At 64.2% G+C, this 57,671-nt stretch carries 49 protein-coding genes (2 of these 49 cut by a window edge); 17 read left to right on the top strand and 32 right to left on the bottom strand.

Annotated features, from left to right (window positions below; genetic code table 11):
• From CLV29_RS15530 to CLV29_RS15485, 10 genes are all read right to left on the bottom strand, one after another.
• A protein-coding gene (locus CLV29_RS15530) for a DUF1702 family protein (protein ID WP_166649314.1) crosses the window boundary here: on the bottom strand, nucleotides 1–620 show its 5' portion. It extends 376 nt beyond the left edge of the window; only the first 620 of its 996 coding nucleotides appear in the window; its start codon is at nucleotides 618–620; its stop codon lies beyond the left edge, outside the window.
• A complete protein-coding gene (locus CLV29_RS15525; protein WP_166649313.1) occupies nucleotides 617–1,615 on the bottom strand; it encodes a DUF1702 family protein in 999 nt (332 codons plus the stop codon). Before CLV29_RS15525 ends, CLV29_RS15530 begins: the two co-directional genes overlap by 4 nt.
• Entirely contained in the window at nucleotides 1,587–2,933 is a 1,347-nt protein-coding gene (locus tag CLV29_RS15520) for a cation:proton antiporter (protein WP_133755992.1), read from the bottom strand. Before CLV29_RS15520 ends, CLV29_RS15525 begins: the two co-directional genes overlap by 29 nt.
• The gene (locus CLV29_RS15515) at nucleotides 2,930–3,856 is read right to left on the bottom strand and encodes a DUF1702 family protein (protein ID WP_133755991.1); all 927 of its coding nucleotides are present in this window, start codon (nucleotides 3,854–3,856) and stop codon (nucleotides 2,930–2,932) included. Before CLV29_RS15515 ends, CLV29_RS15520 begins: the two co-directional genes overlap by 4 nt.
• Nucleotides 3,853–4,815 carry a DUF1702 family protein gene (locus CLV29_RS15510; RefSeq protein WP_133755990.1) on the bottom strand — a complete coding sequence of 321 codons (963 nt, stop codon included), beginning with the start codon at nucleotides 4,813–4,815 and terminating at the stop codon, nucleotides 3,853–3,855. Before CLV29_RS15510 ends, CLV29_RS15515 begins: the two co-directional genes overlap by 4 nt.
• Nucleotides 4,812–10,433: a type I polyketide synthase gene (locus CLV29_RS15505; protein WP_133755989.1), complete on the bottom strand. Its 5,622-nt coding sequence runs from the start codon at nucleotides 10,431–10,433 to the stop codon at nucleotides 4,812–4,814. The genes CLV29_RS15510 and CLV29_RS15505 overlap by 4 nt, the downstream gene beginning before the upstream one ends.
• Nucleotides 10,430–11,164, bottom strand: coding sequence for a thioesterase II family protein (locus tag CLV29_RS15500; RefSeq protein WP_243831981.1), 735 nt, complete (start codon nucleotides 11,162–11,164; stop codon nucleotides 10,430–10,432). The genes CLV29_RS15505 and CLV29_RS15500 overlap by 4 nt, the downstream gene beginning before the upstream one ends.
• Nucleotides 11,165–11,307: 143 nt before the next feature.
• Nucleotides 11,308–13,056, bottom strand: a complete 1,749-nt coding sequence (locus tag CLV29_RS15495; protein WP_208292987.1) for an NAD(P)/FAD-dependent oxidoreductase — start codon at nucleotides 13,054–13,056, stop codon at nucleotides 11,308–11,310.
• Nucleotides 13,053–14,744: an NAD(P)/FAD-dependent oxidoreductase gene (locus CLV29_RS15490; RefSeq protein WP_133755987.1), complete on the bottom strand. Its 1,692-nt coding sequence runs from the start codon at nucleotides 14,742–14,744 to the stop codon at nucleotides 13,053–13,055. Before CLV29_RS15490 ends, CLV29_RS15495 begins: the two co-directional genes overlap by 4 nt.
• The gene (locus CLV29_RS15485; RefSeq protein ID WP_133755986.1) at nucleotides 14,725–16,566 is read right to left on the bottom strand and encodes an NAD(P)/FAD-dependent oxidoreductase; all 1,842 of its coding nucleotides are present in this window, start codon (nucleotides 16,564–16,566) and stop codon (nucleotides 14,725–14,727) included. Before CLV29_RS15485 ends, CLV29_RS15490 begins: the two co-directional genes overlap by 20 nt.
• 363 nt (nucleotides 16,567–16,929) lie before the next feature.
• On the opposite strand from CLV29_RS15485, the gene CLV29_RS15480 reads away from it, so the two are divergent.
• The gene (locus CLV29_RS15480; RefSeq protein ID WP_133755985.1) at nucleotides 16,930–17,718 is read left to right on the top strand and encodes an AfsR/SARP family transcriptional regulator; all 789 of its coding nucleotides are present in this window, start codon (nucleotides 16,930–16,932) and stop codon (nucleotides 17,716–17,718) included.
• On the opposite strand, the gene CLV29_RS15475 is transcribed toward CLV29_RS15480, so the two are convergent.
• The 8 genes from CLV29_RS15475 to CLV29_RS15440 all read right to left on the bottom strand — a co-directional run bounded on the left by CLV29_RS15475 (nucleotide 17,681) and on the right by CLV29_RS15440 (nucleotide 23,355).
• A complete protein-coding gene (locus CLV29_RS15475) occupies nucleotides 17,681–18,346 on the bottom strand; it encodes a WHG domain-containing protein (protein WP_133755984.1) in 666 nt (221 codons plus the stop codon). The genes CLV29_RS15480 and CLV29_RS15475 overlap by 38 nt on opposite strands.
• Nucleotides 18,347–18,578: 232 nt before the next feature.
• Nucleotides 18,579–19,589, bottom strand: a complete 1,011-nt coding sequence (locus CLV29_RS15470) for an NAD(P)/FAD-dependent oxidoreductase (RefSeq protein WP_133755983.1) — start codon at nucleotides 19,587–19,589, stop codon at nucleotides 18,579–18,581.
• The gene (locus CLV29_RS17260; RefSeq protein WP_424991538.1) at nucleotides 19,579–20,058 is read right to left on the bottom strand and encodes a 4'-phosphopantetheinyl transferase family protein; all 480 of its coding nucleotides are present in this window, start codon (nucleotides 20,056–20,058) and stop codon (nucleotides 19,579–19,581) included. The genes CLV29_RS15470 and CLV29_RS17260 overlap by 11 nt, the downstream gene beginning before the upstream one ends.
• A gap of 167 nt (nucleotides 20,059–20,225) precedes the next feature.
• Nucleotides 20,226–20,927, bottom strand: coding sequence for a TIGR02453 family protein (locus CLV29_RS15460; protein ID WP_133755981.1), 702 nt, complete (start codon nucleotides 20,925–20,927; stop codon nucleotides 20,226–20,228).
• 63 nt (nucleotides 20,928–20,990) lie between these two features.
• Nucleotides 20,991–21,317: a YciI family protein gene (locus CLV29_RS15455; RefSeq protein ID WP_133755980.1), complete on the bottom strand. Its 327-nt coding sequence runs from the start codon at nucleotides 21,315–21,317 to the stop codon at nucleotides 20,991–20,993.
• Between the two features lie 14 nt (nucleotides 21,318–21,331).
• Nucleotides 21,332–22,111 (bottom strand): class I SAM-dependent methyltransferase, encoded by a 780-nt coding sequence (locus CLV29_RS15450; protein WP_133755979.1) that lies wholly within the window; start codon nucleotides 22,109–22,111, stop codon nucleotides 21,332–21,334.
• A complete protein-coding gene (locus CLV29_RS15445; RefSeq protein WP_133755978.1) occupies nucleotides 22,104–22,445 on the bottom strand; it encodes an SCP2 sterol-binding domain-containing protein in 342 nt (113 codons plus the stop codon). The genes CLV29_RS15450 and CLV29_RS15445 overlap by 8 nt, the downstream gene beginning before the upstream one ends.
• 100 nt (nucleotides 22,446–22,545) lie before the next feature.
• Entirely contained in the window at nucleotides 22,546–23,355 is an 810-nt protein-coding gene (locus CLV29_RS15440; protein ID WP_133755977.1) for an AfsR/SARP family transcriptional regulator, read from the bottom strand.
• A 225-nt stretch (nucleotides 23,356–23,580) separates the two neighbouring features.
• Here CLV29_RS15440 and car point away from each other — a divergent pair, with 225 nt between their 5' ends.
• The gene (gene car, locus CLV29_RS15435; protein ID WP_133755976.1) at nucleotides 23,581–27,048 is read left to right on the top strand and encodes a carboxylic acid reductase; all 3,468 of its coding nucleotides are present in this window, start codon (nucleotides 23,581–23,583) and stop codon (nucleotides 27,046–27,048) included.
• 149 nt (nucleotides 27,049–27,197) lie between these two features.
• On the opposite strand, the gene CLV29_RS16300 is transcribed toward car, so the two are convergent.
• Entirely contained in the window at nucleotides 27,198–27,617 is a 420-nt protein-coding gene (locus CLV29_RS16300) for a hypothetical protein (RefSeq protein WP_166649288.1), read from the bottom strand.
• Nucleotides 27,618–27,633: 16 nt separating this feature from the next.
• On the opposite strand from CLV29_RS16300, the gene CLV29_RS15430 reads away from it, so the two are divergent.
• Complete coding sequence (locus tag CLV29_RS15430; protein WP_243831976.1) at nucleotides 27,634–28,281, top strand: response regulator; 648 nt, start codon at nucleotides 27,634–27,636, stop codon at nucleotides 28,279–28,281.
• An 83-nt stretch (nucleotides 28,282–28,364) separates the two neighbouring features.
• The gene (locus tag CLV29_RS15425; RefSeq protein WP_133755975.1) at nucleotides 28,365–29,438 is read left to right on the top strand and encodes a fatty acid desaturase family protein; all 1,074 of its coding nucleotides are present in this window, start codon (nucleotides 28,365–28,367) and stop codon (nucleotides 29,436–29,438) included.
• A gap of 35 nt (nucleotides 29,439–29,473) precedes the next feature.
• Here the strand turns inward: CLV29_RS15425 and CLV29_RS15420 are convergent, their stop codons facing one another.
• Nucleotides 29,474–30,754 carry an AI-2E family transporter gene (locus CLV29_RS15420; protein WP_133755974.1) on the bottom strand — a complete coding sequence of 427 codons (1,281 nt, stop codon included), beginning with the start codon at nucleotides 30,752–30,754 and terminating at the stop codon, nucleotides 29,474–29,476.
• Nucleotides 30,755–30,818: 64 nt separating this feature from the next.
• Nucleotides 30,819–31,682 carry a DedA family protein gene (locus CLV29_RS15415; RefSeq protein WP_133755973.1) on the bottom strand — a complete coding sequence of 288 codons (864 nt, stop codon included), beginning with the start codon at nucleotides 31,680–31,682 and terminating at the stop codon, nucleotides 30,819–30,821.
• 170 nt (nucleotides 31,683–31,852) lie between these two features.
• Here CLV29_RS15415 and CLV29_RS15410 point away from each other — a divergent pair, with 170 nt between their 5' ends.
• Nucleotides 31,853–32,383: an O-acetyl-ADP-ribose deacetylase gene (locus tag CLV29_RS15410; RefSeq protein ID WP_133755972.1), complete on the top strand. Its 531-nt coding sequence runs from the start codon at nucleotides 31,853–31,855 to the stop codon at nucleotides 32,381–32,383.
• Complete coding sequence (locus CLV29_RS15405) at nucleotides 32,380–33,531, top strand: pyridoxal phosphate-dependent aminotransferase (protein WP_133755971.1); 1,152 nt, start codon at nucleotides 32,380–32,382, stop codon at nucleotides 33,529–33,531. The genes CLV29_RS15410 and CLV29_RS15405 overlap by 4 nt, the downstream gene beginning before the upstream one ends.
• 230 nt (nucleotides 33,532–33,761) lie before the next feature.
• Here the strand turns inward: CLV29_RS15405 and CLV29_RS15400 are convergent, their stop codons facing one another.
• Nucleotides 33,762–36,029, bottom strand: a complete 2,268-nt coding sequence (locus tag CLV29_RS15400) for a PhoX family protein (protein ID WP_166649310.1) — start codon at nucleotides 36,027–36,029, stop codon at nucleotides 33,762–33,764.
• Nucleotides 36,030–36,148: 119 nt separating this feature from the next.
• On the bottom strand, nucleotides 36,149–36,592 hold the full coding sequence (locus CLV29_RS15395; RefSeq protein ID WP_133755970.1) for a MarR family winged helix-turn-helix transcriptional regulator: 444 nt from the start codon (nucleotides 36,590–36,592) through the stop codon (nucleotides 36,149–36,151).
• A 134-nt stretch (nucleotides 36,593–36,726) separates the two neighbouring features.
• On the opposite strand from CLV29_RS15395, the gene CLV29_RS15390 reads away from it, so the two are divergent.
• Both CLV29_RS15390 and CLV29_RS15385 read left to right on the top strand, forming a co-directional pair.
• Entirely contained in the window at nucleotides 36,727–38,529 is a 1,803-nt protein-coding gene (locus CLV29_RS15390; RefSeq protein WP_133756040.1) for an ABC transporter ATP-binding protein, read from the top strand.
• Nucleotides 38,530–38,876: 347 nt separating this feature from the next.
• Nucleotides 38,877–39,548, top strand: a complete 672-nt coding sequence (locus CLV29_RS15385) for an endonuclease domain-containing protein (protein ID WP_166649309.1) — start codon at nucleotides 38,877–38,879, stop codon at nucleotides 39,546–39,548.
• 251 nt (nucleotides 39,549–39,799) lie between these two features.
• Here the strand turns inward: CLV29_RS15385 and CLV29_RS16295 are convergent, their stop codons facing one another.
• On the bottom strand, nucleotides 39,800–40,816 hold the full coding sequence (locus tag CLV29_RS16295; RefSeq protein ID WP_243831975.1) for a class I SAM-dependent methyltransferase: 1,017 nt from the start codon (nucleotides 40,814–40,816) through the stop codon (nucleotides 39,800–39,802).
• A gap of 148 nt (nucleotides 40,817–40,964) precedes the next feature.
• Here CLV29_RS16295 and CLV29_RS15375 point away from each other — a divergent pair, with 148 nt between their 5' ends.
• The 3 genes from CLV29_RS15375 to CLV29_RS15365 all read left to right on the top strand — a co-directional run bounded on the left by CLV29_RS15375 (nucleotide 40,965) and on the right by CLV29_RS15365 (nucleotide 45,089).
• Nucleotides 40,965–42,332, top strand: coding sequence for an L-serine ammonia-lyase (locus CLV29_RS15375; RefSeq protein WP_243831974.1), 1,368 nt, complete (start codon nucleotides 40,965–40,967; stop codon nucleotides 42,330–42,332).
• Between the two features lie 162 nt (nucleotides 42,333–42,494).
• Entirely contained in the window at nucleotides 42,495–43,586 is a 1,092-nt protein-coding gene (locus CLV29_RS15370; RefSeq protein WP_133755967.1) for an ABC transporter ATP-binding protein, read from the top strand.
• A 117-nt stretch (nucleotides 43,587–43,703) separates the two neighbouring features.
• Nucleotides 43,704–45,089 (top strand): DUF4032 domain-containing protein, encoded by a 1,386-nt coding sequence (locus CLV29_RS15365; protein ID WP_133755966.1) that lies wholly within the window; start codon nucleotides 43,704–43,706, stop codon nucleotides 45,087–45,089.
• Between the two features lie 33 nt (nucleotides 45,090–45,122).
• Here CLV29_RS15365 and CLV29_RS15360 read toward each other — a convergent pair whose 3' ends face one another.
• The gene (locus tag CLV29_RS15360) at nucleotides 45,123–46,271 is read right to left on the bottom strand and encodes an acyl-CoA dehydrogenase family protein (protein ID WP_133755965.1); all 1,149 of its coding nucleotides are present in this window, start codon (nucleotides 46,269–46,271) and stop codon (nucleotides 45,123–45,125) included.
• 109 nt (nucleotides 46,272–46,380) lie between these two features.
• Between CLV29_RS15360 and CLV29_RS15355 the strand changes: the two genes are divergently transcribed.
• The gene (locus CLV29_RS15355; protein ID WP_133755964.1) at nucleotides 46,381–46,971 is read left to right on the top strand and encodes a TetR/AcrR family transcriptional regulator; all 591 of its coding nucleotides are present in this window, start codon (nucleotides 46,381–46,383) and stop codon (nucleotides 46,969–46,971) included.
• A 289-nt stretch (nucleotides 46,972–47,260) separates the two neighbouring features.
• Entirely contained in the window at nucleotides 47,261–48,208 is a 948-nt protein-coding gene (locus CLV29_RS15350; RefSeq protein WP_133755963.1) for a beta-ketoacyl-ACP synthase III, read from the top strand.
• Between the two features lie 92 nt (nucleotides 48,209–48,300).
• Here CLV29_RS15350 and CLV29_RS15345 read toward each other — a convergent pair whose 3' ends face one another.
• The 3 genes from CLV29_RS15345 to CLV29_RS15335 all read right to left on the bottom strand — a co-directional run bounded on the left by CLV29_RS15345 (nucleotide 48,301) and on the right by CLV29_RS15335 (nucleotide 50,428).
• The gene (locus CLV29_RS15345) at nucleotides 48,301–48,819 is read right to left on the bottom strand and encodes a DinB family protein (protein ID WP_133755962.1); all 519 of its coding nucleotides are present in this window, start codon (nucleotides 48,817–48,819) and stop codon (nucleotides 48,301–48,303) included.
• Nucleotides 48,820–49,086: 267 nt separating this feature from the next.
• Nucleotides 49,087–49,674 carry an endonuclease domain-containing protein gene (locus CLV29_RS15340; RefSeq protein WP_166649307.1) on the bottom strand — a complete coding sequence of 196 codons (588 nt, stop codon included), beginning with the start codon at nucleotides 49,672–49,674 and terminating at the stop codon, nucleotides 49,087–49,089.
• A 199-nt stretch (nucleotides 49,675–49,873) separates the two neighbouring features.
• Entirely contained in the window at nucleotides 49,874–50,428 is a 555-nt protein-coding gene (locus CLV29_RS15335) for an NADPH-dependent FMN reductase (RefSeq protein WP_133755960.1), read from the bottom strand.
• Between the two features lie 147 nt (nucleotides 50,429–50,575).
• On the opposite strand from CLV29_RS15335, the gene cysS reads away from it, so the two are divergent.
• The 4 genes from cysS to CLV29_RS15315 all read left to right on the top strand — a co-directional run bounded on the left by cysS (nucleotide 50,576) and on the right by CLV29_RS15315 (nucleotide 53,804).
• Nucleotides 50,576–51,994: a cysteine--tRNA ligase gene (gene cysS, locus CLV29_RS15330; RefSeq protein ID WP_133755959.1), complete on the top strand. Its 1,419-nt coding sequence runs from the start codon at nucleotides 50,576–50,578 to the stop codon at nucleotides 51,992–51,994.
• Nucleotides 51,995–52,025: 31 nt separating this feature from the next.
• Nucleotides 52,026–52,973, top strand: coding sequence for a 23S rRNA (guanosine(2251)-2'-O)-methyltransferase RlmB (rlmB, locus tag CLV29_RS15325; protein WP_133755958.1), 948 nt, complete (start codon nucleotides 52,026–52,028; stop codon nucleotides 52,971–52,973).
• 220 nt (nucleotides 52,974–53,193) lie between these two features.
• Nucleotides 53,194–53,394 (top strand): hypothetical protein, encoded by a 201-nt coding sequence (locus tag CLV29_RS15320; RefSeq protein WP_133755957.1) that lies wholly within the window; start codon nucleotides 53,194–53,196, stop codon nucleotides 53,392–53,394.
• A 32-nt stretch (nucleotides 53,395–53,426) separates the two neighbouring features.
• Complete coding sequence (locus CLV29_RS15315) at nucleotides 53,427–53,804, top strand: hypothetical protein (RefSeq protein WP_133755956.1); 378 nt, start codon at nucleotides 53,427–53,429, stop codon at nucleotides 53,802–53,804.
• A gap of 4 nt (nucleotides 53,805–53,808) precedes the next feature.
• On the opposite strand, the gene CLV29_RS15310 is transcribed toward CLV29_RS15315, so the two are convergent.
• The 4 genes from CLV29_RS15310 to CLV29_RS15295 form a co-directional block, all read right to left on the bottom strand.
• Nucleotides 53,809–56,046: a helix-turn-helix transcriptional regulator gene (locus CLV29_RS15310; RefSeq protein ID WP_166649306.1), complete on the bottom strand. Its 2,238-nt coding sequence runs from the start codon at nucleotides 56,044–56,046 to the stop codon at nucleotides 53,809–53,811.
• Between the two features lie 23 nt (nucleotides 56,047–56,069).
• On the bottom strand, nucleotides 56,070–56,723 hold the full coding sequence (locus tag CLV29_RS15305) for an AAA family ATPase (RefSeq protein ID WP_133755954.1): 654 nt from the start codon (nucleotides 56,721–56,723) through the stop codon (nucleotides 56,070–56,072).
• Nucleotides 56,724–56,872: 149 nt separating this feature from the next.
• Nucleotides 56,873–57,058 (bottom strand): hypothetical protein, encoded by a 186-nt coding sequence (locus tag CLV29_RS15300; protein WP_133755953.1) that lies wholly within the window; start codon nucleotides 57,056–57,058, stop codon nucleotides 56,873–56,875.
• Between the two features lie 105 nt (nucleotides 57,059–57,163).
• On the bottom strand, nucleotides 57,164–57,671 hold the 3' portion of the coding sequence (locus CLV29_RS15295) for an SDR family oxidoreductase (RefSeq protein WP_133755952.1). The gene runs 332 nt beyond the window's last position; 508 of the gene's 840 nt are visible here — the last part of the coding sequence; its start codon lies beyond the right edge, outside the window; the stop codon is at nucleotides 57,164–57,166.

Genomic DNA, 57,671 nt, shown 5'->3' with positions numbered 1-57,671 from the left:
CACAGTGCTTCGTGGCGGTGAGGTTCAAACCCTCTGATGTGAAAGTTGACGAGGTCTGCATCAGCTCCCAGGGAGAACCACAAGGCCCGACCCACGCCCTGGTCGAACATCTGTTGGGAATAGCTCGTCAGCGCGTCCGGTACCGGAACGTAGGGGGCGTGGCGTTGGCGGCGGAAGAACGTTTCGTGGAATCCGTATCCGTCGGCGATGACCCAGCCAACGACGGGGTCCAGCTGTGGGAGGGACCTCTCAGGAGGCCGGCGCAGCCGGGCCAAAGCCATCCCTACTCCGATGTAGAAGGGGTAGAGGTGGTTCTTAGCGGCACCGTTTCCGTACTGCATCACCCACCTCTGGGAAGGGTCTACGCTGTCCAAAGCTCCCAGCCCCATACCGGCGCCTTCCCAGGCGATACCTCGCAGCTCGTTCGGGGTTGTGGCCAGCTCGGCTGTGAGTCGTGCTGGTCGTGGATCGCGGAGGGCTGCGTGGTATCCGTGAACGAGTGTGTTTGCGACGTGGTTGAACTTTGTCCACGCCATTGGCGAGAAGCCGTCACTGCTGAATACGGCCGCTGCTGAGGAGACGCCAAATAGTCGGCGCCTGATGAGTCCTAGAGCCGTCATGGTTTGCTCCTTGTTGAGGCCAGGTTGGGCACCGTCTGTTGCCATCGTTCGGCTATGGACTGCCGCCACTGTTGGTAGGTGTGGTCGTCGGGCGAAGTCGAACCAGGGAGTAGCTGTTCGAGCTGGTCCGTGACGGCTTGTGCCAGTTCGTGGGCGTCCGCGGCCCACAAGACCTGGCTGGCCAGGTCAGTGTGCGGCGCTGCTGTCAATTCACTCTGGGACCTGAACACTGCAGCGACTGCAACGCCAGTCGCGACGTCGCTGGCATATGGTCCCGCGACCTCGGTGAGGTCTTGAATGGCTCGCGCGTCGAGCACGCCTGCGGCGTAGGCGCAGGCTAGTCCGACACCGCTCCAGAGGTCTGCTTGACGTGACGAGGAGAATCCACTGACTGTGTGGTGGATCCGGCCTACATTCGCGCCACTGGAAAACCACAATGAGCGGCCGACTCCCTGGTCGTAGGCGTTGAGTGCATATCCGTGTAAACGTGGTGGTGTCCGTTTCGCGGTGACGACCTGTTCCCATCGAAAGAATCCGTCGAAGAACCCGTAGCCGTCTGCGACGAAGTGGCGCATGAGTGGAGCTTGGGCGTTGATGAACTTCATGGGGTCATTGGGAAGTCGTGCCAGGACCAGTCCTGCACCGATGTGGATGAGGCATCGGTATGCCGCGCCCGGGCCGTGGATGAGTTTGTGGAGCTCGTTGCTCCACGGAAGCAACGAGTCGCGCAGCATCAGTCCCATCCCTGCTCCTTCGTAGGCGATGCCGCGTAGCTCTTCGGGGTACTTGTCCATGGCATCTGCGACCGTTCGGTGGTCGCCGATGTCCAGGGAGAGGTAAAAGGTGTCGACGAGTGTCGCTGCGACCGGTTCGAACGACGTCCATGTGGCGTGCATGTCGTCGTGATCACCCACTCGCTGGGCGGCGAGCTTTGGGAACTCATCTGCGGAGAGGCCTAACAGCGCTCTAGCGATGGTTGACAGCTTCGGCGTCATCATTCCTCCTGTGGCTAGTGGCAGCGCCGGCTGCTGGAAGTTCGAACGTGGCAGTGGGCTTGACCACTTTTCGATCGGCTTCATGGTCGGCGGGTAGGAATCTCCCGTAGAAGTAGTTGAAGAGGGGCGACGCCATCAACGTTGTCACGATCGCCATCAACACGAGAATGGTGAACAGTGTTGGTGTGATCAGTCCCGCGCTTAGGACGATGTTCAGCAAGATCAGTTCCATGAGCCCGCGGGCGTTCATCAAGCTACCGATCGCCATCGCCTCGCGGCGAGGGACCTTGCATGCGCGGGCGGCGGTGTAGCAAGCGACTCCCTTGGCCAGTACCGACGCGACAAAGACCAAGGCGGCTACTGCCCACAGCGTTGGGGTGTTGACGAGCCCGAGCTCAGTGTTAAGGCCGGAGTAGACGAAGAACAGTGGTAGGAGTAGCGCTTTGACTGCCGGCTGGATCTTGGCTCGGAGCCGCTCGTTGAGCTGGTGCTTCCTCGGCATGGCAATGCCCAGAACGAACCCCCCGAAGATGGAGTGGATGCCGACAGTGTTGGTGTAGAGCGCGGCAACCACGATGAGTACCAGAACGCAGATGAGTGTTGCGTCGTTGACTCGTGGAAAGTGGCTTGCCGCCAGGTTCAGTGCTCGTCGCCCGAAGGTGATCATCACGACGACATAGATCAAACCTCCGACAACTGCAGTGATGGCGACCAGGACATTTCCGCTTACGATTGCTAGAACTACGGCCAGGAACAGCCAGGCGACAGCGTCGTCGACAGCCCCAGCTGATAGGGCGAGCGTGCCGAGCGGCGTTGCTCCGAGTCGCCGCTCCTGCAAGATCCGGGCGAGCATTGGAAATGCCGTCGTTGCCAGAGCCGCGCCGAGTATGAACATGGCTACGGGCAGTGGTACCTGGCTTGAGAAGAACTGCCCGCCCTGGGCGACAAGCGGGATAGCCACCAGTGCTCCAAGGAGCATGGGCGCGGCCAATCCGGCCACAGAGACGGCTACGCCTGCTTTTGCCTTCTGTTTGAGCAGGCTTGTGTCGAACTCTAGGCCGATCGTGAACATGAAGATGACCAGCCCAAGTTGACTTAGCACGTAGATCGTCGACATGAGGTCATCGGGAAAGACCTGCTGTTGGGCGTCGGGGAAGAATCGGCCGAACAAGGAGGGGCCCAGGGACACGCCGGCGATCATCTCGCCTACCACCCGCGGCTGGCCCACGTACCTCGCGAGGCTTCCGCACACGGCGCACACGAGCAAGATCACTGCTAGCGCCAGCCCGAACTCGAAGAAGATTGTGTCACCTTTCATGCTGCTACTCCCCTGTTGAGGTGGCGTAACCTGCTCCGCCAAATTCCGTAGGCCGGTTCGGGCCCGTCTGTCGGGAGCTCGTTGAGAGCTTGGTTCGCGTACTGGCTGACGATCGTGGTGTCGGCCCCGCAGAGCGCTTCGACCGCACTGTGGTTGTGGCTGGACGCGTTGGCGGGGTCATGTCTGTTCTTTGCTGCCACCGCAGCTCCCTCGGCTACGCGGTCTGCATACGCCCCGGCATAGCCGAGCAGGGTTGCGATCTCGGCAGGATCTGCGCCGCCTGTATAGGAGCTGGCCAGACCGATTCCTGCCCACAGGTCGCCTCTGCGCGGTTGGGGAAAGGCGTTGATCGTTGCCGCGGCTGTGGCGACGTCAGCTCCAGTGCCGAACCAGATCGCTCGGCCGAGACCATGATCGAACACTGACAGCGTGAAGCCTCCGATGCCCACCGGAACATGCCGCTCCTGTACATGGCGGCGGTAACCGAACAGTCCCTGGTGGAATCCGACGCCATCCCAAACGACCCATCCGAACACGTCGTCGCGCAGGCGCCGAATGAAACGGTCGGGCCGTCTGCGGACACGGGCGAGTCCCATTCCGGCACCGAGGTAGATCGCATACTTGTAGTCGGTGGCGTACTCGTTGGTGAACTGCCGTGTTCGTGAGTACCACGGGAACGCCGTGTCGATTGCTGCTAGGCCCACTCCGGCGCCTTCGTAGGCGAACCCGAGGAGCTCTTCGGGATATCGGTCGAGCTTTCGGCAGAGCATGGTGAGGTTGGGGGTTCTCAGTGCGAGGTGGCAGCACTCCGTTACTACTTGAACTACGTGGGTGAGCCGTTGCTGATCTGCCTGTGTTGCTGCAGGGAGGTCGCGAGGGGTGACCTGATACAGCGGAGTGAGTAATGACGCCACGGTTGTCATCGCAGAGCCTTTCCCGTGGAGGAGGTTGTCGGAGCGATCCAGCCGGCTAGGACTTCTTGCAGATCGGCGTAGGCACACGGTGAGTGTGTGTGGGTCACCGCCGCGAAGCCGGCGTCGACCATGGCCGCTGCCTCGGCCGCCGACTTCCCGCATAGGATCTCGGCAGCGGTGGCGGTGTCTGTGACGAGGTTTCCTGCCTGAATTCGCCCTTTAGCGACGAAGGCAGCGCCCACGCCGAGTTGGCGCTCGTACTGGCCGCTGTGGTGCTGCAGTCGGCGAATCTCCTGTTCGCTGATTCCTCCCACGTATCCGCATCCGACGCCTACGCCCAGCCACAGGTCTGAGTGGCGGTGGGCTGGGAAGGCATTCAAGATCGAACTGATGTCGTCGACGTCAGCACCGGTGAGGAACCACACCGCGCGGCCGATGCCTTGGTCGAAGACACGACGCGCATGTGCGGTCAGGTAGTCAGGTATCTTCTGGCCGATGATGTGGCGGTCCGGACGGAAGAAGCCTTCATGGAAGCCGAAGCCGTCCATCACAAGCCAGCGCAGTACCGGATGTGGAAGCTTGTCGATGAAGTTCTGCGGTCGACGGCGTAGTCGCGCTAAGGCTTCGCCGGCTCCTATGTGAGCCATGTAGGCGTGGTGTCGGGCTGGGCCTTCGACGTAGGCGAGGAATCGTGACTTTGTCGGGAGGAAGCAGTCGAGGCCCGTCAGGCCCATTGCGGCTCCCTCGTAGGCATAGCCACGCCAATCGCGGTTGACTTCTTCAAGTCGAGGGACGAGAACGTCGATTCTGCTGTCGTCGAGCACTGTGTGGTAGCCGCCCACAGCGGTTCGCACGGCGGTTTCGAGGTGTGTCCACTTTGGTGTTCCGCCGCGGCTGAAGCCCACGGCTTCGGCGTCGGAGACACCCATCGATTGTCTCTTTGCCTTCTGCAGAATTGTCTTGATCATGGCTGTTCATCTCTCACGACGCTGAGGTGGGGGGCTTCTCCGGAGGGAGTCGAGTCCGCCTCGCTCAGGAGTAGCGCGATGTCCTCATCGGAGATGTCGGCTATCAGGCGGGCGAGTTCTTCATCGACTTGTTCGTCATCGAGGTCGGCTTCGTGGATTGGTGCGTCTGTTGCTGCGGTATCGCCGCCGGCAAGGTCGTCGGCTGTCGAGGTTCCTGCGCCAATTCGATCGGTGAGCTTCACTGCGAGGTCACCGATGGTGACGCCGTGCAGTAGGTCCAGGACGGGCACGTCCACTTCAAGGGCTACCTGAAGTCGGTTACGGATCTCGATGGCCATCATCGAGTCCAAACCGAAGGTGTTGAGAGACTCAGTGGTAGATGTCATCTCAGGGTCGAGGGCCAGCACAGTTGCGGTGATGTCTCGAAGTACCTCAGTCACGCGGGCTGTGCGTTGCTCTTCAGGGGCCGCGAGCACGGTCGCCACGAGTGATCCTGTCCGGTCTTCGTCATGGTCGTTGTCGAGCCGTTGGAACAAAGCGGGCAGTTCACCGGTCGGTGATGACTTTCGTGCCGTGGTCCAGTCTGCCGAGACCACGACGACGTGGGCCGCGTCGGAATCAATGAGGTAGCGGGCCATCACTGCTTCACCCATCTGAGGGGTGATCAGGTCGATGCCGAGGCGGCTATAGAGACTCTCGAGGTGAAGGTCTTCTACCATCCCGATTGACCATGGTCCCCAACCGAGGCTCACGGCTGGGCGGCCTTGCGAGCGCCGCAAGTGGGCCAGCGCGTCGATGAACGCGTTCGCTGAGGCGTAGTTGATCTGTCCTGGTGAGGCGATCACTGCCCCCGTCGATGAGAACATCATGAAGAAGTCGAGGCTGCTGTCGTCGAAGACCTGGTGAAGGTTCCATGATCCGGTGATTTTGGGTTGAAGGACTCGATGGAACTGCTCGTGTGTCATGTGTTGCACAAGGGAGTCATCAACTACCCCAGCAGCATGGATGACGCCGGCGATAGGGGCGCCGGAGCGGCTCGTTTTCCACTGGCGCAGCGCTTCTTCGTCGGTCACATCAACCGCAGCGACCTCTACCTGACACCCTGTGTCGTCTTCGAGCTTGCGGATTCGCTCGACCGCGCCGGCCCGTGGATGGTTGGGGTCGAGGTCAACCCATTGGCTCCGATCAGGCAGCCCATTTCGGCTGATCAAGGTGATGTTGCGCGCTCCGCGCTGTGCAAGGTAGCGGGCCACGACACCTCCCAGGGCTCCGAGGCCGCCTGTGATCAGGTAGCTGACGTCGGGTCGAAGGCTCAGCGGAAACGGGGTTCCTTGGTGTGGGACCTTGTCCAGGCGGGCGACATACCGAGATCCGTTCCGGAAGGCGTTGTGATCTTCGGTGCCTTCGGTGGTTGCGGCGAGGATGATGTCGCTGACGTCTTGAGCAATTGATTCACCATCAACGTCGATCAGCCCTCCCCAAGACGATGGCATCTCTTGGTGACCAAGGACTCGTCCTGCTCCCCAGATTGCTGCTTGGGTTGGTGAAACGGTATCGCTGGCACTGATGGCTTGGCCGTGGCAGCTCACCAGCCACAGTTTCCATTCTGCTGTTTGATTGGCTGTCAGCATTGCTTGGCTGAGTCTGTACACCGAGCCTGCAGCCAGTGTCTGTTGTTGCAGGATCGATGCGCCGTCAATGTCAGTGTCGGCCGTGGTGTCGGTTGCCCAAAGATGGATGATGTGGTCGACGTTCTGTTCGAACAGATAGCGAGCCAGGCTGGTGTATTGGTCTGCGTCAGCGGGATTGAGGCGGACCGAGGATGCCTTGTCGTCTATCTCGATGGCGACCGTCGGTTCGGCGTGGATCTTGATCACGGTCTTTCCAGCGCCTGTCAGCTCATTGGCCAGGCACTCCCCCACGCCTCGCCGATCAGCGAACACCGCGAACGTTTCTCCCGGCCAATCCTCGGCTGACGGCATCGGGGCTGGTGGACTGGTCACTTCTTGCCAGTCGACCCGGTAGAGCGCCTTGTTGGCCTTGTCCGGCGAGCCTCCTGTTGTGGCTTCCAAGGATCGTGCGGTGTAGCCGGTGATTTCCGCTACAAGCGCTCCTTCAGGATCGCGCAGGATCACGTCGCAGGTCACTGCCTCAGAAGTGGTCGAGGTGATGTAGGCGGTTGCGTTCATGATGTTGGTTGGTCGCTGGTGGACGGTCACTGACTCGATGCCAACGGGCAGGAAGGGGGTGGAAGAAGCCTCAGGTGAAGCGGGCAGCCCGCGTACCAGCAGGAGCTGTAACGCGGCGTCGAGCAGGACCGGATGGAAGGTGTAGTTGTCGATCGCGCCTACAACGTCGGCTGGTGCGAGCACGGTGGCGGTTACAGCGTCGCCGCGGTCACAGATGCTGGTGATGGTCCGGAACATGGGGCCGTACTCGAATCCAGATGCGGTCAGTCGGTCGTAGAACTCCTCACCGTCGATGATCCGAGCAGGCGACGATGCGGGGTCGCCGACCAGGGCTTGGCTATTGTTCTTGCTCGCGCGGCTGATCCGCGCCCTCGCGTGGACAGTCCATGTGCGGTCACCATTGGGGAGTGCTCTGAACCCTGCGATCTCGACCGTCGCCTCGGCTGGGTAAAGGGTGGTGCGTAGCCGTGGGTCGTTAGATGGGTCCAGAGCTATAGCGTGGAGCAGCTCAACATCATGCACCGCGTACTCGCCGGGTACGTAGGTGTCAGTGGCCGCGGCGTGGAACATCTCGATCAAGGCTGCGCCCGGCACGATAGTTGTGCCTTGAATCTGGTGGTCTGTTACCCCAGGCAGCCATCGTGATCCCACTTCAATTTCCCACGTGGGGTTTGGGGCGTTGATGCGGCTACCTAGAAGCGGATGGATGTGGGCGTGGTGACGGTCTTCGAGTGCCTCACGAGATTCGTTCCAGTAGCTCACCAGCTGCCACGGGTACGTTGGCAGGCCAGTTGGCGTGGTTCGGGGGGTGCACACCGTTTCCCATGCGATCTCATGACCCGCGCAGTGCAAGGCTCCCAGCGCACTGTAGAACGTCGTCTGGTCGTGGGCACCACGCCTCATGGACGCCACGACGACACCTTCGGTGTCGTGTTCGTCGAGCACTTCCTTCATCGAACTGGCCAGAACAGTGTGTGGTCCAAGTTCGATGAAATGGGTGTACCCGTCGTCGATCATCTCGCTGAATGCGGCGGCGAACAGGACCGTCGCACGCACGTTCTGCCACCAGTACTGGGAGTCGACGGCCGCGCCATCAATCCGGGTCCCGGTGACCGTGGAGTAGAGCGGGATGGTCGCCGAGTGCGCCTCGAGGTCACTCAAAGACGTGACGAGTTCATCTCGTAACGGTTCCATGAGATGGCTGTGGTAAGGAATCTTGACCTGGAGGAACTTGTGAAACACTCCGAAGGTTTGGAGCTGCGAGGCCATATTCTCCAATGCAGCAGCATCGCCTGACATCGTCACAGCCGAGGGACCATTGACTGCTGCCACCGAGACCCCCGGACCTGCCTCGTCGACGGCCTTGTCCAGAGTTTCAGGCGACAGGCCCACGGCGAGCATCCGACCCGTCCCTGTAGCGCGCTGTTGTAGACGGCTGCGGTGGTAGGTGACGCGAATCGCTTCGCGCAGGCTTAGCACCCCGGCCAGATACTGGGCGGCAAGTTCCCCGGTTGAGTGTCCGACGATTGCATCCGGCTCGACTCCGTGCTGCTTCCACAGTTCGGCCAATCCCACTTGGATGGCGAAGTTGGCTGGCTGAGCTACTTCCGTCTCGGCCATGCGTGAGACATCTTCATCGGCGAGCAGCTCATCCACCAGTGACCAGCCCGTGTACTTTTCCAGTTCGTCTGAGCATCGCTCGACCGCGGCGCGGAAGAGAGGCTCACTTTCAAACAACTGTCGCCCCATTCCCCACCACTGAGGCCCCATACCGGTGCATACGAACGCCACCTTCGGAGATCCGGCCGGGGCAGTTCCATAGGCGACGCCTGGAGCGGAAGAGAGATCGGCGACGCTTGAGAACCGTTCGGCGGCGACGCTCGCGGAATCAGCCACCACAACTGCCCGGTGCTCATGATGAGTGCGTCGCAGGGCAGCTGTGTAGCTGATCTGATCGAGTTCGTCGTCATCAGCATCCTGGACACGTTCGGTCATGCGTGAGGCCAGCTTTGCGAGCGAATCGGCATGCCTGGCAGAGATGGGGATCAGCCACGGTGTGGACCGCCGCTTGGCGGGTTCGGTAGGGATCCGGCGCCTCGTGGGAGCTTCTGACACCACAACGTGAGCGTTGGTTCCGCCGAAACCGAAGGAGTTGACGCCGGCAATACGTACACCACCGTTCTTCGGCTGCGGCCACTCCATTCCCTGAGTGGGTACCAGCAGGTTGTATTCCTCGAAGGGAACGTCGGGGTTCGGGTCAGTCAAGTGCAGGTGTGGGGGGATCGTCTTGTTTCGCAGCGCGAGGGACGTCTTGATCAGCCCCGCCACACCGGCGGCAGCCTCCATGTGGCCGATGTTTGTCTTGACCGATCCGAGGATGATCGGCTCGTCCGCGCTGCGCCCTTCACTGAGCACCGCACCGATAGCGGATGCTTCGATTGGGTCGCCAACGGGCGTACCGGTGCCGTGGGCTTCGACATACTGGATCTGGTCGGGGCGGACACCTGAGACCGCGTGGGCTGCTTTGATCGCCTTTACCTGTGCATCACCGTTAGGCACGGTGATCCCGTCGGTACGTCCATCTTGGGAGACAGCGGTTCCCATGATCACCGAGTAGATCGAATCGTTGTCTTCGAGTGCCTGCTCGAGTGACTTAAGGACGACGACTCCTGCGCCTTCAGCACGTCCGTACCCGTCGGCTGACGCATCAAATGTCTTGCATCGACCGTCGGGGCTGAGAAACCCTCCCTTGGACTCGGCGATGGTCATGTTAGGGGCCAGCATGACGTTCACCCCTCCAGCGATGGCCATGTTGCACTCGCCGCGCTGAATTGCCTGGGTTGCCAGGTGTACGGCAACTAGAGAACTCGAGCAAGCGGTGTCGATCGACATGCTGGGGCCGGTGAAATTGAATGCATGCGACAGCCTGTTCGACAGCATCGTCATCATCATTCCGGTCGCTGAATGCGCCTGGAGCTCGTATCTGCTTTGGATGCCGTAGTTCTGCAGCAGCTGATAGTCGAGGGTGAAGCCACCCATGTAGACACCGACGTCGCTGCCGGCTAGGGCGTTGAGGTCTTGTCCCGCGTCTTCGAGCGACTCGTAAGCGACCCGGAGCAGGAGTCGCTGTTGGGGATCGAGCCAGACTGCCTCACGGGGCGAGATGCCGAAGAAGTGCGCGTCAAACTCGTCGACCCTGTCCAGGAAGCCGCCACGGCTGACGTGCGTTTTTCCAATCTTGGACCGTTCGGGGTCGTAGAACTTGTCTACCTCCCACCGATCCGCAGGGATTGTGCGGGTGGCATCACTGGCCTCAGTTAGGAGGTCCCAGAACTGTTGCGGATCAGTGGCGTGGCCGGGGAAGTGGCAGCCGATTCCGATGACGGCAATGTGGCCGCTGGTGTCGCGGGTGCGGTCGGTCGTTGTCATGCGACGTCACCTCCGTGGATCGGTGTTTGGGTGTGGAATGAAGAGCTGAGGCGCAGCCGTACGTCCTTGACGAGCTCATCCATAGCGGGCTGAAGGTAGAAGTGATCGCCTGGGTATGTGGTCAAGTCGAATGTTGAAGTGGTGTGTTCACACCAGCCGGCGAGGTCTTCGGGGTGGACCCGAATGTCTTGTTCTCCGCCGTATGCAGATATCGGGACGTCGAGGGGCTGCCTGGGGACGTGTTCGTAGGTGTCGCAGAGTTCCAGGTCCGCGCGCAAAGTCGGGAGCAGTGCTCGCATGAGTTCCTCACTGGCCAGCACGTCGGGTGAGATGCCGTCTTTTGCGAGAACGATCTTCAGAACTTCATCGGGTAGGTGATAGATCTTGATGTTTGCCGAAGGCAGGTGTGGTGCACGGAACGCACTCAGCAGCAGGCGTGCGGGCTGGGGCATGCCACGGTCGCGAAGGGCGCAGGCGACCTCGTAGGCCGTGAGTGCCCCCATTGAGTGCCCGAAGAACGCGAACGGTTTGCTGATCATTGGGACCATCGCATAGATGAAGTCGTCAACAAGATCGGCCATACGTCGGTAGGGCTGCTCGTTGAGCCGGTTTTCTCTACCCGGTAGCTGGATCGGGACTATCCGGAACCGACGATCTCCGCCGGCTGCACGCTGCCATTGGCGATAGATTGAGGCCCCCGCTCCGGCGTAGGGAAAGCAGAACAGATCCATTTTCGGGTCAGCGTGCAGCGCTCCTGATGGGAGAAACCACAGTCCCGAGTCGCGATGGCGACGGAGTCGCTGGAGTAGGCGTCGGCGTGCGGTCGGGTCGAGCCCTGCGAGGTCCGATGGGGGTGTGCGCACAGTGTCGGTCATCATGTGTCCTTGCTGCAGAGCTGCCGTGACTTATGCCCGGTGATCCAACCTGGATCGATCATCACTGTGTCGCGGAGACGTTCGAAGGTTTCCAGCAGTGATGTCAGCAACGGCGACTCCTTCCACTGCGTGACCTGTTCACGTTGTTGCGTCGTGGCGGAGCTCGAAGTCCATTCCTCGAACACGGTGGCGATGAGTTGTCCCGACAGGAACTCGACGAGTTCGACGTTCTCTTGGAACTTCTTGGTGAGCTCCTCATCGGGGTGTTCGGCCGTCATCCCGCTGTGCAGTGGAGCCATGAACTCGAAGTCGTAGAAGCTCAGGAAGGGTTCGCCCTGGTCGTGGCTAGTTGGATCAGAGTGGGCTACTGCTGCCCATTGCCGGAAGAACGCTTGGATAGCCTTGCTGGTGACGCTGAACTGGGCGAGTCCTGTCACGATCTGTGGGTGGTCGACGAGTCGTTTGAACAGATCGTGAAAGTAGAGCAGTCCGGGCACCGCCCAGTACGCTGCGGTGTCCCAAACGATCTTCGCAATCATGATCCGGGAGTTCCCCATTGTTGGGTACTGTCCGGCGTAGATCTGGATCCACCCGTCGGTAATGATCTTGAACATCTCGTTGTGGATGGCGCATGTCTCCTCGATGTTTTCCCCTCTGTAATCTCGGTCGATGAGGTCGACGATGAGGCCGTTGCTGATCGCGATGAGATCCATCCCGGGCGAGTACAGCGGATCGAGGAAGATTCCAGCATCGCCAGCCAGGCACCACCGGTCTGCCGAGAAGACCTGCGATGCGCCGAATGCGTAGTCATGCATCACGCGGAAGTCGAGCACTCTCGATAGCTGGGACCTGACCGCTGTAGCGCACTGGGGCTCATGGGTGTCGAGCCAGGCAATCGCCTTCTCGAGGCTGTTGAGGTCTGCGAACTTGTGGATATCGGGATCTGTGACGATTCCGATGCTGGTGGCGCCTGAGGCGAGAGGGATGATCCACACCCAGTAGCCGTGGCCCATGAGATGGTTGGTGGACAGACGCCGGCAACTCTCACGGATACGGTCGTGCCATTCGGCGTCGCTCGACCAATCATCGACGTCGATGTCGGTGGCTACTCTCAGCCAGACTGCGTTCGCGCGATGACCTACCTTCTCTGATAGGCCCAGTTTGCGTTTGATGAAGGCTGCACGCCCGGTTGAGTCGATAACCCACCGCGATCGCACCTGGCGGTCGGCGGCTCCTGAGCGGAGCGTCACTACATGGTCGGCTTCGTCGTCCATCAAGACTTCGATAGCGGTGGTCGCATTGAGCATGGTCACTTGGGGAAGCTCGGAGACCATCTGAGTCAGCGCGTTCTCAATTCGGCCTCTGTCGATCTGGAAGGTTCCCACCTTCTGCGGCGGCGCTACGGCGTGCCCAAGTTCGCGGCGGCGGGAGATGTCGGTGTTGTCACCGTCGCTGAAGAACACGCGCAGGCCAAACTTGTTTAGGTGCTCTTGGTCGAGATGGTCTGCCAGCCCCAGTACGTCCCGTAGGTAGTGCGCAGCGATCTCAACGGTGGACTCCCCCACCTTGTGCGCAGCCTCAGGGATTGGGGGGGTGACCTTCTCTGCGACGACTACGCTCAGTTGGGGACGGCTCTGGCACAGCTGAAGAGCCAGTGTGAGACCCGCGATTCCGCCGCCTAGAATGACGACGTCTACGTGGGCGTTGACCAACGACAGCGGTGAGCCGGCTCCTGCCGTATTCATCATCCTGCCTCTCGTACCGTGTCGGTGTCGTATCCGAGGGAGACCCAGGATGGGTTGATCGGATTTGTCTCGTTGAGCTTTCGGTGTTTCGCAATCAGTTCAGATGTCGTGGGCTCGGTACGCCATGCCTTTGCCTGGGCATGAGCGCGAGGATCTGCGAGACCATCTAGCCGTGCGCTAGCGACGGCGAACAGCTGGCCGGACAGTTGCTCGAGCAGGGTCACGTTCTTCACGACCTGCTCGGTCAGCTCGTCAGGTGGCAGGCCCGCATCCATTCCAGTGTGGAGATCAACGAGGAACTCCATGAGGGAGTAGGGGTCTGCGAAGACGTCGCTTGCTTCCGGGTTATCGACTGCGTGCCACTCGCGGAAGAACTGCTGCACTCGGGTGTGTAGTTCCCATGTGCGGTAGAGCGACTCCAAGGATCCAAGGTCCTCAGACAAGGTCTTGAGTCGATCATGAAAGTACAGCAAACCGGGCACGGCCCAGTAGATGATCGTGTCCCAGATGACCTTCGCCACCATGACTTGGGCGTTGCCCATCACCGGGTACAGATCCTCGTAGGCGACTAGCCAGATCTGGCTGAGTAGCAGGTAGACCTGGTTGTGGATGATGGAACGATCCTGGCCGCCATCAAGATCGTTGAGCACGAGATCAGTGATCAGGCCGTTGCTGATCCCCATCAGGTCGCCGCCTGAGGAGTAGAGCGGATCTATCGATACTCCCGCCTCGCCGGTCAGGCACCAACGGTCCGCGGAGTAGACTTGCTGGGCGCCGTAGGCGTAGTTGGCCATCACCCGGAAGTCGAGCACCTGGTCGATGTGGTCTCGGATCTCTTCGGCGCATTGTGGCTCTCGCTGGCTTAGCCAGGAGATGGCTTTGTCGAGAGTGTTGAAGGTGGCGTGTGGGTGAATGCGTGGGTCAGCAACGATCCCGATACTGGTTGCGCCCGATGACAGCGGGATCAGCCATACCCAGTAGCCGTGTCCCATGAGATGGTTTGTCGACAGTCGGCGCAGGCCGGACGGGACCCGCTCCTTCCAGCTGGGGTCTTGCGACCAGCTTTCGACGTCGATCTCGGCGTCGATCCGTAGCCAACTCGCGTTCATTGTGTGGCCTACGGGTCGTTGAAGGTTCAGTTTTCGTTTGAGGACCGAGGCTCGACCAGAGGCATCGATCAGCCACCGTGGTGCAAAGTCGATCTGGTGGCTTTCTCCAAAGACTGTCACCTGGTGGCGTTCTTGGTCGGGAAGTAGGTTGATCTGCCGCACCTGCTCTCCAGTCAGCACAGTCGCACCTAGTTCTTCAGCGTGCTTGGCGAGATGGTTCTCTAGCCGCCCACGATCGATCTGGTAGGCCGGCAACGGAGCATGGGTGATCTGCCCGTATTCCACGCGTCGGGCGATGTCGGTGTTGTCACCGTTCTCGATGAAGATTCGGAGACCGAACTTGTGGAGCTGTTCGTTGTCCATGTGTTGTTGTAGTCCCAGCACAGTCCGCAGGTAGTGGGCTTGCATCTCGACGCTGGACTCCCCGACCTTGTGGGCAGCTTCTGCTACGGGATGGAACTGGCGCTCGATGACAGCGACATTCAGTGTGGGCCGCTCTCGAAGGAGCTGGATGCTGAGAGTCAGTCCGGCGATCCCGCCGCCGATGATTAGGACGTCGACCTCATGCTGCTCCTGCTTCATGAAGGTCCCCTTTCTCTTGTGTGTTTCGCGAAGTCCTTATCCAGCCGTCGGAGGTGGGTGATCCGTTGCGGCGGGCGCGATGGGTCCGCCGCAGCGCTGAGACCATGGGGTCTCGTTGCCACCCTTGGACTGTGGCAATGACCTGGTCGGAGCTGTCTTCTGCGTGCTCTCGAATGATCGTGTCGACTAGCTGCCCTGCGAGTTGCTCGAGGACTGCTCGGTTCTCTGCCAGTCGCTTTGGAATGTCGTCGCAGTCTTCGGCCATGACGTGGTGCAGATCGACCATGAAGTTCAGTGGGGTGTACAGGTCGACGAAATCGCCAGCGGCGCCCCGGGGCTCTATGCCCTCCCACTCGCGGAAGAGCTGCTGCACACGGTTGGAAAGGTAGGTCAGGCCTTCCAGGTCGTTGATCATGCTTTGGTTGGTTCCTACGTTGAGGAATCGGCCGTGGAAGAACAGGAACCCGAAGACTGCCCAGTAGAAGGCGGTGTCCCAGATCACCTTTGCTGTCATCACCGAAGCGTTCCCAAGAAGCCCATACTGGCCCTTGTAGATGCCTAGCCAGATGTCAGCGACGGTGAGGTAGAGCTTGTTGTAAGCGGTTGCCGTCCCGGCTACATCGGTGCCGCCCAGGGACTTGGTGATCAGATCACAGGCCAGGCTGTTGCTGATCGCGACCTGGTCAAGGCCCGGCGAGTAGAGCGGGTCGAGGAAGATGCCCGCTTCGCCGGTGATTGCCCATCGTTCGGTACCAGAGAAGACCTGATCACAAGAGTAGGAGTAGTCGCGCATCACCCGGAAGTCGAGGATGCGGTCCCGATGCTTCTCGACAACTTCGGCGCATTGCGGTTCTCGACGCTCTAGCCATGCGAGTGCCTTGTCGAGGCGGTTGAATCCGTCGAACTCGTGGTGTTCGTCGGAGGCAACTATCCCGACGCTGGTCGCACCAGAGGCGAGTCTGATGAGCCACACCCAGTACCCCTCCCCCATCAGGTGCACAGTGGATTTGGAGCGGTCTCCGGCTTGGACTCGTTCTTGCCAAACGGTGTCGGCAGTCCAGAGGTTGATGTCGATCGGATGGTCGATTCGGAACCACGCTGCGTTCGCGTGATGACCGTTGGGAATCGATTCTTTTCTCAGCTTGCGCCGCAGGACGCATCCGCGGCCTGTGGCATCCACGACCCATTTGGCTCTGATTGCGGCGGCGCGCCCGCTGATCGTGATGCTGTGATCGTCTTGTCCGCTATTCAACTCGAGATCAGTGACGCGCCCGGTGATCATGGTGACGCCGGCCTGGTCGCACCGCCGGGCAAGCTCGTTTTCCAGGCGGCCTCGGTCGAGCTGGTAGGTGGCCAGTAGGGGGAACTCTGATCCGCCCAGTTCCCGCCGGTCCGCGATGTCGGTGTTTCCCTCGTGTTCAAAGAACATCCGCAGACCGAACTTTCGGATTTGCTCTTGCTCGAGATGCTCGTTCATCTCGAGTACGTCACGTAGGTAGTGGGCTGCGATCTCCACTGTCGACTCGCCCACCTTGTGGGCACTCTCTCGAACTGGGTAGCTTGCACGTTCGACGAGGGCGATGGAAGTTTCTGGACGCTCTTGTTTCAGTTGCAGCGCCAATGTCATCCCGGCAACGCCTCCTCCGATGATGAGCGTGTCGAGTGAGTCGTTCGAGATGGCTTGCGCCTTCTCGTTAGGCTCATTGGATGAGTGTTGGTCGCGTGAGGCACCTTCCGATGTCTTCTCGCGGAGCTGCTGCAGCAGCTTTCGCCGTTGATCGTGGGTAAGCCCGTTGATCTTGTGATGGCTTGAGTCGGCCATGACACCTCCAGCTGTTTGATGTCGCTACCTTGATCTCTCCCACTTCGGTGTCTCTTACTCGTCGTGGAATCTAGGCGAACGTTGCCCGGTCTTGGCGGTACCTGGCGATCTCTGCCTCGTGACGATGTGTAGCGGGTGGACCGGTCCCTGGTGTGGTGGCTGAGAAGGGTGGATGCTCACCTAGCTACGAGTCAGGGAAGCGGTCCTTGCTCATGTCGATATGGGATGTGATCGACGGCCGGTCTGGTTGCACGTACCTGCCTGTGTGACCCGCCGCTCGCGCTACTGTGACCCTCGTATCAGGTTGGTCGGTTGCTGTGGTTGGTGAAGGCCGGTGGAACATTGACGTTGTATACAGCTCGGATGTTCGGACCGTTCACGGTGTTACGTGACGGCGAGACGATTGGGTCGGGCGGGTCTGCGCCGAGCCTTACCGCGGCCCGTACGCTCTTGAAGTGGTTCTTGATCCACCCTCAGGTCAGCTTTTCATCCGATGAGCTTGCAGACGTGATCGCTCCTGGGAAGTCGAACCCCAGGAATCGTCTCAACCGCACGCTGCATGCCTTGCGTGACTATCTAGAGCCTGATCGTGGAGATCGGTCATCGGTGTTCATAAAGAAGACCGGTGCCGGCTACGTGTTCGACCCGGGCGGTAGCTGGGAGGTCGACTTTTGGCAGGCACGACGGCTGATCTCTGCTGCTCGGCAGGCTCGTCAGGCCGGCGACATTGAGGCGGCGATCCGTGACCTTGAGACGGTGGCCCAACTTGATGCGAGGGTGTTCCTTCCAGAGGACATATACACCGAAGCTTTCGCAGATACCCGAGCAGCTCAGGAGCGGGCGTGTCGCGATGCGCGGGTCTCTTTGCTGCGTCTGTACTTGTCCAGTGACATGCTCCCTCAAGCCTTGGCGAGCGCCTTAGCGATGCTTGATCAGGACCCGTATGACGAGGCGGCGGTTATGACGGTGGCTGTGGCCCATGCGATGGGTGGTGATCGTTTCGCCGGGATCCAGATCTTGCTTGAGTTCCGTGATCGGCTCAACGAGGATCTCGGTATCTCGCCATCCAGCGATGTGCATAGGCTGGTTGATCACCTGCGGTCGGGAGATCCGATCAGGGTTTCGCCGGCCCCTCGCTTACGGCGCGACTGATCTCGCGGAGACGGTTCCAGTCATCGGGAAGACCGAGGCTCTGGAAGGTTTCTCGCATCAAGACGAAGAACAGGGCACCCGAACTGATCATGGCCCGATCTATGAGACCGAAGACTTCAAGGATTACGACTCCGTAGAGCCGAGCCCAGGCAAGTTGAAACAGCCAGATCACACCGGGACCGCCCGAGCCCAGGTCGATCATCTCGCCAGAAGACCGCTTCCTGCCAACGATGAGCTCATACATTGAGTCGTCCGCGTCGGTGAAGTCGGGAACGTTGATCATGTTGGCGGCGGATAGTTCGATGAAGATGCCGGCGAAGTAGTTGGCGAACTGGTCGGATCCGTCATGGTCTCTGCTGGTAGACTCTGTGTGGCTTGGCCCGCCCATATCTGATTGCCCGGACAAGAGCCCTGCGAAGATGAGCTTGAACTCGGCAGCGTTCCTAAGGCCCCACTGCCGAAAGGCCGTGGCGGAGGCCGCCAACTTGGCAGACGGGTCTCCGTCGTAAGGGGCTGCGGCTTGCGTCATGGCTGTGATGACGTCTTCGTAGACGCTGCGGGCAATCAGGGCGTGAAGATCGGCGACACTTTCGACATACCGGTACAATGCCGATGGCGTCATGCCCATCTCTGTTGCAATTGCGCGAACCGACGCGTCATCGCCACGACGGAGTAGATCACGTGCAACCGTGACTATCTCGTCGTATGTCTCGAGGCGACGGCGATCCCGCCTCGTCATCCGCTCGCCATTGCTAGTTGACACCGAGCCCAACTCCCTAATTGACTGACACTAAAGTGAACAGTAGTCACTCAAGTGTCTTGACTGTACCCGGCACGCAGGGGTCACTCCAAGTGGGGGCTCATGCTGCAATCGGTGCTCCGAGATCGGACGAATGCCCGGGAGTCACCTCGCTGTTTGGATGGATCATCGCGGCGATGTGGTTGACCGCGATTGCTGCCTCGCCGAACCCGACAGAGATGAGTCGTACCTTGCCTGGATACTCCGAGACGTCACCTGCGGCGAAGACTCGAGGCACATTGGTCTGCATGGCTGGGCTAACTGGGATCCGGCGGTTCTGGATCTCGATCCCCCATTCGGCTAGCGGCCCGAGGTCTGCAACGAACCCGAGTGCGCAGACGAGAGCCTGCGCTGGGATGCGATCGGTGTGACCGTCGGTGGTGGTGATGGCAACTGAGTCGATTCTGGCGGAACCGAAAACGTCGCTGATCTGAGCGTTGGTTCGCACGTGGACGGTGGAGTTGAGCAAGCGACCCACACTCGACTCGTGTGCTCGGAATCGTGCTCGCCGGTGTACCAGGGTCACGCTCTTTGCGACGGGCTCGAGGTGCAGCGCCCAATCCACCGCGCTGTCTCCGCCGCCTGTGATAATGACGTCGCGTCCGTTGTAGGAGGCGGTGTTGGTAACGAAGTACTCCATACCGCGCCCCTGCCAGCCCTCGGCCACGGGCAGCCGTCGTGGCTCGAAACGCCCAACTCCTGCGCAGACGAGTACTGCTTTGGCGGCGATGGCCGTGCCGTCGTTGAGCAGAATGTGTAGGTCCGCTCCACCGTTGTCGATAAGACGCGTGGCTGTTCGGCCCAGCAGGTAGAGAGGGTCAGAGGAGGAGGCTTGTTCCTGAAGTCTCCTTACCAGGTCACGGCCGGTGGTGGACGGGAAACCTGCGACGTCGAAGATGGCCTTTTCGGGGAATAGGGTGGCGATCTGGCCACCGATCTCGGTCAGAGAGTCCACGATTGCCACACTTAGCCCGCGGAATCCGGCGTAGTAGGCGGAGTAGAGCCCTGCTGGCCCTGCACCGATGACGACGAGGTCTCGATGATGGGCGGGCGCTGGATGTTCAGTAGCCATCGTGTTGTTGTCCCTTCGTTGTCGGCCGGGCGGCGACTGCAACCGCACCGTGGAAGCCGCGCGGTACGTCGAGGTCCGAGATCTCGAAACCCGGGGGCTGGTGTGGTTGGTCCGCGCCGCCGACGTGTGGGGCTCTGAGGCCGTGGGCTATCCCGATTCCTGCGGCCTTGAGTACCGCTTCTTTCCGGGCCCAGCATCGGTTCATCCTCGACGCAGATGTTCCGATCTGACGCTGCTCGACAGGGCTCAGCTCGTTGAGGAGTGAGTATGTGTTCTGTCGGAGCACTTGCACGTCGATACCCACTGGCCGATCGGCTACGGCGATCGCGACTAGCCAGTCGCTGTGTGAGATCGAGAAATGGATCCGGTGGGCCTCATCCGTCGCCAGGACTGGTCGGCCGCCTTCTCCTCCACACACAGGGCAGGGTCTACGCCCGAACTGCACTTCTGAGGGTGCGCAGCCGATCATGGCGGCGATCAATTGGCGCAGCTGAGAGTGAGCGCAGATCCAGCCGCGCCTGTGGGTCTGATTTCCGATCTTGTCGCACGTGGACCGCTCATGGGGCGAGAGACGGCGGAGTTGTTCGTCGATGTCGCACCGGCGACTGTCCACCACTTCAAGATGGCGGACGTTGATCATTTCTTCCGCGTCGCCTTCTCTGTGTCGCCGACGTGGGTTTCGAACCAATCGAGAAGTGGTTGTGCGCCGCTCCACACTGCCCCAATCCGGTCGACCACCTCGTCGGTCTGCATCCATCGGGCACGGTTGAAGGAGTGGATCACGATCGCGCCTTTCCATTGCAGTTCGGCAGATCGCGAATGGTCGGCAGGGTAGCCGCGTGGGACTCGCTTGTATTGTGGGATGTCGCCGGGTCCAACGTCGAGGCCCTCATCGCTCAACGCCCGTCGGATCTGATCGAACTCAGATCCTGCTTCCTGGTCGATCAAAGCGTCGCGGTAGCGAACAAGCTGGTCACTTTCGAGCATCATCGCGCCTGTCGCGATCTTCATCTGGTGGGCTGTGGCCTGCCAGAACGACCCGACGCCGCCCACTGCTCGGTCTGTCGTGGTCAGCCCAACCCAGGTCTTGTACGGCGACTTGTCCTTGCTGAACCGAACGTCACGGTTGATGCGGAAGCCTTTAAGCGGGCCGTAGTCTCGTTCGAGTTCACTCTTCAACGCATCGACGGGGGTCTTCACCTCAGTGTTGTATGTTTCGCGATTAGCGTCGAAGAATTCCTTGGAGTTGTCTGCCTCGAGGTTGTCGAGGAATCGGAACAGACCGGTGGGTAGTCCGGTGAACTGCACGCCCTCGTTCTTGGCTTTCGTCGTAACCATGGTTCCGCTCTTTCGTTAGGACCGCTGGCCGCGGCCGTCAGGGATGTCGGCTCGCTGACCGGTTCACACAGATACCTCGGCGTACTTCGGGAGCAGGGAGAGGAACTGGGGTGGGACCAAGAAAGGATGAACCTCGACTCGGTCCCACACCTTGTGGAGGATGTAGGGCTCCTCTTGGAGCCATTCGTCGATCTCTTCGCGGCTGTCGAAGTCGACGATCAACACGCCACCTGCGAGCTTCCCTGCCCCGTCGATGATGGCTCCGCCGAACAAGAACTGCCCGGCATCCATCATCTTCTCACCTTGCGCCATATGGTCGGGTCTGATCTTCATCCGGCGTTCGAAAGTGCCTGGGGCAGTCCCGTCGTGGGCGATGACTACGTGGAGCATGATGTGTCCTCTCTTCAGGCCTCGGGCTTCTGAGCCCAGACCGAGATGATTGTCGGCGTATAGAGAACTGTGGGGCCAGGTTGCTCCATCAGCGTGAAGGCCTTTTGCACCTCGGCTTCGGACATGAGCCCGACCTTGACGATCATGGGCGCCAGTTTGGCGAGACTGAGAGAAACCGACAGCATCTCTTTACTCCCGGCCTGCACCGCGGTCAGCTGACAGTCGGTTCCCTGTACCGTGAGTCCGGTGCTACGGACAGATGGCTGAAGGGTCATTGCATATGCGGGGTCGGCGCCCATCATGTAGAAGAAGGTTTCGAGCGCCGCTGCCGCACGGGTCAGGACCGGCTCGGCCGGTTCGACTCGCTGAATGCTGCGAACGTCCGCTTCTTCAACGAGGAGGTAGCCGCCTGGCTTCAGTGCGTCAGCGAACTCCTGGAGCACACGCTCGCGTTCCGGCAGATGCATCAGCAGGATCTTGGCGTGAATCAGGTCGTAGCTACCAGCCTCCAACGGCCGGGAGGTGATGTCTTGCTTGATCACCTTGAGGTTAGACGCTTGAAGCCTCTCGAGGTGGGCTGTCTCGGTATCGATAGCTTCAACCAAGCCGTAGTGCCCAACCCGGTTCGACAACCATCGGGCTACGGTCCCAGTTCCGGCGCCCACCTCGGCGCACCGCCAGCCCTCTTGGACGTGAATCTTTTCTTCGAGGTATCGGAAAGTCGCAGGGTCGGTGAGCCGTGCGATGTGGTCCATGCGCTCGGCCTCGGCCTGGAGCGTGTCAGTATCAGCCATTGCTCACCGCTCCTACCGGGAAAAACTTGGGCACCCTCAGTGCAAGCATCATGTCGCCTTCAACTTTGAGCTTTCCGGACATGAACTGGCGCATGGGATCCAAAGTTCCTTCGGCCACACCGATCCACGTCTCGCTGTCGGTCACGAACGTTGCGTCGGGGTTGTCGACGCCTCCTGAGATGAGATCACCAGATCCGTTGTCGATCTTGAACGCCCAAACTCCTGGGTCTTCATCAGTGATCTTCCACTGGATGGTGCGTTCGATCTTCGCGGCCTGCTCGCGGTCTAGCCGTCCGGCCAGGGCTTCAAACAGCTGTTGGACTCTGCTGGCCATAACACTCTCCTCGTCTCGGTGTGGTCAGAGCGCCGCTCCGACTCTTCGGGTTTGAACTTAAGTTGCTGGGCTTCGCGCTGCGTTACGTGCAGTGGAAGAGTCAGGCTGTTTGAACACGGTGAACCAGCGCGGCAATCTCGTCTGGCACAGGCACTCCGAGGTCGGCTTTCAGTGACCTGCAGTACTTGGCCAGTTGCTCGGCTGCAGCCGGTCTACGTCCGCTTCGCAAGCGATTCTCGATGATCACCTTTGTTGCCAACTGGTTGTAGGGATCAATCTTCAGCGTGAGGTAGGCGGCCTCGATCAGGTCGTGTTCGGATCCATCGCCGGCCTCAAGCATCATCAGCCGTGTGAGCGATTGTTGACACATCTGCCGGTAGCGACGCCGGTACGGCTCGATCCAGTCACAGACCTCCCCGTCGAGGAGCTTTCCTTGAGCAACGTAGCCAGCGACGCGTCTGTAACAGAAACGTGCGCGGGCGAGGTCTCCTGCGCGCTCTGCGGCATGGCCCGATCGATGAACCTGTTCGAGATCGGCGACATCGGTCCACCACAGTTCTCCTGGGTCGAAGCTGTACACCTTGTTGGAGTGCCGTCGAATATAGGCCGACTCTTGGCGCCGTCCGAGGCCTGGTTCGAGTGCTCGCCGCAACGCATGGAGGCTGACATGGAATGTGCTTGCGATCCGTTCAGGGTCGTCGCCGGGCCATAGCTGATCGGCCAACGCCTCTGCCATCGCAGGCTTGCCTGGGTTGAGCAAGAACCAGACCAGAATCTCCCAGGCCCGCCGACGGGCGACCCAGCCCTGCTGCGCCGGTTCACCATCGATGTACAGCCTCGGCGTGCCGAAGAGGTAGGCCCTGTAGCGGGCTTCATCCTCGAGTTCGCGTGGGTGCGGGCTCTGATCCATGTCACGACCCCCAGCAGGGATTGAACGGGCATCTCTAATGTCACATACGCTAAGAGATGATTACGGTGTTCACAAGAGAGATCTGGGAGAACTTTTGTTTAACTACCCCCTAAAAGTGAGGGTGTGCCTGCATGTTTCGCTGCCAGTAAGTAGCAGGTAAGCCCCTCGGGTCATCGTTGGTCACGGCACCATGCCGGTGCCACGACCGACGAACCGAGGACGACCATGGCTCAGGATGTTTGGCAGGCAGGCTTTGAGGAACGCCTTACCCACCTCATTGCCAGCGACTCTCAGGTCCGCGACCGTGTCCCAGACTCTCGCGTGGCGTCCAGCGTGCGCCCAAACATGGGATTGGCGCAGCTGGTCGACGCTGTAATGACCGGCTATGCCGATCGTGAGGCTGTGAAGGAACGGCGAGTCGTTATCACTCCGGGCGGTACACGCCAGCTGACCCACGACCACACGACGCTGACCTACCGGCAGCTGTGGTCGCGTGCTCGTGCGGTCGCGACATCGTGGCAGCGGGTGGAGCGTGGGCCCAGCGCGGCCGATATGGTTTGTTCGATCGGTACGGGTAGCAACAACTACGCCGCCCTGGAACTTGCGTGCATCGCGTCGGGTGTGGTTTCTGTGCCCTTGATCGCCAACAGCAGCCAGGCGCAGTGGCAGACCATCCTTAATGAAACCCGGCCGGCCGCTCTGGCTGTGGATATCGACTATCTCGACCCCGCAATCGCCGCCGTTCTAGCCTCCGAGGCTCACCCTAAGGCGGTCTACGTGCTCGATTACCGCGAAGGGGACCTTGCCGCAAAACACGCCTTGAACCGTGCGCTGACTCGCCTCAGCGCCGAAGGGATCGTTCTCGAGACCTTCGACAGTTTGGTCGATGCCGGCACGCAGGTCCCCCAGGCCCCCCTGCCAGTCTCGCCTGCTGGCACTCCCCCGGGTCTAGCTCAGATCATCTATACGTCGGGCGCCACGGGCACCCCAAAAGGTGCGATGTTTACGACTGCTCACCTGGCGGCGATGTGGTTCGGCCAGTCGCAATCCACCATGCCGACGATCGTCACTCACTACATGCCTATGAGTCATGTCGCAGGGCGTATGGTCCTGACCGGCGCTCTAGCGCGCGGGGGGACCTGCTTCTTCTCCACAGGTAACGATCCTGCCCAGATGTGGGATGACATTGCGCTCGCCCGCCCAACTGAGTTCTTCCTGATCCCTCGTGTCTGCGAGATGATCTTCGATCGCTATCGCAGAGTATTGGCGTCACTGCCAGCCGGGGACACCGAGCTCGAGCGGGAGAGTAACGCCAAGACACAGCTGCGCGAACAACTCCTCGGTGGCCGTATCGTGTCGGCCGTCAACGGCAGCGCCCCGCTTGATGTGAATCTGCATGCCTTTATGGAGTCAATGCTGAACGTTCCAGTTCACGACGCTTACGGGTCGACTGAGGCTGGTGGCGTTGTGATGTTCGACAATCGGATCCAACGTCCACCGGTGATCGAGTACAAGCTCGCTGACGTGCCTGAGCTCGGATATCACACGACCGATCGTCCTCACCCCCGCGGCGAGCTGCTCCTCAAGACGATGTCGATGATTCCTGGCTATCTCAACCGGCCAGACCTCAACGACGACATCCTCGACGCCGATGGCTTCTACCGAACTGGTGACGTCATGGCCGAGACAGCTCCAGATGAACTCCAGTTTGTGGAACGACGCAACAACGTCCTCAAGTTGTCCCAGGCGGAGTTTGTTGCCGTCGCGACACTCGAATCTGTCTACTCAACTAGCCCCGACATCCACCAGATTTTCGTGTACGGACGCAGCGGCCGCGCATCCATCTTGGCCGTCATCGTCCCTACGGATTCGGCAGCACGGGGCCGCGATGACAACGAGTTGCGTGACCATCTTGCCGGCACACTGCACCAGATCGCCAAGCGTGAGGGGCTGCATCCGTATGAGATTCCTCGCGATTTCATCATCGAACGCGATCCGTTCAGCGTCGCCAACGGGCTTCTTTCGGGTGTCTCCAAACCGTTGCGGCCCAAGCTCACCCAGCATTACGCAGATGAGCTCGAGCAGCTGCACCAGCGGCTGAGCGAGAACCAGGAAGCTGAGATCGCCGACCTCCAACGCAGCGTGGCCGAACGTCCTACGCTGGAGACAGTTCTGCGTGCGGCCAAAGCTCTCTTGGGAGGCAACACAGCAGTAAGCCCCTCCGCCAACTTCACCGACATCGGCGGCGACTCTATGACCGCCTACACGTTTGCGACCCAGCTCAGCGATCTGTTCGACCTGGAAGTGCCCGTCACCGTCATTTTGAGCCCGGCAAACGATCTTCGCCACGTCGCCGACTACATCGAACAGGATCGCGCGGGTAAGACCAGGCGCGTCACCGCAGCCGATGTACACCAGGACCCAACCAGACTCCTCGCCGCGGAGCTCACGCTCGACAAGTTCTTGCCCCCCTCCCAACTCGAGGCCTCGACGAACATTCCGGTTGCGGTCGGCGCTCCTGTCTACCTCGTGACGGGCGCGAACGGCTACCTTGGCCGGTTTCTCACCGTTGATCTGCTGGAATCTGCGAGTCAGACGGGGGGTCGAGTGGTCGCCCTTGCCCGGGGGGCTACATCCACCCATGCCAAGCAGAGGCTCGAGTCCTCCCTGACCTCCGCAGACTCCGAACTTGCCGAGAAGTACCACACCCTGTCTGAGCGGCTTGAGGTGATCAACGGAGATATCAGTCAACCGCGTCTTGGCGTAACTGATGAGACTTGGGCCCGACTTTCCGCCGACGTCACCCACATTGTTCATCCTGGGGCTCTGGTCAACCACGTGCTGCCCTACCAGCAGCTGTTCGGCCCTAACGTCGCCGGAACGGCCGAACTGATCAGGTTGGCCACTACGGCCACCACGAAGCACATCACCTACCTGTCCAGCGTTGGGATAGCCGATCAGATCACCCCGGGCACGTTCGATGAAACTGCAGATGTTCGATCGATGAGTCCCGCGAGGATCGTCTCAGATCAGTACGCCAACGGCTACGCCAACACCAAGTGGGCAAGTGAAGTCCTTCTACGTGAGGCGAACGATCAGTACGGCGTGCCGGTGTCGGTGTTCCGGTCCAACATGATCTTGGCGCACACCCGCTACGCCGGTCACCTCAATCAACCTGACATGCTCACCAGGCTGCTTTACAGCATTCTGATCACTGGTCTAGCTCCCAGCTCCTTCTACCTACCGAATGCTGACGGTAGTCCGAAGCGGACTCACTTCGACGGACTTCCGGTGGACTTCACCACGGTTGCCATCACTGCACTTACAGGTGGCCGGGGCCACACGACCTTCAATCTGGTGAATCCTCACGATGATGGCATCTCCTTGGATACCTTCGTCGATTGGCTTATCGAAGCAGGTCACCCAATCCAGCGGATCGACAACTACAGCGACTGGTACCGACGCCTAGAGATCAGCCTGCGACAAAAGCCGGCCGAGGTTGGTCAACAGTCGCTGCTCCCGCTGCTGCATGCCTTCAAAGAGCCCGAGACTCTGCCAGACATCGTCACCCCTGCTCCTCGGTTCCTCGAAGCTGTCACCAAGGCGAGCGTTGCTCAAGGGACGATCCCGTCAGTACGGCCCGAGCTCATCAAGAAGTATGCGGCAGACCTCCACCACCTGGGGCTCCTTTGACCGCTAGCACTCATACGCTGCCGCACGATCCTGCCGCTCAAACATTCTGGCGTTGTAACGTTAATGACTTTTGCCTCGCTCAGGTTTGCAGCGGCACCCGGCGCTGGCAGCACCCCTTACTGTCAACACTGTCAACGACGTTCCCTCGATCACACTCGCCTGCGGCCGACCGCTCCCCCGCCCGGGATTCGATCGGCGCGCTGCTTCAGAACCTCGACCACCGCGTCAGCCGTCATCTCGTTCCGTAGTCGTTCGAGGGCGTATCGGACTACTGCAGATCCGGAGGCGTCGACCTTGGGGCGGTGTTTTCGGGCGGAGAAAGCTACTTCTGCGAGGAAGTCGTCGCCGGCCACGTCGAGATAGATCGTCTTGCGTTCGAGTTGGTCTTTGTCGTCGGCTGTGGCGCTTTGGATGGGAGGGGTTGGCTGACTGGGCGCTGGCGGCGTATCGATAGTCGCGGCCGGCGCAGAGGCTGATTGCGGGGGTTTGGGTCGGTGCCGTGACGGCGGTACACGGCGGGAGCGTTGTTCGCGCTTTTGGTTCAGTGCTGCCAGACCGTCACTGCTCATTGACATACTCCTCGCGGTGGTGATCGTGGACGATCAGGAGATGGTCCGCGCCGGCTTCGGTGCCCTGCTCGACGCCCAGCCGGGGATCAGTGTGGTCGGACAGGCGGCCGACGGTGACGAGGTGCTCGACCTGGTCGATCGCACCGATCCCGACATCGTGCTGATGGACATCCGGATGCCCCGGATGAACGGGCTGCAGGCGGCCCGCGCGGTGGCCGCAGCCCATGGTTCGCGGCCGCGGATCATCATGCTCACCACCTTCGACCTCGACGACTACGTCTTCGAGGCCCTGCGAGCCGGTGCCAGCGGATTCCTGTTGAAGGACGCCCGGGCCGCCGATCTGATCGCCGCGGTGAAGGTCGTCGCGGCCGGGGAGGCGTTGCTCTCACCGTCGGTGACCCGCTCACTGATCGCCGAGTTCGTCGCCCGGCCCGAACGCAGCGCCCGGCCGCCGTCGATGGCGGGGTTGACCCAGCGCGAGCTGGAGGTGATGGAGCAGGTGGCGAAGGGGCTCTCGAATGCCGAGATCGCCGGCGAGCTGTACCTGTCGGAGCAGACGGTGAAGACCCATGTCAGTCGAATCCTGGCCAAGTTGGCACTGCGTGACCGGGCGCAGATCGTGGTCGCAGCCTACGAGGCCGGGGTGGTCGTACCCGGCTCCTGAGCCCGGACGTCACCCTGCCGTAGGGGGTCGGTTCCACCCGCTCGGGTGACGCGCGCGAGGGCGCGAGGCGGAAGTCTTGGCCCATGCCCCAACTCGATCTCCGGCCGCGGCGCCGCGACGGCCATCTCAGCGACTACACCGCGCTCAGTGCGCAGGTCAAGGAAGCCGGTCTGCTGCAGCGATCCCACGGTTACTACGTGGCCGTGACCGCTGCCTGGTTGGCCGTCCTGGCGGCATTGGCGATCGGCTCGTACCTGATCGGCGACAGCTGGTGGCAGCTGGCGCCGGCCCCGCTCTTCGCGATGGTGACCGCCCAGTTCGGGTTCCTCGGACACGATGCCGCACACCGGCAGATCTTCGCCTCGAACAAGCACAACGACTTCGCGGCCCTGTTCTACGCCAACCTGCTGGTCGGCATGGGCCTGAGCTGGTGGCAGCACAAGCACAATCGGCATCACGCCTCACCGAACAAGATCGGCACCGATCCCGACATCGCCCCCGGTGCGATCAGTTTCACCAACCAGGGCACCAGCGGCCGGAAGACGCCGCTGACCCGTTGGCTGACCCGGCACCAGGGAAAGTACTTCTTCGCCCTGATGACCTTGTTGGGCCTGCAGATGCAGTTGAACAGCCTGCGCCGGTTGTTCTCGACCGAGACGGTGAAGTACCGCCGTACCGAGCTCGTCCTGCTGCTGGTCCGCCACGGTGTGGCGATCGGTTTCGCCTTCACCGTGATGTCACCGATGGTCGCGATCGCCTTCCTGGCCTGTGCCCAGATGACCCTGGGCCTGTACTTCGGGCTGGCTTTCGCCCCGAACCACATCGGGCGCCCGATCGTCCCCGAGACGGTGAAGATCGACTTCCTGCGACGTCAGGTACTGATGAGCCGCAACCTCACCGGTGGCCGGTTGGTGGATGTGGCGATGGGCGGCCTGAACCACCAGGTCGAGCACCACCTCTTCCCCTCGATGTCGCGGCCGAATCTGCGACGGGTGGCGCCGATGGTACGAGCGCACTGCGCGACTGTGGGCGTCGAGTACCACCAGACCTCGCTGCCGCAGGCCTATCAGGAGGTGGCCGATTTCATCGACAACGTCGGCATCGGCGAGGTCGACCTGTGGCGCTGCCCGCTGGCGTCGTCGATGGGCCGCGCCTGAGACTGCCGACGGTACGGATGCACAACCGGCAGGCCTCAGCTCTCCAACCTGCCGGACCCATCGGTGTGCGGCCGCTCGCCCTTGGTGGCCGGCGTGTCTTCGAAGACCTCCTGCCGGGCGGTCTGCTCGACCGACGGCTCGGTCGCCTCGGCGGGCTGCTTGCCGAACAACCGGGCGAACCGGTCGCGCCATTTGCGGCGCTTGCGGACCTGGTCGCGTTTGATCCGTTCCGACTCGTCGGAGATCTGCCCGTTGTCGTTCCAGGTCTTCATGATCGCCCAGATCACCGCGGCGGCCGGGACGGCCAGGACGGCACCGGCGACGCCGCCGAGGACCGTACCGATGGTCAATGCGATCAGCACGATCAGCGGGTGCAGGCTCAGCGACTGGGCCATCACGACCGGCTGCAGCAGGTTCCCCTCGAGCTGGTTCACCGCGATGATCACGGCCAGCAGGATCAGCGCCTGGACCGGGCCGAGGGTGACCAGGGCGACCAGACAGGCGAGCACCCCGGCAGCGGTGGCACCGACGATCGGGATGAAGGCGAAGGTGAAGACCACCACGGCCAGCGGCAGGGCCAGCGGCACCCCGAGCACCAACATGCCGATGGTGATGCCGACGGTGTCGACGAAGGCGACGATGGCGGTACCGCGGATGTAACCGCCGAGCACCCGGTTGGCGGTCTCCCCCACGCGGACGAAGCGGTCGTGTCGCTCACCCTTGAACGGGGAGATCAGGAACTGCCAGATCGCCGGCCCGTCCTTGATGAAGAAGAACAGGATCACGATCATCAGCACCAGGCCGGTGATGAAGGAGCCCGCGGTGCTCACACCGCCGATCAGGTTGGTGCCGAAGCTCGAGCTGGTGACGAAGCTGACCACCGCATCCCGGGCCTGGGTGAGCTGATCCTCGGTGATGTTGAACGGCAGGTCGGAGATGAACTGGTCGAGCTGTTCGATGCCGGAGTTCACCGAGGCCGTCAGTTGGTCCATCTGGCTCATCACGTTCAGCACGATCACGTAGATGATGCCGCCGCCCACCAGCACTCCGCCGACCATGATGATGATGGTGGCGACGATGTTCGGCATGTGTGCCCGCAGCCGCCTGCTCAGCGGTGAGATCGCACAGGCCAGGATGATCGCGATCAGCACCGGAATCACCACGACCAGCAGCCGGGTGGCGGCGAAGACCACCAGTGCGGCCAGCCCGATCACGACCAGGATCTGCACACTGCGTACCGCCAGTCGACCGAAGGCATCGGTCCACAGGGACTTCAGCTCCGGGCGACCGTCGTTTTCCTCGCTCAGTTCGCTCACCCGCTCAGGGTAGGACCTGTCGCGCGGAACGGCCGCATCGACCACGCGTGGCGGCAGCCCGCTGCTAAGCGCTGTTGCTGCCTGGCGGCTGCGCCTTCGACGCCCGGCGGAAGGCGAACACCATGATCACCGCGGCGGTGCCGAGCGCGATCCACAGCGCCCACCGGTCGAGGGTCTCCAGCACCGGGAGCACCGGTTCACCGATCCGGTAGCCGAGGTAGAGGTAGAGGGACCGGTTCAAGAAGGCGCAGAGGAAATCCAGCAGCAGGAAGGTACGCAGCCGCATCCCGCCCATGCCCAGGGCACCGAAGATGATCGGCGAGGGGATCGGCAGGAACGGGATGTAGGTCAGCAACAGCATCGGCAGCGCCCACTTCTGCGCCAGCCGGTGTGACCACCAGGCGATCTTGGTCCGCCAGCGCGCCATCATCCCGGAGTTGTTGCCCAGGCCACCGCCGGTCAGCCAGTCGATCATGCCCTCGCCCCAGCGGCGTCCGGCCAGCCAGAACAACCAGTCGAACTTGATCAGGCTGAGCGCGGCCAGTGGGACCGCGATCGGCCACCAGAACTCCCCGAGATCGATCCGGGCGCCGATGCCGACCAGTGCCGGAGAGGAACCGGTCAGGCCGAGCAGGACATAGGGGACGTTGGTCAGCAGCCAGACCCGGAACGGCATCAGCGCGAACGAGTACAGCGCGGCCACCATGATGCCGAACATGCACAGGTAGTCGAGCTTCTCCGGCCGGGTGCTGAACGGCAGTCCGGGATACTCCCACCACTCGAGTTCTGCCTCGGCAGCCTCGGCTGTGGCACCCGATCCCGGGTCCGATTCGGGGCTGGAATCGGACCGTGAGGCCCGTACGGGGTCCGGAGCGACCCGGCGGTCGATCTCCTCCGGATTGGGGTCCGGACCGTCTGCGGCACTCACGCGCACCGATGATAGACCCCGGCGGGTCGGGACCGGACTGGGCTGGGACCGGACCGGGGCGAAACCCAGCTCGGCCGAAGCCGGACCGCGTAGTCGTCGACGGTGCGGACTGCCGGGACCGTTGCCCGGGCCAACTGCCGCTCCCGACCACGATGGGACAGGATGGGTTCATGGTTGTCGATCTGAAGGCGGTCCGTGGCGACATCACCACTCAGGCGGTGGATGCGATCGTGAATGCGGCCAACAGTTCCCTGCTCGGCGGCGGCGGGGTGGACGGTGCGATCCACCGCGCCGGGGGTCCGGCGATCCTGGCCGCCACGAAACAACTGCGGGCCACCTCGCTGCCCGACGGTCTACCACCGGGTGAGGCGGTGGCGACCACGGCCGGTGAGCTGCCGGCGACCTGGGTGATCCATACGGTCGGGCCGATCTGGGACCCCGGCCGGGATCAGTCGGGGATCCTCGCTGCCTGTTATCGCAACAGCCTGCGGATCGCCGATGGTCTCGGTGCCCGCAGCATCGCCTTCCCGGCCATCTCCGCCGGGGCCTATGGCTGGCCGATCGAGGATGCGGCCGAGATCGCGGTCCACAGCGTCCGGGAAACCGTCGCCGCCGGTGAATGCGATGCCGTGGCCGAGATCGTCTTCGTCCTCCAGCCGTCCTCGGTGGCCGAGGCGTTCGAGAAGGAACTGTCGGCATGAGGAAGCCCGCTGCCCGCTCCGCGGTTCCCCCGTTCCAGGTGATGGAGGTACTGGCAGCGGCGGCCGAGCGCATGCGTACCCATGGTGACGCGATCATGCTCTGCGCCGGCCAGCCGTCCACGCCGGCGCCCGAAGCGGCCCGCCGTGCCGTGGTGGACGCGATCGAGGGCCAGGTTCTCGGCTACACCGAGGCCCAGGGGATCCTGCCGCTGCGGAAGGCGATCGCCGAGTACCACCGCCGCAGTGACGGGATCGAGGTCTTCCCCGAGGAGGTGGTCGTCACCACCGGGTCCTCCGGAGGGTTGACCGCCTTGGCGCTGGCCGCCTTCGACCCGGGCGCGGTGATCGCCATGGCCCGACCGGGTTACCCGGCCTACCGCAACACCTTGTCGGCGCTGGGATGTGAAGTGCTGGATCTGCCGTGCGGACCGAGCACGCGGTTCCAACCGACGGTACGGATGCTGCAGGAACTCCCGCAGGTGCCTGACGGGTTGATCATTGCCAGTCCCTCGAATCCGACCGGGACGGTGATCGATCCGGAGGAGTTGGCCCGGATCAGCACCTGGTGCCGGGAGCACGACTGCCTGTTGATCAGCGACGAGATCTATCACGGGGTCGGCTTCGGCCGGGAGACCGTCAGCGCCCGGAGGTTCGGTCCCGACGCGGTGGTCACCGGTTCGGTCAGCAAGTACTTCTCGATGACCGGCTGGCGACTGGGTTGGCTGTTGTTGCCGCAGTGGCTGCTCCGACCGGTCGAGGTGCTCAGTGGGAATCTCTCGATCTGCCCGCCCGTACCCTCCCAGCACGCCGCGATCGGGGCGCTGTCGACAGCTGCGATTGGGGAACTGGATGCCCATGTCGAGCGGTACGCGGGGAACCGCGAGTTGTTGATCAAGCGACTGCCGGAGCTCGGGGTCACCTCCTACGCGCCACCGGACGGCGCCTTCTACGCCTGGTGCGAGGTGTCCCATCTGACCGACGACTCCGCCCGCTGGTGCGCCGAGATGCTGGCGGCCACCGGGGTGGCGATGACCCCGGGGATCGACTTCGACCCGGTTGACGGTCACCGCTATGTCCGCTTGTGCTTCGCCGGCACCGCCGAGGAACTGAACGAGGCGATCGACCGGCTGGTACGTCAGCTGCACTGAGCCAGCGCTGCACTCCTACGTCGCTGTACTCGTACGAGACTGCGCTCGAACGCGGCCGTACTCGCTCGTCCAACACCGTGCTCGTCCAACACCGTGCTCGTCCAACACCGTGCTCGTCCGTGCGTATGCAGTGGTCACCGACGACAGCTGCCGCCGGTGACCACTGCGTACCGCTCAGACCCCGGACCGTCCGCGCCGCCCGTGCGCCGACCTGTGCCGTGCGGCGTGGCTCACTGATCCGATTCGTCGGTCTCCTCGCTGCGGCGACCCCGGTTGCGGAAGGCCGCCAACCCGCCGGCCAGGGCAGCCAGACCGACTGCTCCGGGGCCCAGCAGGTCGGCCGCACCCGTGTCGGCCAGCGGTGGCCGCCCGCCCGGCTCGGGGCTACCCGAGGCGCTGGGGCTACCCGAGGCGCTGGGGCTGCTCGAGGGGCTGGGGCTGCTCGAGGGGCTGGCGCTGCCTGACGCACCGGGGCTGGTCGAGGCACTGGAGGTGGGCGTCGGCGTCGTGGCGTCGGCCGGCCACACCGCGACCACGCCGGGGCGGGGGACCGAATCCCCACCATCGGGCCAGTGCGAACTCTGCTGTTCGAACGTCGCCTCGTCGGTCTCCCCGGGATGCTGCACCGCCACGCAGATCCGGCCGCTGCCGTCCCCGACGACCCAGGGACCGCAGGTCTCGGCACCGTGCGGGACGGAGAGGAACTGCTGCACCTTGCCGCGATCCTCACCCTCGACCGGCACCAGGAACAGGGCGTCGTTGTGGCCCAGGCTCGAGGGCTGCCCGTCAGTGGAGATCCACAGATTGCCGAGCGAATCGAAGGTGAGATTGTCCGGGCAGGAGATCGGCGAGACCTGCGATTTGTCGAATCCGCCGAAGTAGCTGGAGGGGTCGTCGGGCACACCGCAGACCAGCAGCAGTTTCCAGCCGAAGGTCAACGAGGCGGCGTCGTCACCGTCCTCGACCAGTTCCAGTACGTGTCCGTCCTTGTTCTCCGGCCGCGGGTTGGCCTCATCGACCTCGTCGGCCACCCGGTTGGTGTTGTTGGTCAAGGCGATGAAGACGTGACCGGTGACCGGACTCGCCTCGGCATCCTCGGGGCGGTCCATCTTGGTGGCGCCGACCGCATCGCCGGCCTGCCGGGTGAAGATCAGCACTTCCTCCAGGCTCATGCCCGGCACCTTCGACTCGCCGTCGACGACCAGCGGGATCCACTCCCCCGTACCGTCGAACTCGCCGTCGGCGGGCAGTTCACCGGAGCCGTCGATCTCACTCTGCGGGGAGTTGCCGACGAACTTCGCGACAAAGAGGTCGCCCTCGGCCAGGCACCCGGGGCCGGCCTGGTCGCGGGAGATGAACTTGTAGAAGTAGTCGAACCGTTCGTCATCACCGCTGTAGGCGACTGCCCGGCCGTCGTCGGCGATCCGGATGGTGGCCGCCTCGTGCTTGAAGCGGCCGAGGGCGGTGCGCTTCTTCGGGGTGCTCTCGGGATCCATCGGATCCACCTCGACCACCCAGCCGAACCGATTGACCTCATTCGGCTCCCTGGTCAGGTCGAAGCGGTCGTCGAAGTCCTCCCAGCGGCGCTCGCTGGCCCCCTCGGTGACGCCGTACCGAGCCAGCCGCTCGGCGGTCTCGGCATCGTCGACCTCGGCCGCATGGGCGAAGTATTGGTTGAAGTTCTCCTCCGCGGTAAGCCAGGTGTTCCACGGGGTGAGCCCACCGGCACAGTTGTTCAAGGTGCCGAGGACGAGGGTTCCGCTGGGGTCGGCGGAGGTCTTGAGCAGATCCGAGCCGGCCGCCGGGCCGGTGAGCTCGAACTCGGTGCCGGTGTGGAACCGCCGGTTCATCGGGTGGTCGATGATCGGCTCCAGTGGCCCGGTGTCACCCTGCGGCCGACGTACCGCAACCACCGAGAGCCCGTGCGCGGCCCAGGCGATCCGTACCTGTTCCTCGGTCGGGTTCTCCGGGTCGTAGTCGGGGAACATGATGTATTCGTCGGTGTACTCGTGGTTGTTCAGCAGGAGATCGGTGTCGTCGTCGTAGGACAGGAACCCGAGGTAGTCGCTGTTGTAACCGAACTGCTGGGCCTGGGCCTCGGCGGTCTGGTCGAGCGGATCGAAATCCGGGGCGGAGCTGAACAGCTTGTCACCCCAGGCCATCACCACCTGCTGCTCGTATCCCTGTGGCACCACCACCGCGTCAGCGGTGCTCGGTGAGATCGGGGTCCAGCCGAACGGATTGGCCGCGGCCGTGCGCGGGTTCAGGCCGGCACCGGTGGCGCCCAGAGCGGCTGCACCACCGACCACCAGCCCGGCCTTCAGCAGGCCCCGGCGGGACAACGTGCCCAGGATGTCACCCAGGTAGTCGTTGTCGGACTTGTTCGGCACATCGTGGAAACAGGCGTCCCCACAGCGCATCCGGCAGGTACGCGCGGAGCGGCGCCCGCCGTGCGGTTTGGGGGTGAGGAGCGTGAGGAACGTGCGCGTTGACTTCATGATTAGGATCCCTAAGCTAAGTTCTGGCCGGTGCAATGACCTCCTCACCCTTTCGGCGGTCGACAACGCCTCACCCAACCTGCGGTGTACGGAATGCAAACAGCGCCCGGCCGGTTGGTTCACTCCCCCGCTTCGGTGATCACCTTGATCAACAGCTTCCGCAACTGTTCGGCCTCCTGCTCACTGAGACCGGCGAAGAAGTCGGTCACCACCTGCCCCTGACGCATCTGCACGGCCAGCTCCCGCCCGGCATCGGTCAGCTCGACGACGGTCGCACGCCGATCGGTCTGACTGGGCAGGCGCCGGACCAGACCCTTGTCCTCCAACGCGTCGACGACCTCGGTCGCCGAGCGTGGCGCGATCCGCAACCGGTCGGCCAGCCTGGACAACCGCAATTCCTCGGCGTCGGCACCCCAGCGAACCACCACCCAGAACGCGTGGGCCTGATGGGCGGCGAGACCGAACGGTTCCAGCGCGCGGAGCTGGGCGTGACGCCAGCCGCGCCCGGCACGCATCAACAGCTGCCCCAGGGGCAGGTCGGCGAGATCGGGATCGGTGGACACAGGATCATCCTAGCCAATGTTGCGGTTTCCACATAATGAGGTAACCTCATTAATAGCCCCTCGCAGGAAAGGAGGGCCCGATGGTTGCTCAACCACCAGAACAACGTTTTGCCGCCGGTCCCGGCGGCCGCCCCATGCCACCCACCCGCAAGGACCCCGCGGATGTGGCCCAACTGGCCGAGTACCCGGTCAGTCTGCGCCGAATCCTGGCGCTCTTCCACCCCTATCGCTGGCGAATCGCCCTGGTGATGGTGCTGATCGCCGCCACCTCGGTGGTCGGCGTCGCCACCCCGTTCATCACCCAGCGACTCTTCGACTCCGCGATCCCGAACCACGACGTACCACTGCTGTTGCTGCTGGTCGGCGCGATGCTCGGTGTCGCCGTGCTGAGCGCGGTCTTCGGCGTGATCCAGACCTGGCAGTCCACGATCGTCGGCCAGCAGGTGATGCACGGCCTGCGGACCAAGGTCTTCGCCCATCTGCAACGTCTGCCGCTGGACTTCTTCACCCGTACCCGTGGTGGCGAGGTGCAGTCGCGGCTGACCAATGACATCAACGCGATGCAGTCGGTGGTGACCAATACCGCCACCTCCATCGCCACCAATGTGACCACCGTGATCGCCACGGCATTCGCGATGGTCGCGCTCTCCTGGCAGCTGTCGCTGCTGAGCCTGGTCGTGCTGCCGCCGGCGATCTGGTTCACCCGCAAGGTCTCGTCGATGCGTCGCCGGATCACCAACCAGGCCCAGCAGGCGCTGGCCGATCTGCAGACGCAGATTGAGGAATCCCTCTCGGTCTCCGGCGTGCAGTTGTCCAAGACCCTCGGCTCGGGGCCGCAACTGGCCGAGCGCTTCACCGCCTCCTCCCACCGGTTGACCGAGCTCGAGGTCCAGTCCCAGCTCGCCGGTCGCTGGCGGATGGCCAGCCTGAGCGTGATCTTCGCCGCCATTCCGGCAGCGATCTACCTGATCGCCGGGCTGCCCAGCACCGGTACCGGGATCTCCATCGGCACCCTGGTCGCCTTCACCGGTCTGCAGGCGGCCCTCTTCCGGCCGCTGATGGGGGTGCTCAGTGTGGCCGTCCAGGTGACCAGCTCATTGGCCCTGTTCTCCCGGATCTTCGAGTACCTCGACCTTCCGGTGACGATCGACGACCCGAACGAACCGGTCGAGCTGGACCCGCAGCAGACGGCCGGCGCCGTGCGCTTCGACCACGTCAGCTTCCACTACCCCGATTCGGAGAACCCGGCCCTGTCCGGGATCGACATCGACGTTCCCGCCGGCAGCAGGCTGGCGATCGTCGGCGCGACGGGTTCGGGCAAGTCGACGCTGGCCGGGTTGGTCTCCCGGCTGCACGACCCGACCGAGGGATCGGTCCGGATCGACGGGGTCGACGTGCGCGACCTGCGGCTGACGAACCTCGCCCAGTTGGTGGGTGTGGTCTCCCAGGACACCTATCTGCTGCACGCCTCGATCGCGGACAACCTGCGGTATGCGCGGCCCGATGCCACCGACGAGGAGTTGCTCGCCGCCGCCGAGACGGCCCAGTTGCACGATGTGATCGCCGATCTGCCACACGGCTACGACACCCTCGTCGGATCCCGTGGCCATCGATTCTCCGGCGGTGAGAAGCAGCGGATCGCGCTGGCTCGGACCATCCTGCGCAACCCGCCGGTGTTGGTGCTGGACGAGGCCACCTCGGCCCTGGACAACACCACCGAACGCGCCGTGCAGCGGGCTCTGGACGAGTTGAGTCATGGCCGGACCACGATCACCATCGCTCACCGGTTGTCGACCATCCGCAATGCCGATCGGATCGTGGTGCTCGATCACGGCCGGATCGTCGAACAAGGCCGCCACGACGACCTGCTGGCTGCCGGCGGTCGCTATGCCGAGCTGCTGCGATCGCAGCAGGACCCGGTGACGGCGGGCCACTGAGGAACGTGGAGGCCGTAGACCCGGGCTGCTGAGCAGAAACGGACACTCGATCGGCGATTTGCCCCTTCCTGGGGTGATTCGGCGATCGAGTGTCCGTTTCTGCTCATCCACAGCCTGTGCCCGGCACCAGCACCGTCCACAGTTTCCCGTCGGGTCTGCAGCTCACCGCCGATTCTCGCCACTGTTCCTCACGTGAGTCTCCCGATGGTTCTCGCCGAATGCGGCTTCGTCGATCTGCGGCACCACCCCAGCTACGGAGCGCCGCGCGCCGGGCTGGACTCCGACCGGTGCTGCCCGGGATCTGGGCACAACCGGACCCTCCTTTGCTGGTGCGGTTGCAGGCATTGATGGCATTCGACCGCGATGCCGTGGTCACCGGGCACGCCGCGGCCTGCTTGCACTTCGCCGCTCGACCACCATCCGGCGTCGTCGACGTGTCGTGTCGGCGGCGACGCGATCGACACGCCGGGTACACATTCGAGCGGCGCTGGATCGATCCGGAGTTCATCACCGTCGACAACGGGATGCGGTGCACAGGTCCGGCAATGACGGCGATCGACCTGGCGGCCACCGACGACGGATCGACGATCGACACCGCGCTGCGGCAGCGAGCAGTCAGCCTCGAGGAGCTGCATCGAGCCCTGGCCGCGACGACCGGCCGTCGCGGCCACCAGCTGCGCAGGCGAGTGCTCGCCGATTCCCGGGACCAACCCTGGTCGGCAGCAGAACGGCTCGCCCACCGGTTGTTGCGCCAGGCGTCCATCACCGGTTGGAGGGCCAACCATCGGATCAGCGTCGGTGCCCGCCACTACTTCGGCGACATCGTCTTCGCTGCTCGGCGGCTCGTGGTCGAGATCGACGGCTGGCAGAGCCACGGTTCGGCCGCGGCATTTCAGCAGGATCGGACCCGGCAGAATGCGCTGGTCCTGGCCGGCTGGCGGGTCCTGCGCTTCACCTGGATGGATCTGTCCGGCGCCGGGTTCGTCACTGCGGTCCGCGCGGCCCTCCGATCGCGCTGAACCACGGCCGGTGACGTGCTCGTCACCGGACCTGTCGGTGCTCCGTGGCCAGAACTCCGAGGCTGGACACTCAGCGGCCAGCCACCCCACGGAGCAGCCACTCAGCGACTAGACGCCCAGCGACCAGACACCCAGCGACCAGACACCCAGCGACCAGACGCTCAGCGGCCGGAGGCTCAGCGACCAGACGCTCAGCGGCCGGAGGCTCACCGGCCACCTGCTCAGAGAGCAAGTACTCAGAGACCAACTGCTCAGAGGATCGTCCGGGTGACGGTGTAGGCGCGGTTCCGGGCAACGATCGTGGTCCGGCCCACCGCTCGGAGCGCCGGGAGGTAGGGCAGATGGGAGTTCCACACCAGCCACGCCTGACCACCGGGTCGGACCACCGTCGGCAGATTCCGGATCAGCTCCAGGGTCGGGGTGCTGTCCTTGGCCGCGCCGCTGTGGAACGGAGGATTCGACACCAGCAGATCCAGTTGCGGCTCCACCGACGGCGGCACGCCGGCGACACCGTCGGCCAGCCGTACCTCGATCGACACGTCATTGACCCGGGCGCCCTGCCGGGTCGAGGCGACGGCGAATCGGGAGATGTCGCTGGCACTCACCCGGTGGCCACTGCGCGCCAACCAGAGACCGAGCACCCCGGTGCCCGACCCCAGGTCATGGGCCCTGCCCGGCGACGGCCGCGCTTGCGCCAGGGCCTGCAGCAGCAACCGGGTTCCCGGGTCCAGCCTGCCGCCGGCGAAGACTCCACCGTGGTGCACCAGGGTGAGATTGCCACCGGGGGTCTGCACGGTGGCCTCCCGCGGCCACCGGTTCGTCGCGTCCGGATCGATCGGTCGGGCATCGGTCGCGTGCAGCACCCGGCTGCGGTCGCGGCCGAGGCTGGCACGTACCTGCCGCCAGTGCCGTTCCAGCACCGCATTCATCGAGCGGGTCATGTGTTTCACCCGCGCGCCGGCGACGATCCTGGCTCCCGGCGCCCGCGCAGCCAGTTCTCGGCTGTACTCGTCCAACCGGTCGAGGGCGCGGGGCAGGCGGGCCAGCACCAGATCGGTCCCGGCATCGATCTCCGGCAGGGCGATCGACCCCGGAAGATCGGGGTCGTCCCGGACGTCGTCTCCCCACCACCGGACCTCGGCCGCCCCGGCTGCCGCCGCACCGGTGGCCAGTTCCGCGTCACGGTCGTCGAGCACGAACACCCGGGCTCCCCGCAGGTCACCGGCCTCGTCGAGGATCAGGCGCGCAACAGGATCGGTCAGGGGCACGCACCGATTGTGCCGTAGGCCGTTGTCGGTGCGCCGCGGCCGTGCCGGAGCTGATCCGACACCCAGCGCCGCGTTGCGCTGGACGCACGTACCGCGCGAATCTCGCACACCGACCCTGCGGCAGCGACTTATCGGGCAGACTGGCCGCGTGAGCGTCAGCGTGTTCGATCTGTTCAAGATCGGCATCGGGCCGTCCAGTTCGCACACCGTCGGCCCGATGCGAGCGGCTGCGAAGTTCGCCGCCCTGTTGGCCGAGCACGGTGAACTCGACCGGGTCACCCGGGTGCGGGCCGAGCTGTTCGGCTCCCTGGGCGCGACCGGCCACGGCCACGGCTCGGAGGCAGCGGTACTGCTCGGCCTGTGCGGGGAGGACCCGCAGACCGTCGACACCGACGCCACACCGGTCCGGGTGCAGGAGATCAAGGACCACAGAACCCTTGCACTGAACGGATCGCACAAGATCGACTTCGATCCGGATGCCGATCTGCTGCTGTACCGGCGCCGCTCGCTGCCCTTCCATCCCAATGGCATGACGTTCACCGCCTGGCACGACGAGACCGAGGTCCGGCAGCAGACCTACTACTCCATCGGCGGCGGTTTCGTCCTCGACGACGACGGCAGCGGCAACCCGCAGATCGTCCCCGACCCGACTCCGCTGCCCCACCCCTTCCGTACCGGCGCCGAGCTGTTGCAGATCTGCGAGCGCGAGCAGTTGCGGATCTCCGAGGTCGCCTGGGCCAATGAGTGCGCCCGGCGTCCGGCAGCGGAGGTACGCCGGCGGCTGCTGGAGATCTGGGCGGTGATGCAGGAGTGCGTGCATAAGGGCTGCGACACCGTCGGCGTCCTGCCCGGCGGCCTGAAGGTACGTCGTCGCGCCGCCGAATTGCACCGACGACTGGAGTCGGCCGCCGAGATCGATCCCCTGGCGGCGATGGACTGGGTGACCCTGTGGGCCCTGGCCGTGAACGAGGAGAACGCCTCCGGTGGCCGAGTGGTCACCGCCCCGACCAACGGTGCCGCCGGCATCATCCCGGCGGTGCTGCACTTCGCCGACCGCTTCCTGCCCGGCAGCGACGAAGAGACCATCCTGCGGTTCCTGCTGACCGCCGGTGCCCTGGCCTCGATCTACCAGCAGACCGCATCCATCTCCGGCGCCGAGGTGGGCTGCCAGGGCGAGGTCGGTACGGCCTGCTCGATGGCGGCGGGAGCCCTGGCCGAGGTCCTCGGTGGCACCCCCGAACAGGTCGAGAACGCCGCCGAGATCGGCATGGAGCATCATCTCGGTCTGACCTGCGACCCGGTCGGCGGGTTGGTCCAGATCCCTTGTATAGAACGCAATGCGGTCGCCTCGGTGAAGGCGATCACCGCCGCCCGGCTGGCCCTGCACGGCGACGGCCGGCACACCGTCAGCCTGGACAAGGTGATCAAGACGATGATGCAGACCGGGGCCGACATGAAGGTCAAGTACAAGGAGACGGCCCGCGGCGGACTGGCCGTGAACATCGTCGAATGCTGAATCCTCGACCCCTGGGTGGCGCAGGTCACAGTGAGGGCGTATGTTGTCCTCAACACGCTCCGGGTTCCACCCGGGTGACACATTGAGGCGGTCAACGGGGACCGTCACCATCCACTACGGATCGTCGGGCACGTACCTGCCCGTGGAAGGAACAGACAGGCAATGGCCACTGTCAGTTACAAGGACGCCACGCGTCTCTACCCGGGTGCCGACACCCCCGCGGTGGACAAGCTCAACCTCGAGATCGGTGACGGCGAGTTCATGGTGCTCGTCGGCCCCTCGGGCTGTGGCAAGTCGACCTCGCTGCGGATGCTCGCCGGCTTGGAGGAAGTGAACGCCGGAGCGATCTACATCGGCGAGAACGATGTCACCGACCGCCCGCCGAAGGACCGCGACATCGCGATGGTCTTCCAGAACTACGCGCTGTACCCGCACATGACCGTGGCGGACAACATGGGCTTCGCCCTGAAGATGCAGAACGTGCCGAAGGCCGAGCGGGACAAGCGGGTCGGCGAGGCAGCCAAGCTGCTCGGTCTGGAGGACTTCCTGAACCGGAAGCCGAAGGCACTCTCCGGTGGTCAGCGTCAGCGCGTCGCCATGGGCCGCGCCATCGTCCGCCAGCCCCAGGTCTTCCTGATGGACGAGCCGCTGTCGAACCTCGACGCCAAGCTCCGCGTCTCCACCCGTACCCAGATCGCCGATCTGCAGGGACGCCTCGGCGTCACCACCGTCTACGTCACTCACGACCAGGTCGAGGCGATGACCATGGGCGATCGGGTGGCGGTGCTGAAGGACGGCCTGCTGCAGCAGGTCGACACCCCGCTGACCCTGTACTACGAGCCGCGCAACCTGTTCGTCGCCGGCTTCATCGGTTCCCCGGCGATGAACCTGATCGAGGGCAAGGTCGTCGACGGCGGCATCCAGATCGGTGACTACGTCGCCCCGGTCGCTCGCGAGGTGCTGGACAAGGCCCCCGGCGAGGACACCCTGGTGCTGGGTGTCCGTCCGGAGACCTTCGAGGTCGCCGACCAGGGCATCGGGCTTGAGGTCTCGGTGGTCGAGGAGCTGGGCGCCGACGCCTATCTCTACGGTTCCGTCGCCGGTCTGGACGAGGCAGCCAAGCTGACCGCCCCGCGGATCGTCGCCCGGATCGCCTCGGGCAACACCCCGGCCCGCGGATCGGTCGTCCGGTTGGCCGTGGATCCCGCAGCCACCCACGTCTTCTCCAAGGCGTCCGGGGACCGGATCTCCTGATCCCGAAACCGGTGAAGGGGCCCGTCACCGACAGGTGGCGGGCCGCTCCGGTTTCCCATCCACCGGCACACCCAGACCTGTCGGGCGTACGTTCGACCGTCGTGCCAGAATGACCAAATGCCTCGGTTCCTGTCCGCCCAGCCCGACTCGCGGTTGCTGCAGCAACCGTGGGACACGCCGCTGACCGACTGGCCGGTCGACAAGCTGGTCGCCCTGCCCCGAGGCATCTCCCGTCACGTGGTCCGGTTCATCCGCGTGGGTGACGAGATCTACGCCGCCAAGGAGGTCATCGAACACCTGGCGCTGCACGAGTACCGACTGCTGCACGATCTGAACCGCCTGGAGACCCCCTCGGTCGAACCGGTCGGCGTGGTGACCGGGCGGGTCACTCCCGACGGGGAGCCGCTGGATCCGGTGCTGCTGACCAAACATCTGCGCTTCTCCCTGCCCTATCGGGCACTGTTCACCCCCGGTGTCCGCAGCGAGACCGTCGGCCGCTTGCTGGATGCGATGGTCGTGCTGCTGGCCAAACTGCACCTGGCCGGGGTGCTGTGGGGCGATGTGTCCTTGTCGAACATCCTCTTCCGCCGTGACGCCGGCGAGTTCGCGGCCTATCTGGTCGATGCCGAGACCGGTGAGATCCACGACGAGTTGTCGAAGGGCCAACGCGAACACGATCTGATGATCGCCAAGACCAACCTCTTCGGTGAGTTCTGTGACCTCGAGGCCGGCGGCATGCTGGACGAGGCGCTGAAGCCGATCGGCCTGGTGGAGACCATCGAGAACCGCTATCACGAGCTGTGGAACGAGCTCACCGGCGCCGAGGAGTTCGACACCTCGGAGATGCACCGGATCGACTCCCGGGTACGCCGGTTGAATGCGCTCGGCTTCGACGTGGCCGAGCTCGACATCACCACCGATCTCGCCGGTTCGACGGTACGGATCCAGCCGAAGGTGGTCGATGCCGGTCACCATTCGCGCCGGCTGCTCCGGCTGACCGGATTGGACACCGAGGAGAACCAGGCTCGGCGGTTGCTGAACGACCTGGACACCTTCCGGGTACGTACCGACCAGCAGGGCGCCGATGAGGCGGTGGTCGCCCACCAGTGGCTGACCCGGGTGTTCGAACCGGTGGTGGCCTCGGTCCCGGACGACCTGCGGGCGAAACGCGAACCAGCCCAGGTCTTCCACGAGGTGCTGGACCACCGGTGGTACATGTCGGAGGCCGTCGGCAGCGAGGTGCCGATCCTCGACGCGGCGAAGGACTACGCCAAGACGGTGCTGCGGGAGCTGCCGGACGAGGACATGTCGGCCGCCTCGGTGGTCCCGGTGGTCGAGGAGGGTGGCCGCCGGCTGGCCAACCCGTTCGATCCGTCGCAGGGATATCTGGACGAGAACGACACCGAGAAGCCCTACGACCCGTGGGAGGACGGGGTCGAGGACACCCCGGTGCCGGCGAACGAGTTCCTCGACGTCGAGGCCCTGCGACGGAAGAAGGGCTGAGCCCTCCGTCAGGCATCGGTCACGTTCGCGAGGTCAGGACCTGGCCAGTTGACGAGCGATCACCAACCGCTGGATCTGGTTGGTGCCCTCGAAGATCTGGGTGATCTTGGCCTCCCGCATGAACCGCTCGACCGGGAAGTCGCGGGTGTATCCGTACCCACCGAGCACCTGCACGGCATCGGTGGTCACCTTCATCGCGGAATCGGTGCAGGTCAGTTTCGCCACCGCGGCATCACGGGTGAAGTCCATGCCGGCGTCGCGCTTTCGTGCGGCCATCAGGTACGTCGCCCGCGAACTGTCCACTGCCGCGGCCATCTCGGCGAGGAGGAACTGCATTCCCTGGAAATCGCTGATCGGTCGACCGAACTGTTCGCGTTCGCGGGCATGGGCAACCGCATGATCAAGTGCTGCCTGAGCCAATCCGGTGGCACAGGCGGCAATGCCCAAACGGCCGGAATCCAATGCAGACAAAGCGATCCGCGCACCACCGTTGATCTCGCCGATCAGCCGATCATGATCGATCTCGACATCGTCGAGATGCAGCATGGCGGTCGGCGAACCAGTCATCCCCATCTTCTTCTCCGGCGCCGCGGCGCTGAGACCGGGAGCATCACCGGGGACCAGGAAGCAACTCAGGTCGTGATGAGCCTCCCCGGTCCGGGCGAACAGGGTGTAGTGATCGGCATACCCGCCATTGGTGATCCATGCCTTGGTCCCGTTGATCCGCCACCCGCCGTCGGTCTTCGTCGCCCGGGTGGTGATGGCCGAGATGTCGGAACCGGCCTGCGGCTCGCTCAGCGCGTACCCACCGATGCCGCCGCCGTTGAGCATTCCCGGCAACCAGGCGGATCGCTGCTGCGGCGTACCGACATGGGCCAACGGCCAGGCCGACATGGTGTGCACCGAGACGCCCACACCGACCGAGAACCAGGCCGCGGCGATCTCCTCCAACGCCTGCAGGTAGACCTCATAGGGCCGACCGAGTCCGCCGTCGGCCTCCGGATAGGCCATCCCCAGCACGCCGAGCTCGGCCAACCGCAGATAGGCCTTCTCGGGGAACTTCGCCGCCTCCTCGCCCTGGGCCGCGGCTGCCTCCAGCTCGGCGCGGGCGAAATCAGCCACCACGCTGACCATCTCGGCCGCGTCGTCGTTGGGCAGCAGCCGTTGAACTCTGGGTCGCATTCCTCGTCTCCTCCAGCACCGGTACTGCGAACGCTACGGCAGTACCGGTCCGAGTGCCAGTCATGGCGCCGGTGCTGTGTGCCAGCGGCGCGCTCTAGACTCTTGGCCCATGGCCCGTCTGCAGTTTCCGCGCGTGCGACTCACCGGTCGCCAGTCCGAGCTGCGCGACGAACTGCTCGAGCTGATGCTCGCCGAGGGGTTCGCGCACTTCACGATGGACGATCTGACGGTGCGGCTGGGGTGCTCGAAGCGCACCCTGTACGCGTTGGCCCAGTCCAAGGAGCAACTGGCGACCAGCATCGTTCGGCTGTTCTTCAAGGGCGCGACGGAGTACGTGGAGAAGCAGCTGCAACGGGCCCGCGCCCCCGAGCGTCGAGTGGTCGCCTACCTGACCGCGGTCTCGGAGGCGCTGCGCCCGGCATCGCGGGAGTTCTTGACCGATATGGCCGATTTTCCACCCACCCACGAGGTGTACCTGGCGAACACGGCCTGGGCCTCGATGCGGATCCGGGAACTGATCCAGGAGGGTACGGCCAAGGGCAGTTTCCGTGACGACACCAATGCGGCCTTCGTCTCCGAGATCGTCTCGGCGACGATGAAGCGGATCGGCAGCGGGTCGATGCAGGAGGCCACCGGCCTGACCGATTCCGAGGCCTATGCCCAACTGGCCCAGTTGGTGGTCGCCGCGGTCAAGCGCTGACCACCCGGGGCCAGATGTCCGCCGGGTGTCCTGAACTGAACCGTGTCGTGGGATCCCCACCTTTCAATCCCTCGGACTCCCCCGCTCCGGCGGCGCCCCGTGGAGGCTGCGCTCGTGTCGTCGGGCGGTCTGCGGCCGCCCCCACGACGTCGACGGCGGTCCTGCATCATCGGGAGCCATCGCGAGTACCAGGCCCGTGCCTGCGTGGTGAACTGGCCGACCGGGACGGCCCGCAGCGGTACTCGGACCCCTGCGGCGCGTACCGGCCAAAAAGGTGGACAATGGTGCAATGCCGGGAACTCGCATCGTCGCCACAGGTCATCATCAGCCCAGCCGGGTCGTCCCCAACTCCGAGTTGGAGACGATGGTTGAGACATCCGATGAGTGGATCACCCAGCGAGTCGGCATCCGCGAACGGCGTTGGGCCGGGCCGGAGGAAACCGTTGCCGACATGGCCCTGGCCGCGGCGCGGAACCTGTTGGCCAAGCATCCGACCGAGCTCACCGACATCGACATGATCGTGGTCGCCACCTGCACCGCCCAGGACCGTTCGCCGAACACCGCCGCCCGGGTGGCCACCGGCCTGGGGATGGAGCACAACCCCGCAGCACTGGACGTGAACACCGCCTGTTCCGGTTTCAGCCACTCGGTGGCGGTCGCACAGCAGGCGATCATGGCCGGCGCGGCCACCCGCGCCCTGGTCATCGGGGCCGAGAAGCTGACCGATTTCACCGACTTCACCGATCGCTCCACCTGTGTGCTGACCGCCGACGGTGCCGGCGCGGTGTTGATCGAGGCCTCGGAGACCGACGGGATCTCCCCCGTGGTCTGGGGTGCGGTGCCGACGTTGTCCGATGCGGTACGGATCGAGGCGGTGGACAATTACAAGTTCGCCCAGAACGGCAATGCCGTCTACCGCTGGACCACGCGTACCCTGCCGGAAATCGTGAAGGGCATCATCGTCAAGGCCGGACTGGAGCCGACCGAGCTGGATGCGATCGTGCTGCACCAGGCCAATCTGCGGATCATCGAGCCGCTGGCGGCGAAGATCGGTGCCCCGCAGGCCCGGATCGCCACCGATGTGACCGTCTCCGGCAACACCTCGGCTGCCTCGATCCCGCTGGCGCTGTCGAAGCTGCAGGAGTCCGATGACCCGCTGAAGCCGGGCTCGAAGACCCTGCTCTTCGGTTTCGGCGGCGGTCTGTCCTACGCCGGTCAGGTCATCACGATCCCCTGACCTCGGGCACTCGATCCGCATCCGCACCCGACCTCTGTCGACGGCGGCCGGTCACCCACCTGTCCGGTCGACACCAGCCCCGGCGGCCGTCCTCACCCCATCGTCTTCGAGCCGTCGATCGCCTCCCGGATGATGTCGGCGTGACCGGAATGCTGGGCGATCTCACCGATCAGATGCACGAAGACCCGTCGGGCGCTGCGCCGGGCTCCCGGTGGGAACCAGGGCGCCGCCGGCAACGGGTGGGAATGATCAAGGTCGGCAGTCCGTACCAGCTCATCGGTGGCCGCCGCGGCCCTTTCGTACCCGCTCACGATCTCGGCCAGCGTCTGCTGCTCAGCCATCACGAACTGATCGGCCCAGGCAGCCATGGCGGCCTCGTCCGGTTCAGCCTCGGGGGCCGGCCCGTTCACGATGAAGTCACACCACTCCCGCTCGACGGCGGTGAGGTGCTTGATGATCCCGCCGATCGTCAGCTCGCTGATCGTCGACCGTTCGCGCGCCTGCTGGTCGCTGAGCCCCGATGCGGTCTGCAGGACGAACTTCCGCTGGGTCGACAGGGATTCGAGCAGATCGAACCGCTCCTGGGTCAACGCTCCGTCGTCGGCATTCATGGTGTCTCCCTCACCTACGGGTGTCAGCCGTTCTTCGGCTGCAGAACCAGCATCGAGGTCGGTCCGGACACAGACTGTCCTCGAGCGCTGATCTGGCGAACGACACCGCCGCTGGCCAACACCGCTGACGTGGCTCCAGCTCCCGAAACCCGGCCGCTCTGCAAACCGATCTGCCCGCTCGCGCCACTTCAGCGGCGTGCTCGAGGACGGAGGGGGCGCCGAGGATTCGGCGGGCATCCGATTGCGGTCGTGGGTACCTGTCCTGTGTCAACGACGCAGTGCCGTGCGTACCGTGCTGATGAACGCCTCCGGGTGATCGTTCAGGTCCGCCCAGGTGAAGCGGAGCACCCGCCAGCCGGCGTTGACCAACACGTTCTGTCGACTTCGGTCCGTCTGGAAGGCCGCCGGGTCGGCATGGGTGCCCGAGCCGTCGATCTCCAGCACCAACCGCCGGGTACGGAAGACGATGTCACCGAAGTAGCGGGAACCTGCCACCACGATCGGGCCATTCGCGGCCCACCCGCGGATACCGGCGGAGCGGAGCAGTCGGTGTGCCAGCCGCTCGGCAGCCGACCACGGTTCGTCACGGGAGTCCTGCAGGACGGTCCGGCGCACGGCATTCCCCGATCGCCCGGAGGTCGCGGCCAATGCGGCCCACAGCTGATCCAGACGCGCCGCCCGGAGGCGGAGCGCGGTGTCGATGGCCTCACCGCCGTCGGTCGCGGCCAGTTCCAGGGCGGTGAACGCAGGCGAGGTACACCGCACCCCTTCGAAGACGAGGACGTACTCCGCCGGGATCCGAGCCTGGCTGAAGTCGAACCACCGGTTGCTGCCTGGCCATGGCGGGCCGGGCATCGACCGGGCCCGACGGGAGACGAAGCGACGACACCTCGTCCAGGAACGACAACACCGCTGACGCGGCTCCAGATCACGATCTCGGTGCCCATGGGCGCGATTTCGCGTTCTGGAGCCACACCAGCGGTGTGATGGGTTCGCGCCGGGATCACCGGCGGCGCGAGAGTCTGGGGCAGTCATGCCCAGAGACGCGGAACGATCAGTTCGCGTTCTCGAAGAACTCGGTGGTCTTCAGCAGGTCGTCGAACAGGTTCTTGGCCTCGCCGGCACGGCGCTCCTGCGGGGCGAACTTGCCGTCGGCGAAGTCGGTGAACAGACCCAGCGAGAGCTGTGTGCGGATGTCGTGCATGGAGAAGTTCGCCACGATCTGGCGCCACTGCTCCACTGCCCGGACGCCGTTGTCGGCGCCGTAGGAGACGAAGGCAATGGTCTTGCGCTGCCACTCACCCGACAGCGAGTCGAAGGCGTTCTTCAGCGCACCGGGTACGCCGTGGTTGTACTCAGGGGTGACCAGGATGAACCCGTCGAAGGCGTCGATCGCGTCCGACCAGGCCTGCACCGCCGGGTCGTCGTACTGCTTGTTGGCCATCCCCGGGATCACCGGGCTGGTCAGCAGCGGAACGTTGAACGCGGCGAGGTCGACGACCTCGAAGTCGGCACCCCCGTGTTCGGCGGCCTGTGCGGCCACCCAGTCGACGACACCGTCACTGGACCGGCCTTGGCGGATCGATCCGTTGATGATCGCGATCTTCATTCCACGAACTCCTCAAGCAATAGACAGGCGGCCGCGGGGGTTGCGACCGCTTCCGGTGCAACGATTGACCGTTCAAGGGTCATTCCGACCGGCATGTGAGCTCGCCCACGATCGGCCGCGATCGCCCAGCACCGATAGGCTGGTCCGGTGACCCTGCGCCTGTATGACTCAGCAACCCGTGAGGTACGAGACTTCGTCCCGCTCGAACCGGGCAAGGTGTCGATCTACCACTGTGGGCTCACCGTGCAGTCGGCGCCGCATCTGGGTCACATTCGCAAGGAGGTCGTCTTCGACGTGCTGCGCCGCTGGCTGGCGGTGCAGGGGTACGAGGTGACGGTGATCGCCAATGTCACCGACATCGACGACAAGATCCTCAGCAAGTCCGCCCAGGCGGGTGTGCCCTGGTGGGCGCATGCCTATCATTTCGAGCGCGAGCTGCACGACGCCTACGCAGCCCTCGGATGCATCCCGCCCACCTACGAGCCACGAGCCACCGGGCACATCCCGGAGATGTTGGAACTGGTCGCGGCCTTGATCGAGCGCGGTCATGCCTATCCGGCCACCGACGGCTCCGGGGATGTCTACTTCGACGTGAAGTCCTGGCCGGCCTACGGCGAACTCTCCGGGCAGAAGGTCGACGACATGGAGCCGGCGGCCGATGCCGATCCCCGGGGCAAGCGGGATCCGCGTGACTTCGCCCTCTGGAAGGGGCACAAACCCGAGGAGCCGTGGACGGCGTCGTGGCCCTCTCCGTGGGGTCGCGGACGTCCCGGCTGGCACCTGGAGTGCTCGGCGATGGCCGGGAAGTATCTCGGCGACACCTTCGACGTCCATGGCGGCGGCCTCGACCTGCGTTTCCCCCATCACGAGAACGAACTCGCCCAGTCCCGCGCCGCCGGCAAACCCTTCGCCCGGTACTGGATGCACAACAACTGGGTGACCGCGGCCGGGGAGAAGATGTCGAAATCGCTCGGCAACGGTGCGCTCGTCAGTGAGGTCGTGAAGCACTACCCACCCCGGGCGGTGCGGATGTATCTGGCCGCCCCCCACTACCGGTCGGCGATCGAGTTCTCCGACGATTCACTGTCCGAGGCGACGGCCTCGCTGGAGCGGATCGACTCCTTCCTCGACCGGGCTGCCGATGCCCTGTCCGAGGATGTCAGCGCAGTCGTCCTGCCCGATGCCTTCGTCGAGGCGATGAATGACGATCTGGGAACACCGAAGGCCTTCGCGGTGCTCTACGAGACGATCCGGGACGGCAATTCCGCCCTCAACGCCCGCGATCTGTTGACGGTCTCGCTCCGCCTTGCCGAGGTACGGGCGATGCTCGACGTCTTCGGCCTGAACCCGGCTGATCCCATCTGGGACCGGGCTTCGGGTGGCGGTGATCAACTCGAACCGATCGTCGACGCACTGGTCGAGCGGTTGATCAACGACCGCGCCGAGGCTAAGCAGGCAAGAGATTACAGCCGCGCCGACGAGATCCGCAACCAACTGTCAGCTCTGGGGATCGAGCTGACCGACACCCGCGACGGCACCACCTGGTCGCTGTCCAAGCAGGCCTGAGGGCCTCGCAGCACAGAGAGTTCTTGATCACATGGCAGGAAATTCGCAGCGCCGAGGGGCAGTCCGCAAGAAGGGCAAGGGCAATACCGCCGGCTCCGGCGGCCGGGTCCGCCGTGGTCTGGAGGGCAAGGGGCCGACTCCGCGGGCGGAGGATCGGGTGTACCACAAGGCACACCGGACGAAGAAGGCCGCCGAGAAGCGGGCGGCGAGTTCGCAGCGGCGGACCCCGAAGGCCACGGGGGCGGAGTGGATCGTCGGCCGGAACCCGGTACTGGAATCGCTCCTGGCCGAGATCCCGATCCGTGCCGCCTATGTGGCCGAGGGGCTCGAACGCGACGACCGGTTGCGGGAGATCTTCAAGTTCACCGCCGACAACGGCATCTCGATGCTGCAGGTGACCCGGGCAGAACTGGATCGGATGACCGGCGGCGCGGTGCACCAGGGCGTGGCGCTGCGTCTTCCCGAGTTCACCTATGCCCATCCCGAGGAATTGCTGGACTCGATCATCGCCGGTGACAGCCCCGGGCTGGTCGTGGCACTGGATTCGATCACCGACCCTCGCAACCTGGGCGCGATCGTCCGATCGGCGGCCGCCTTCGGCGCCGAGGGCATGATCATTCCCGAACGCCGCTCGGCCCAGATGACCGCTGCCGCCTGGAAGACCTCCGCCGGCGCTGCGGCACGACTGCCGATCGCCCGCGCCACCAACCTGAACCGCACCCTGGCCGCCTATGCCAAGGCGGGGTTCACGATCGTCGGGCTGGCCGGTGAGGAGGATTCGACCGACATCTCCGAGGTCGCCGGTCTCGACGGCCCCGTGGTGCTGGTCGTCGGCAGCGAGGGCGACGGTCTGGCCCGACTGGTACGCGAGCACTGTGACGTACTGGCCTCGATCCCGATCGCGGTGGAGGTCGAGTCCCTCAACGCCGGTGTCGCGGCCGGTATCGCGCTGTACGAGGTCAGCCGCCACCGCAGCTGAACCCACCTCCCGACAGCATTCCGGTCGACCATCTCGAGACCGGCCACGCTCGTACCCCGATCCATGCTGGGCGAGGATTCGACACGACCACGGGCCTCACCTGATAGTCTTCCTATCGGTTGCCGATCCCGTCCGCTTCGCACCTCGTGGCGAATCCGGTACGGCCGGTGACTGCCGGTCACTCGCCGGCCGGATGAGATACCGATTCGAGGAGCCCCCCATGCACACCCACTTCGGCACACCCGCAGTCAGCCACCCCAGGACCGAGGCCTGCGGCCTTTCCGAATCCCCCGCGGGGATGATCGGCGGAAAAGCTCCTGCGCCGCTGATGATCATCCCGATTCCGGGCCCGTTCGGCACCGGCCGCACCCCGGCGGATGGGTTCGATGCTGCGGTGGTCGACCATGTTCGCAGTTCCTGATCTTCGGGGTACGCACCGATCGGGGGTCGTCGATGAGCAGCGTGATGATCATCGACAGCGCGAATGTGGTCGGTTCGGTTCCCGATGGCTGGTGGAGGGATCGGGCAGCGGCTGCGTACCGACTCCATCGATGCCTGGTCGATGCCCGGCTGTCCACCGTCGACCGGGTCGAACTCGTCCTGGAGGGACCCGCCCGGCAAGGGGTACCCGAATCCACGACCGGTTCGGTCTGGGTACGTCATGCCGACGGCCTCGGGGATGATGAGGTGATCCGCCGCGCCTGCTCGGTGGTGGCAGCCGGTGAGGACCTGACGGTGGTGACCGCCGACCGGGCACTCGCCGACCGGATCCACGCGATCGGCGCCGACGTGAGCCCGCCCAGTGCGCTGCTGCGAGAGATCGACTACTGATCGCTCAGATCAGTCCTCGACGTCGGGCCATCGCCACCGCCTCGGTACGTGAGCTCGCCCCCAGTTTCGCCATCAGGTTGGACACGTGCACACTCACCGTCTTGGTGGCGATGAACAACCGCTTCCCGATCTCACCGTTGCTGTGGCCCTCGGCGACCTGTCGCAGGACCTCGCCCTCACGAGGTGTCAGTTCCACCGGGCCCGGACCTGCATCACGATGGGACCCGAGCCGTTCCAGCAGGGGTTTTGCGCCGAGCGCGACGGCGGTACGCCTGGCGGCGGCAATCAACTCTCGCACCTGCGGCTGATCACCACCGGCAGCCTGCAGCACACCCACCAGCGCGGTACGCACGACGGCCAGTTCGTGGACATGGCCCAGTCGGGCGAAGGCCTCCTCGCACATCTTCCAGGCGGTGATCAACTCCTCAGCGCCCGGGGCATCGTCGGAGCCAACCAGCCAGCGGGCCCTCAACGTCTCGGCATGCAGCCGCGTCTCCCACGCCCTCCCCTCGGGTCCCCAACGCTGCCGCGCCAGTGAGCTCCGCCGGGCAAGTACCTCCAGACCGTCGGCATGCAGTCGCTCGATCGGGTTCCGCAGTGCGAGACGTTGCTGGGAACTGCAGCCGGGCAACGCCTCGGCGATCGCCCCGATGGCCACGGCCGCCAGCCGGAGCCGGGCATCGAACCACTCCTGCCACACCGGCGTGAGGTCGGCCACCACTTCGGCATATCTGTCCATGATCGACTCCGGCTGGCCACGTCGGCCCGCCAAGATCATCTCCAACGGCGCCGAGTGGATGGCCACCGCCACATCACGGGTCCAGAACGATCGCAGACCTGCCAGTTCCCTGCCGATGTCGTCACCTCGCGCCGAACCGATGGTGCAGCGCAGGGCGGTCAGCACAGCGCCGGTGAGCGGTGGTTGATCGTCGACGACGGTCATGGCCAGTGCCTGCTCCCAATCACCTTGCAGATAACGGATCCAGCACAGCTGCCAGTAGGCGACGAAGGCATAGGGGGCCCAGCGGGAGTGACGATCGGCGGCCAGCTCGACGGCGGATTCGAACCAGCCGACCGCCTCGGAGTACTGACCTTGGTCCTGGAACGACCGTCCGAGCAGGTACCGCCCGCGCAGTTCGGCCTCGAGGGCACCGGCGCTCGCCGCTCGCTCCACCGACGCCCGCAGTGATTCCCGCATCTGCTCCGTCGAACCGCTGCCCAGCAGGGCGGAGAGGGTGGTTGCGGCGTCACTGGCCAGGTCATTGCGTTGCAACTGTTCGGCCATCGCCAAGGCTTCGAGGCCGGCCTGCTCGGCCTCGAAGACGCGGCCCCACGCACCGAGGACCTTGGCGTGGTTGACCATGATCTCGGTCCGTACCACCGACAATCCCTCGGGTACCAGCCAGACCGCCTTCGCCGAGAGTTCGAGCGATTCCTGTTCACCGTCGAGGAAGCTCCCCGCCCGGGCCAGGGAGACCAGCAACCGCGCTTGATCGGTCACACTCGATCCCGGTCCCATCGCGGTGTACTGCTCGCGCAGCACGGCCTCGGCGCGCTCGGGATCGCCGGCCAGCATCAGCGCCTCACCGGCGCTGATGACCAGGTCCACCGGTCCGGGACCGTCGACGGACAGGTCGGACTCGGTGGCTCGGATCTCCAGCGCCCGCAGGTAATGTCCGGCTGCCGAGGCCGGTGCCCCGACGGCATTGGCCTCCCGGGCCGCCTCGATGCTGGCGGAGAAGGCGGTCGGCCAGTCGTGGGCCAGTCGGGCGTGACGGGCCAGTCCCGCGGCAGGACCGGCCGCCGGATCGTCCTGCAGGGCTCGCACGTAACGGGTGTGCAACCGAATCCGCTCGCCGGGCAACAGGTCGTCGTGGACGGCCTCACCGAGCAGCGCATGACGGAAGGCATAACCGCCCCGATCGGCGGTCAGCACATTCTGGTCGACCGCACTGCGCAGGGCCGTCTCCAACTCATTCGCACCGAGGTCGACCACCGCCTCGAGCAGCACATGGGAGACCCGCCGACCGCCGACACTCGCGGTCCGCACGACCTGCCGGGCGGCCTCGTCCAACCGGTCCAGGCGGACCAGCAGCAGGTCGGCCAGATCATTGGGAACGGCACCACCGGGCTCGGCGGCGGCATTGACCAACTCCTCCACGAAGAAGGCATTGCCCTCGGCCCGGTCGACGACATCACCGAGTTGGCGCTCGTCGAACCGATCGGCACTGAGCTGGCTCACCAGCATCCGCACGGCCGCGTCACTCAGCGGCCCAGTTGCAACCGGTCGACACCACCCAGACGTCCCCACTCGGCGAGGTGGCGCCGCAGCGGGTGCCGGCGATGGAGATCATCGGCCCGGTAGGAGACGATCACCGCAAAACCGGCAGGATCGCCTCGGGAGAGCAGGAAGGTCAGCAGCTCCCGGGTCGACCGATCGGCCCAGTGACAGTCGTCGATCACCAGGATCAGCGGGTTCTGCTTCGCCACCGCGGCCAGCGCCGCGGCCATGGCCCGGTACAGATCCGGCCGGTCCACGGCCTGATCGTCATCCGATCCGGTCCCGGCCGACCTGGTACGTCTCCCGGGTTGCAACTTGGCCAGGGCGGGATGGGCCTGCAGGACCTGCTGCATCGCTGTGGGCCAGGACTCGACCAGTTGTCCCACCACTTCGGAGAACGGCAGGTAGGCGAGGTCGGCGTCGCCGAAGTCCAGGCAGTGTCCGCTGACCATCGACCAACCGCGCCGCTCGGCCTCCTCGCGTACCGCGGCCAGGAGTCGGGACTTGCCCACACCGGCGTCACCGGCGATCAGCAGGTCGGTCAATCGATCGGCGCCCCGGTGGGGGTCGACTCCGATCGAGGCGAGGACTGCGCCGAGTTCGGCATCGCGGCCGACCATGGCTCGACGATCACCCACGCGCGCCCCCGTACCTCGACGGTTCGACCGCCGGTGTGGCTGGCGTGATCATCTGCTTCTCCCGGGGGTTCCTCGTGCAGCACCGATGGCTGCCTCGGATGGTAGCGCTGCCCGTTCCCGGCTGGTGCACAGGCCGGGCACGACACCGATCAGGCGGCGTACCGCCGGCGGGTACTCGGCTGCCGCGCAGGGCCATTGTCCGTCAACTGGTCCCACCACCGCCGCAGGAGTGAGGGGCGTGACGGCAGTTCTCGTGCCAACCGCCGGTTCTCCACCTCGGCCCGTAGGTCGTCCATGCGGGATTCGGTCATCTTCATTGCCAGGTAATCGCTCATGCAGCCCACATTGCTGGCCCAGCCAGCCGTGCCACATCGGCGAGAATCCCTGTTCCTGCAGGCTCGCGCTACCTCAGATCGACCGGCAGCTACCTCAGAGGTCGATCAGCCGGCCCGCAGCAGCTCGGCCAGACTGGTCGGCGGGGCCCCGGTGAGGTGTTCGATGTCGTCGCTGACCGTGGCCAGCTTGTTCTCGGCGATCGCCAGGTAGGTCGACACCCACGCGTCGACCATCCATTCCGGCGCACCGTACTTGGCCCGTGACTCGTAGGCCTCCGGGAGGGTCTCGTCGTGGTAGGTCAGCGGGTTCCCGGTGATCTCGGTGACCGTGGCGGCAACCTCTGCCAGGGTCAACGCCTGCGGTCCGGTCAGGTTGTAGGTCTTCCCCCGGTGCGGTTCGGGGTCCAGCAGGACCGCGGTGGCGGTACGGGCGACATCGGCGCGAACGACCGCGGCGACCCGCCCGTCACCGGCGGGTCCACGGATCACCCGGTCCTCCCCGCCGAATTCGATCAGGGCGTCGGCGTAGAAGTTGTCCCGCAACATGGTGGTCGCGACGCCACTGTCGCGCAGGTACTCCTCGGTCGCCGCATGGTCACGGGCGAGGGTGAAG

The organism is Naumannella halotolerans, assembly GCF_004364645.1.
In the GTDB taxonomy this organism is placed as follows: Bacteria; Actinomycetota; Actinomycetes; order Propionibacteriales; family Propionibacteriaceae; genus Naumannella; species Naumannella halotolerans.
The sequence above is the reverse complement of the archived record's forward strand: the minus strand, read 5'-3'. Positions and strand labels throughout refer to the sequence as shown.

Bases quoted from the DNA above. Each gene is read 5' to 3' on its own strand.
- CLV29_RS15345 (WP_133755962.1), bottom strand. From the start codon at position 48,819: ATGAATGCCGACGACGGAGCGTTGACCCAGGAGCGGTTCGATCTGCTC.
- CLV29_RS15445 (WP_133755978.1), bottom strand. From the start codon at position 22,445: ATGGCCAGCAGAGTCCAACAGCTGTTTGAAGCCCTGGCCGGACGGCTA.
- CLV29_RS15440 (WP_133755977.1), bottom strand. From the start codon at position 23,355: ATGGATCAGAGCCCGCACCCACGCGAACTCGAGGATGAAGCCCGCTAC.
- CLV29_RS15470 (WP_133755983.1), bottom strand. From the start codon at position 19,589: ATGGCTACTGAACATCCAGCGCCCGCCCATCATCGAGACCTCGTCGTC.
- CLV29_RS15405 (WP_133755971.1), top strand. From the start codon at position 32,380: ATGAGGAAGCCCGCTGCCCGCTCCGCGGTTCCCCCGTTCCAGGTGATG.
- CLV29_RS15400 (WP_166649310.1), bottom strand. From the start codon at position 36,029: ATGAAGTCAACGCGCACGTTCCTCACGCTCCTCACCCCCAAACCGCAC.
- CLV29_RS15315 (WP_133755956.1), top strand. From the start codon at position 53,427: ATGAGCAGCGTGATGATCATCGACAGCGCGAATGTGGTCGGTTCGGTT.
- CLV29_RS15340 (WP_166649307.1), bottom strand. From the start codon at position 49,674: ATGCCCGGCCCGCCATGGCCAGGCAGCAACCGGTGGTTCGACTTCAGC.
- CLV29_RS15455 (WP_133755980.1), bottom strand. From the start codon at position 21,317: ATGCTCCACGTAGTCATCGCCCACGACGGGACTGCCCCAGGCACTTTC.
- CLV29_RS15360 (WP_133755965.1), bottom strand. From the start codon at position 46,271: ATGCGACCCAGAGTTCAACGGCTGCTGCCCAACGACGACGCGGCCGAG.
- CLV29_RS15385 (WP_166649309.1), top strand. From the start codon at position 38,877: ATGGCATTCGACCGCGATGCCGTGGTCACCGGGCACGCCGCGGCCTGC.
- CLV29_RS15505 (WP_133755989.1), bottom strand. From the start codon at position 10,433: ATGACAACGACCGACCGCACCCGCGACACCAGCGGCCACATTGCCGTC.
- CLV29_RS15460 (WP_133755981.1), bottom strand. From the start codon at position 20,927: ATGGTTACGACGAAAGCCAAGAACGAGGGCGTGCAGTTCACCGGACTA.
- CLV29_RS15520 (WP_133755992.1), bottom strand. From the start codon at position 2,933: ATGAAAGGTGACACAATCTTCTTCGAGTTCGGGCTGGCGCTAGCAGTG.
- rlmB (WP_133755958.1), top strand. From the start codon at position 52,026: ATGGCAGGAAATTCGCAGCGCCGAGGGGCAGTCCGCAAGAAGGGCAAG.
- CLV29_RS15335 (WP_133755960.1), bottom strand. From the start codon at position 50,428: ATGAAGATCGCGATCATCAACGGATCGATCCGCCAAGGCCGGTCCAGT.
- CLV29_RS15390 (WP_133756040.1), top strand. From the start codon at position 36,727: ATGCCACCCACCCGCAAGGACCCCGCGGATGTGGCCCAACTGGCCGAG.
- CLV29_RS16300 (WP_166649288.1), bottom strand. From the start codon at position 27,617: ATGAGCAGTGACGGTCTGGCAGCACTGAACCAAAAGCGCGAACAACGC.
- CLV29_RS15350 (WP_133755963.1), top strand. From the start codon at position 47,261: ATGCCGGGAACTCGCATCGTCGCCACAGGTCATCATCAGCCCAGCCGG.
- CLV29_RS15475 (WP_133755984.1), bottom strand. From the start codon at position 18,346: ATGGGCATGACGCCATCGGCATTGTACCGGTATGTCGAAAGTGTCGCC.
- CLV29_RS15450 (WP_133755979.1), bottom strand. From the start codon at position 22,111: ATGGCTGATACTGACACGCTCCAGGCCGAGGCCGAGCGCATGGACCAC.
- CLV29_RS15495 (WP_208292987.1), bottom strand. From the start codon at position 13,056: ATGATGAATACGGCAGGAGCCGGCTCACCGCTGTCGTTGGTCAACGCC.
- CLV29_RS15490 (WP_133755987.1), bottom strand. From the start codon at position 14,744: ATGAAGCAGGAGCAGCATGAGGTCGACGTCCTAATCATCGGCGGCGGG.
- CLV29_RS15480 (WP_133755985.1), top strand. From the start codon at position 16,930: ATGTTCGGACCGTTCACGGTGTTACGTGACGGCGAGACGATTGGGTCG.
- CLV29_RS15510 (WP_133755990.1), bottom strand. From the start codon at position 4,815: ATGATCAAGACAATTCTGCAGAAGGCAAAGAGACAATCGATGGGTGTC.
- CLV29_RS15320 (WP_133755957.1), top strand. From the start codon at position 53,194: ATGCACACCCACTTCGGCACACCCGCAGTCAGCCACCCCAGGACCGAG.
- CLV29_RS15355 (WP_133755964.1), top strand. From the start codon at position 46,381: ATGGCCCGTCTGCAGTTTCCGCGCGTGCGACTCACCGGTCGCCAGTCC.
- CLV29_RS15370 (WP_133755967.1), top strand. From the start codon at position 42,495: ATGGCCACTGTCAGTTACAAGGACGCCACGCGTCTCTACCCGGGTGCC.
- CLV29_RS15525 (WP_166649313.1), bottom strand. From the start codon at position 1,615: ATGACGCCGAAGCTGTCAACCATCGCTAGAGCGCTGTTAGGCCTCTCC.
- CLV29_RS15485 (WP_133755986.1), bottom strand. From the start codon at position 16,566: ATGGCCGACTCAAGCCATCACAAGATCAACGGGCTTACCCACGATCAA.
- CLV29_RS15300 (WP_133755953.1), bottom strand. From the start codon at position 57,058: ATGAGCGATTACCTGGCAATGAAGATGACCGAATCCCGCATGGACGAC.
- CLV29_RS17260 (WP_424991538.1), bottom strand. From the start codon at position 20,058: ATGATCGGCTGCGCACCCTCAGAAGTGCAGTTCGGGCGTAGACCCTGC.
- car (WP_133755976.1), top strand. From the start codon at position 23,581: ATGGCTCAGGATGTTTGGCAGGCAGGCTTTGAGGAACGCCTTACCCAC.
- CLV29_RS15500 (WP_243831981.1), bottom strand. From the start codon at position 11,164: ATGGATCTGTTCTGCTTTCCCTACGCCGGAGCGGGGGCCTCAATCTAT.
- CLV29_RS15425 (WP_133755975.1), top strand. From the start codon at position 28,365: ATGCCCCAACTCGATCTCCGGCCGCGGCGCCGCGACGGCCATCTCAGC.
- CLV29_RS15410 (WP_133755972.1), top strand. From the start codon at position 31,853: ATGGTTGTCGATCTGAAGGCGGTCCGTGGCGACATCACCACTCAGGCG.
- CLV29_RS15365 (WP_133755966.1), top strand. From the start codon at position 43,704: ATGCCTCGGTTCCTGTCCGCCCAGCCCGACTCGCGGTTGCTGCAGCAA.
- CLV29_RS15515 (WP_133755991.1), bottom strand. From the start codon at position 3,856: ATGACAACCGTGGCGTCATTACTCACTCCGCTGTATCAGGTCACCCCT.